Here is a 57,671-nt window from a genome sequence, read left to right as displayed (position 1 = left end):
GTGGTCTAGATGTACGCTTTTTAGTGAACACGATCGCGCCTTATATTTTGACCAAAACTTTATCTGCTCTTATGAATGAAAATAGTCGCATAGTGAACCTATCTTCAGCGGCGCAAGCACCGGTTAGTATTGCAGCACTTAAAGGCTTGCAAGCATTGTCTGATAGCAGTGCTTATGCGCAAAGTAAATTAGCGCTAACTATGTGGACGCTACAATTGGCAAAACAATGGGCAGACAATACTCCTTCTTTAGTGGCAGTTAATCCAGCCTCTTTTTTAGGAAGCAAAATGGTTAAGGAAGCATATGGTTCACAAGGAAAAAATTTGGCTATCGGGGCTGATATTTTAGTTAAGGCTGCGTTAAGTGACCAATTTACAGGTATGACTGGCCGTTATTTTGATAATGATATTGGTGCATTTTCGAACCCACATCCAGATGCGTTTGATACAGCAAAAAATACTACTTTGATTATGGCGATGGACGAAGTTTTAACTCGTCTAGATGTAAAAATTTAGAGTTTATTTTTACGATAGCTTTTTTACAGCCGCAACCAATAAAAACACTAGGGATAATTATGAAATACGAAGGATTTACAACATTCACGACCACTCAGTCTGGTGGTGTATTAACTGTTACGTTTGATTTTGGGCCAGTTAATGTTCAGGGCCAAGAAATGCTTGCTGATTTAAATAGTTTAGCAATGCGTTTAGAGCGAGATAAAAACACTAAAGTTGTTATTTTTCAATCAGCAAACCCTGAAATTTGGGTTTGCCACTATGATACTGAACTATTGAAAGATATGTCAGTTGAAGTTGTTTCACGCGATGAAGCGAAGCTGCTGGACTTACAATTAATTTGTGAGCGCTTAAGTAAAGTGCCGCAGGCAACAATAGCAAAACTAGAAGGTTTTGCACGCGGTGGTGGCCATGAACTAGCGCTAGCGCTTGATATGCGATTTGCAGCTCGTGGTAAGTTTAAATTTATGCAAATGGAAGTTGGTATGGGTATTTTACCTTGTGGTGGCGGTGCTTCAAGAATGGCTCGCCAGACAGGTTTAGGTCGTGCTTTAGAAATTATTTTGAGTGCCCGTGATTTTGATGCAGATGAGGCTGAGCGCATGGGTACCATTAATAAAGCGCTTAACCCCGATGAGATTGATGAATACGTTGATACGCTAGCAAACCGAATTGCTCAGTTTCCTGCTGAATCAATTAATGCATGCAAACAAATGGTATATGAATCAATTGATAAGCCAATTGCGGAGGCATTAAAAGCAGAAGCATATTGGTTATATCAAGCAACCAGTAAAACACCTGCAATTAAGCGCTTCACTATTGCCGATGAGCAAGGCCTTGAGCATGACATAGAAAATCAGCGTAATTGGCCGGAGTTAGTGATGAAGGTACAAGAAATAAATTAGTACTGTGCTAACAACAAGATTTGTAACCCCAAGAGACTTCTCTTGGGTTTGCTATTAGAGGAAATTTAATATGTTAAAGCTATTATCACTAACAACAAGTGTAGTACTTATTGCTGCATTTTCAGCCGCTGCTGATGAAAAAAGGTTGGATAATCCCCAGTCTGAACTTGTCCCCGTAGAGTCCGTAAACTGGGGATATTTAAACCCTCTACGTGGTGACAAAAGCCCTGGCGCAGCAAACTTATGGGGCGACAGAACAATAGATTCTGCAACCGGTATGCTAGTGCGCTTTAAACCGGGCTTTTCATCTCCTGCGCATATTCATAATATTTCATACCGTGGCATTGTCATTAAAGGACTGATGCATAATGATGACCCAAATGCAGAATTGGATTGGATGGCAACAGGGTCATTTTGGACGCAACCTGCAGGGCAAAATCACATAACAGCTGCTAAGGCTGAGACCAATCTCATATACCTTGAAATAGATGAAGGGCCTTATTTGGTTAAGCCTTCTAAGGCGCAGTTTAATAATGGCGAGCACTCACTCAATCTTCATTCAGACAACATGGTATGGTTCAATAGTGATGAGTTAACGTCATTAGACTCTAAAAAGGTTACCCTTACCCCTCTTTGGCAAAAACAAAATCAACAAGGTGTTTTAGTTAAACTTGATGCGGGTTTTAATGGGCAATTAACAAGTGAAAGAGGTTCATTACGCGCAGTTTTGATCAGCGGCGAGCTTAACTACCGATCTGTTGAACATAGTGAAGCAAAACAAATTGAGGCTGGTAGTTACTTCTCGTCAGTTGCCGGTTTTAAACATCAGCTAAAGACTGAGGGTGGAGCAATCGTTTATGTCCGATTTAACAATAAACTACAGATCAGTGAACAATAACTATTTTAAAAGATAATGTTTTAAATTAACTAACTCTACTGTACTTTTTTTGTACTTGCTGTATCTTAAGTTGGTACGCAATTTTAAGGTTTCATTGAGTGTAGACTAACACTCATATGTTAAGTGGAGTAAAGGATATGCACGCACACACAGTTAAAGAGTCAGCAGCAACTATTCAATCGGGTGTCGCAAAAGCGGATGGTAAGCTTGTAGTTACTGAACAAGACATTGTTTTTGAACCGTTTAATAAAGAGCTAGGCTTAGGCCCATACACATTTTCACGAGCACAAATCAATAACGTTGGTAAGTGTTCAGGTAAAGGCGCGGGTATTTTGCCAATCACAGCAGATGGAATTCGCATAACTTTAAATAATAACGATATATTTGAGTTCATTTTAGCAAACCCAGATGAGTGGCTAAGCGTACTAGCTCACTAAGCAAATCTTTAAAAAGACGGCATATTTTAGCAACTTGTCATAATATGCCGTGTTAGCTTTTCATTAATTAATTTCCTTTCTTCGCAACTATTTACACTTAAAAACAGCATACATTGCTATACATTCACACCCTAGCAAGGCATCATAACTTTTTCTAAGGAGAGGTTATGATGCTTAAATCTTTGTTAGCACTGGTTTTGTGTTCCAGCTCTGCGATGGCTGCAACAAGTCTGCCGGATAATCGTCATATTGTTGTTAAAGGTGAGGCTGTTGTGCGTACAGCCCCCGATAGGGCTGATATTACGTTAGAGTTTGAAACTGTTAAAGCTGAAAGCGTGCAGGCTAAGCAGCAAGTCGATGAACAAGTAAATAAACTCCTTGCGGGCTTAAATAATTTCTCAATAGACGAAAAAAGTATCTCTGCGGGTCGAATTTTCGTAGAGCCGAACATGCGCTATGACGAAAACGATAACCAAGTTAAAGATGGTTTTCGAGCCACGCGAAAGGTCAAAGTCAGCCTTAAACAACTCTCCCTTTTGGATGGCTTTTTAAACTTTGCGCTTAAAGTGGGTGTCAATCAAATCGATCAAATTCAACTTTTATCAACCAAAGCCTCAGATTACGAGCAAGCCGCTCTTGATAAAGCAGTAGCGAATGCCAAACAGCAGGGAAGTAGCCTCGCTAGCGCATTCGAAGCGAAACTTGGTCGGGTGTATAGTATTCAATCGCAAGAGGTAGGTAGTCACTTTGGCTATGGCAGCAACACAAATATTGAACGAATCATGGTAACGGGCTCACGTATTAATACAGTCCCAGAAGGTAAGTATTTACAAGAATCGATTACCTTCAGAGCAAGTGTCAATGTTGTGTTTGATTTAGTTTTGGAATAATTAATTCCCTGTTTTTAAAACATCAAGGCAGCCTATGAATCTTTAAAAGCAGCTTTGATTTTGTTTCTTCTCTTTTCATTGCTAACAAGGTATTGATTGTATTTAGTTTATCTCTTTATGGGTGGTGAACGCTTAAAAGTTGAGAATTAAATATTTTACCCCAAGTGTATTTTTCAGAATAAAATATCTTGATTTTATAATTTATTACTAATATTGTAGCCGCATTGTAACAATAAAGTTGTTACCAATTGTTGTTCTTAAGAGCATTTATGTAGTTTGTAGTCACAAAATCTCTCACTTTACAAAAACTATAAGGTTACAGTTCCATGAATAAAAAATTCTCAGCGCTAGCGGCTGGTGTTAAAAAAGCACTTATTCCTACTTTAGTTTTAAGTACATCAGTATCTGTTTATGCAGCTGATCAACTGCCAGAAAAGAAAAAAGCAACTAAAGAAGATATCGAGCAGATTGAAGTAAGAAGTTATGCTGCATCAGTTGAGAAAAGCATTAATATGAAGCGCTTTTCAAACAGTGTAGTTGATGCCGTTTCTGCTGAAGATATTGGTAAATTTCCAGATCAAACTGTCGCTGATGCACTACAGCGTATTCCGGGTGTACAAGTTGAAAAAGACCTAGGTGGTGAAAGCGACCGAGTTAGTATTCGTGGTACTGCACCGCATTTAAATATTACCTTGTTAAACGGGCAAAACGTTGCTTCAGCAACTGCTTCAGCTTCAATTACGCGTCCTTCACGAGGGTTTAACTACTCGCTGCTACCAGCTGAATTAGTAGATACGCTTGAAGTATATAAGTCGGCAGAAGCAGACATTGATGAGGGCTCTATAGGTGGTACCGTTGTTGTAAAAACTCGTAAACCGCTCGATAGTGAAGCGAATTATGCAGCGCTCTCTGTTAAGGCTTATCATTTTGAAAATGCTGAAGAAACTAAACCGTACCTTTCTGGTTTGTATTCGTGGAAAAATGAAGCACAAGATTTTGGTTTTAATCTAGGATTTGTTCATAAAGAAACTGCGACCCAACGTGATAGCAAAGAAGTTCGATTCGGCTATCGCAGTACCGATGCAGATCAAGATGGCAACGCAGAGTTTTACCCTGGCGCGGTAGGCTATAACCGATACGCAAGTGATAGTGATTTAGATACCGCAACGTTGACGTTTCAATATGCAGCAAATGACAACGTAGATTTTGTTTTTAATAACTTATATTCAAAATCTGAGCATGAGTCATACGGAACTTACTCAAGCGGCTTTATTTTGCAAAACATTGCAAATGTAGAAAATCCAGTCATTGTTGATGGCACTTTAATTTCGGGCGATCTGCCGGCCCATAATAACTTAGGATATTATGGCAATGCAGGTTATGAGGGGGAGTTTAAAACTCAAGCGCACGATCTAAAAGTGACATATAAAGCAGACAATTACACTGTTACAGGTCAGCTAGGTTATAGCAAGGCTGATGGTGAAGTAAGTGATGTTTACTCAGAATATTACGCAAATACAAGCGCATCATTTACATTAGACAATGGAACGCCAGATGTAACATTAGACGCTGATTTAAGCGCTGATGATTATCGCTTAGACTACAACCATAAAAATGACATATACAACGACTCAAAGGAAGTTTACGGGCAGCTAGATTTTGAGTATCTATTAGATGGTGACTTCTTCAAAGCAATCAAGGCTGGGGTTAAGTACCGAGAGCATTCAAAAGCTGCAAGTTTAATAAAAGCGAATTATCCAAAAGTATCATCAGATGGTGAACAATTTAACTTAGGCATGTTCGCAAGCGATTCGACAGATAATGCAATTTTATGGCAGTTTGATAATTCAAAATATGCTGATTGGATATCATCAACAACACCTTCTACAGCGCCATATGAACACCTTGATTACACATTTGATTTAGAAGAAACCGTCACCGCAGGGTATGTAAAAGCGGTGTTCGATCATAATAAGTGGCGCGGTAATTTTGGGGTTCGAGCAGTGAAAACAGAGCTAGATTCTCGTTCTGTTGAATACACAGGGCGCAGCTTTGCACCTGAAAATATTCAAGATATCAATAGTTCTAATAGCTACGATGATATTTTGCCAAGTGTGAATATCAACTACGACTTTACAGATGATGTGGTTGTGCGTTTTGCTGCGGCAAAAGTCATGTCTCGCCCTGATTATGACTTCTTATCTGCCCGCAAAAGTGGTTATTGTGCTGCAGCTACAGGCTGTAAAGGCTCTGAAGGTAACCCGAACCTGAAGCCTTACCGTGCGACTCAATATGACTTATCTGCTGAGTGGTACTTTAATGAATCATCTATTTTATCGTTTGCTTATTTTTATAAAGATATCGACTCATACATAACCAATGCCACTATAGAAAAACAATGGGCCTGGACAGATCCTGATACAGGCGTGGAAGAAGTTCGTGACTTTTTAGTGACCCAGCCTCTGAACGGTTTAGGCGGTGAGAACTCAGGTTTTGAAGTTAACTACACGCAGAAACTCCCTTACGGCTTTGGAGTACAGACAAACTACACCTATTCAGATGCACAGTTAAAACAAACTGCAGAGCAAAAAGAGGCAGGTGAAGAAGCCGTTTTACCTAATAATTCAGAAGATACCTTTAACGCGACAGTATATTATGAAAACACAACCTTTAGTGCCCGTGTTTCTTATACTTATCGTTCAGAGTATTTCTACACTAACTATCTTGGTTTGAACCAATATAAAGATGGTTTTGGTCAATATGATCTTAATATTAGTTACAATGTTAATGAAGATTTAAACCTTGTATTCCAAGCAATTAACCTCACAGATGAAGAGCAAGAAGCAACGTCGGGCAATAGCACTGGCATGTCAGATGCAAATCGCCCATTAGCGATACACGATTATGGTCGTCGTTTCTTACTTGGCGCACAAATGAAGTTTTAATTTATCCTTTTGAATCTGATACATGTAGGCACAGCAAGTCTTTGTTGTGCCTTTTTTGTGGGGTATACAATGTACTTTAAAAACGTTTTCTCTTTGATAATATGCTTTGTTTTGAGTGCGTGCAGTTTCGTACAAATAAAGGAGATGTCTAATACTGAAAAGCAGTTGTTAGGTAACATCCATCAAGATCATGTTGCAAGGGAGTTTCGTGCGGCATGGGTTGCTACTGTTGCCAATATTAACTGGCCTAATGAGCCCGGGCTGTCAGTGATAGAGCAAAAAGAACAAGCTATTCAAATTCTTAATTCACTTCAAAAACATAACTTTAATACGGTTATTTTTCAGGTTCGACCGCAAGCCGATAGTTTGTATCAAAGCTCTTACGAACCTTGGTCTTATTACCTTTCTGGTGAGCAAGGTAAAGCGCCTGAGCCGTTTTATGACCCATTAAAATTTTGGATAGAGCAAGCACATAAACGAGGTTTAAAGTTGCATGCATGGATAAACCCTTATCGTGCTCATCATCATATAGGGGGCCCAATTTCAGAACACTCAGTTGTTGAAAAAATGAATGATAAGGTAGTAAAACTCAAAAATGAGACCTATTGGTTTTTACCAACCGATCAAGCCGTGGTTTCACATACATTAAATGTATTAACCGAACTTGTAGATAGCTATGATTTAGATGGTATTCATTACGATGACTATTTTTACCCTTACCCTTCTTACAACAACGATGAAGATTTTCCTGATGCTGAACAATACAGGCAATATATGGCTGAAGGCGGGGCACTTTCGATAGGTGATTGGCGTCGTGAAGCTGTAAATCAGTTCGTTAAACGCTTATATCAACGAGTAAAGCAATCGAAGCCTCATGTTCTTGTTGGTATCAGCCCATTTGGTATCTATAGACCTGGTAAACCTGAAACTATTCGCGGGATGGATCAATATGACAAGCTGTTTGCTGATGCTAAGCTTTGGCTTAATGAAGGATGGCTTGACTATTTTTCGCCGCAACTTTATTGGCCAATAAACCAGTATGCACAAAGTTACCCGCTCTTATTAAGTTGGTGGCAATCTCAGAATACGCATGAACGACATCTGTGGCCTGGTATTAATGCGTTACGCTCATTTGATGAGGCCGGCGTTGATGAAGTCGTGAATCAAATCATGATTAATCGTGGTTTTTTATCAACATCACCCGGTACAGTGTTTTGGAATGTAGCAGCACTTGATGGCAGCCAATTGATGAGTGATGTGATTGCACAAGGCGTTTATCAGCATCAAGCATTAATACCAGAAACTCCGTGGATAGCTGCGCCGCACTTAGCGGCTGTTAATGTTGATATGAATTATGTTGGCGAAGACATCCATCTTACTTGGAGTCATTCTAATTCTGAGCAAGTATCACAGTTACTTGTCTATCTAAAATATGCACAGCAGTGGCAATATCATATCTACTCAAGTGAGGAGAGTGTAATTTCTGTTGCGGCCTCTGAAGGACAACGACCATTAGAGGTAATTAAGGTAATTGCTATTGATAGGCTCGGTAACCAAAGTGATGAGATTGAGTTGTTATTCCAATAGCACCTGTACTGCAAATACAAAAATTTGTTACGCTTTGGATAATCAAATTTTTAACCATAAAAGTGAATACAATGAAGTATTTTGCGGTCATTTTCTTAGGTTGCTTTATTTCATTTTCAACAGCTGCCGCAACAAAGCACATAAGTATTGTCAAACCTGTGGTTGCTGCGTTTAAGGCGGGTGATAAAGCGACCATTGCTAAAAGAGTCCATTACCCGCTAAAGCGCAAAGCGCCGTTGCAAGCTATTGAAAATGAGCAAATGTTTATAGAAAAGTTTGAGCAAATTTTCGATAAACAGTTTGTTGAAGAAATAGCTAACTCCAACATTCGCCATGATTGGGAAATGATGGGCTGGCGCGGCATTATGTTTGATTCAGGTAAACTGTGGCTGGATTTTGATGGCTCTATTTGGGCTGTGCCTTATGAATCAGAGGCTGAAAAAGCACGACGCGAAGCACTGATTGACGAGCAAAAACAAGCATTGCACAAAAGCCTCCGTGAATTCACAAAGCCGATATTAACGTGGCAAACAAAAAAGCATTTAATTCGTATTGATGAATTGGCTGATCATCAATACCGCTATGCGGCATGGAATAGGGGTCAATCAATCCAAGATGAGCCAAGCCTGGTGATCACAGGGGGCACATTAAGCTTTGATGGCAGTGGAGGGAATCATTTTTATACCTTTACTAACAACGGTTATCGTTATGTCTGTCATGTTACTGCGCTTGGTACTGAACACTCGCCATCAGGGCTGTTAGAGGTGTTTAAAAATAATGTACAGATATTGTCTGAGCCTGCTTTAAGTTATTAGTATGTTCCTCTTATTTTGCACTACACTTATTCTTCCAAAGGAGTTTTTCTAAAGGAGTAAGTTATGGGTACAAAATTTTGGGTGATCAGAGCCGCTAAAGTTTTTACGCTGGTGTCTATTTTATTATTTATGATAGAAATTTTAAAAGGTCACGAGACACTCAGCGCGTTAGGTTTTGCGCTACTTTGGTCTTTTATTGCCACAGCCATTTTTATTGCAACCCGTTTATATCATTCATCAAAAGGGCGCCACTGTGCACTTTGTAATGACACCCCTGATGATAAAAAAGTAAGCTAACTTAGGTTATTAATAAACACGCCGCCCCAGACCAACACACAAATTGTTAGAGCAATCAGTACGGCTGCGGATCCTAAGTCTTTAGCTAGGCCTGATAATGGATGAATTTCAAGGCCTATTCGGTCTATGGCGGCTTCAATTGCCGTATTGACGACTTCAGCAAACATCACAAATAGCACTGATACAAGCAGCATTATTTTCTCATACAGGCTGATCTGCCAGACAAAAACCACTGCTATGGCAAGGACCAACAGTATCAGCTCTTGTTTAAAAGCAGACTCATGCTTTGCCAACCACGTGAATGCTCGTTGGGAGTTTTTGAATGCGAGGAGGATACGTTTAATGCCAATGGGTTTGTTAGTGCTATCAAATTGCATAGTTTGAAATCTCTATTTCGTTAGCTTTGTGTTGAGCAAGTATTAAAAATATCTTGCTCTGGGCGATATTCAGTGCTTTGTATATGAGTTAAGCCAAGTAGGGTGTCAAAAATGTTATCGTGTGAAAAAGCATGGTTACGCAATTGTTCGATACATTGATTAAAGCGGGTATTGGCCAGTTTATTACTCCAAAATAGCATAGGCACATGGGTTTGCTCTTTAGGCGCTAATGCATATGGGAAGCCATGTAAGTACAAGCCTTTTTCACCCAGTGATTCACCATGATCAGAAACATACAGCAGAGCTTTGTCATCCGCCGGACTGTTTTGCAGTAATTTAATAAGCTTACTCAGCACTAGGTCGGTATAAGCAATGGTATTGTCATACGTGTTTGTCAGTTGCTCAGTGCTACAATTTTGAATATCGCTACGTGGGCAGTCCGGCAAAAATTTAGTGTATTTTTCTGGATAGCGGCGATAGTAAGTTGGTCCATGTGAGCCAATCATATGTAATACCACTAGTTGGTGCTTCGCATGACTCTTGGCAAGCTTTGCAGCTAATGCTTCAACCAATACTTCATCAAAACAATAACGTCCGTCACAAAGTGGATTGCTCTTTGTGGGTTCTACCGTTTGTGAGTTTACTCGTGCGCAAACCCCTTTACAGCTGCTATTGTTATCAATCCACGTTACTTCTACACCACTTCGTTGAATGATATCTAGGGCATTTTCTTGGCTTTGCGCGATGCGCGAATCATAGTGATTGCGGTCTAAGCGCGAGAACATGCAAGGTACTGAAATGGCCGTTGCGGTGCCACATGAACTAACATCACTGAAATATTTAACGCCAAGTTTAGGGGTATATTGATTAGTCGGCTTGTCGTAACCTTGCAGTGAAAAGTTTGCTGCGCGTGCAGTTTCGCCTACCACCATAATCGTCAGTGAACTTTGTTGCTTAGCTAATAGGTGCGGTGTTTTATCTAAGACTTTAAATGGTAAAGGTGGATAAAAATAATTATCGCGCAGGTACTTATAGCCCGCAGTATAAAATGCAAAGGGGGTAATGTAGCTGGTTAATTGACGATTATTACGCCCTACAGAGGCGTAATCTTTATAAAAAGGAACGGCAATAACAGTTACAGCAATAAACGCTGTAACGTTAAGAAGCGCAAAGCTTTTAAGACGAACACGAAAGTTTCCGGAAATTTTAAAGCGAGAAAACAAGTAAGCAGGCAGTACCCCTAGCACAGCAATAAAAGCGATAACTTGTACATTAAGATATGAAAATGCCTCGCCTGTATTTGTCTCTAAGATATTTTGCAGCATGCTTTTATCAAAGATAACACCGTAATTTAAGGTTGCATAAAACAACAATGATGAAACCACGATGCTTGTTAAAAGCACGGGTTTTACGAAGGTGATTAACGATAACCAACTTAACACCATTGCCGTCAGTGCTAATAAGAAAAACGGCACGCTTGCTATAAATAACCAATTGACATGTTCAGGTTTGCTGGCTACTTCAAGCATGTTACATAAAAACAGGCCATTAAATGCAATAACCAAGTACAACGACACCAGCCAGACAAATTGGCTGTAGCTAACGTGCCATTTTTGAGTAAAGAGTTGTTTAATTTGCATGCTCATAATGATTCCTTATCGCTACGATTTATTTGGTAAGCGATACAACTGTTCGGTATAAGCTAAATTGCTAAATAAGACGTGCGCTAAGGCTTTTTTGGCAAGCCCAACGCTGCTACCTGTGTTATCGATGGCAACTTGGGTTTTACTTGTAGGGTCATAGCGCCAATAGCTCACTTTTTGGTTTGGCATCAGGATCACGGCTTGACCATTTTCTACGTAAGCAAAGTTGTCGTAGTACTGCATCATGGCGCGCTCTACAGGGTATTGTTTCGTTAAATCATAACCAAGCATAGGGGTTGCTTGCTCAACGCCTAATAACGACAACAAAGTAACAGGTAAATCAATTTGGCTGACTAAGCGAGTATCGCGCTTTGCATCCATATCACTATTTAGGATCACAGCAGGGATATGGAATGATTTAAGCGGCACAGGCTCTGAACCAAACACGCGCACATCATGATCTGCAACCACTAAAAATACCGTGTCTTGCCAGTAATCTTGCGTTTTTGCTTTTGCGATGAATTTACCGAGTGCATAGTCAGCATATTTGATTGCTAGGTCGCGTTTGTAGTTTTCTGGGTCGTGGCCTTCAGGCAGTGTTACTTTACCTTCTGGAATATCGAATGGGTCGTGGTTACTTGAGGTAAACACAAGGCTGAAAAATGGTTTGCCTGATTTATTTAGCTCGCTTAGCTCTATATCAGCTTGATTAAACAAGTCTTCGTCGCTTGCTCCCCACGACGAAATAAACTCAGGGTTTTGTATGTCATTAATATCGACAATATCGCTAAAGCCATTCCCTAAGAAAAAGCTTTTCATATTATCGAAATGACTTTCACCGCCGTAAATAAACTGGGTGGTATAGCCGGTGCGGCTTAATACATCAGCAAGTGAGAAAAAGTTACGCTGAGATTTAGAAAGTTTGACCACCGAGCGTGAAGGTGACGGGGTAAATCCGGTTGTTACCGCTTCAATCCCTCGAACAGAGCGTGTGCCAGTGGCATATAAGTTATCAAACCCCCAGCCTTGTTGATAAAGTTTATCTAGTTCAGGAGTCACTCCAATGCCACCTAGTTCGCCGACAAAGCGTGCGCCTAAGCTTTCTTCTAAAATGATCACTAAATTCTTTTGTTTGCCTGTGCTAAAAGGTGTGTTGTTGGCAAGGGTAGGAATACTCTCAGTGATAAACTGCTGTTTATAGGCTGCTTGCTTTACTGTTTGTAAAATCTCATCACGTGGCATAGTACCGTATAAACTACTGGCATTTTTTTCATTGCCCATATTCTTAATAGCAAAGGCGACACTGTAAGTTGAATTAAGGGCTAAGGAGTTAACTAGTGAGTCACTTGAAAAGTACACTAATGCAGGGTTTAACGGGCGATGGCTTACAGTGCCTCTTGCGCTAATTAAGCAAACTAATAAAGTCGTAACGAGTATCACCACTTGGCTAACCGTTTTAGCATTTTGCTGTTTGCTAAATGCAGCATTAATATAACGATACGCAAACACACAGCTAAGCGTTGCAATAATTAAAGTGCTTATCATGGCAAACAGGTGGCCATGTAATAGCATAGAAAAGACTTCTTGAGGATAGTCTAGGTATTCAACAAATAAACGATTTGGTCGTACATCGTATTGGGTAATAAACGCGGGAGTCGAAGCCTCTACAACCACGATTAAAGTCACAACTATGCTGCTATAAAGAGTAAAAACATGCTGAAAAAAAGCGGTTTTTCTGCGCACAAGCAGATCAGCGAGTAACATCAAAACAGCCAAGGCTGACAAGTAGCCTAAACTACTTAAGTCGACTCTTAAGCCGCCAAATAAAACGGCAAGGCAATCGCCATCAGCTAACCTTTGGTGTTGCCATACAAGCAAGGCTATTCTCGACAGTATAAAAACTGACATTAAAATTAATGAAAAACGGAACAAAGGTTTTAAAACAGAGAGTTTTGCTGTCATAGTCGTACTTACTTAATCGAAACTACGGCAATACTAGGAGTCGAAACTTAAGAAACCCTGATGGTAATCTTAATATTTTCTAAACTAGAAAAACTTCAGTAAATCTTAAGTGAACCTTAAGATTAAAAGCGTAACCTGATGACGCTAAAGCGGTTTTTACCTAAATGAGTAACTTATGAAATTGTTGATTATAGAAGACTCGGTGTCATTAAGACGTAGTCTACGAATTGGCCTTGAGAACCTAGGTTTTACTATTGATGAAACCGGCGATGGTGCTGAAGGTTTGAGTATGGCAATGACAGGTGAGTACGAATTAATCATACTCGATATTATGTTACCCAGTATTGATGGTATTACGTTATTACAAACCATAAGAGCAAAACAGCTTGATGTGCGTGTGCTAATTTTATCTGCCAAGCAAGAACCAGAAGATAGAGTGAAAGGGTTACTCACCGGGGCCGATGATTACCTGACCAAGCCATTTTCGTTTGATGAGCTGCACGCAAGGTTATTAAATTTAATGCGTCGAGGCGGCCTGAAAACAATTAGCGATGTGATCTATATTGATAACTTGGCTTTAAATTTACAATTAAAACTCTTGCAAGTTGATGAGACTGTAATCGATTTAACCCCCAACGAATATAAAATAGTCGAGTGTTTATTTAGTAACCAAAATAAAGTGATCACTGCTGAAAAGTTAAGTACTTATATTGCAGGGCAATATGACCTAGTTTCAAAAAACTCTATTGAAGCGCATTTATCCTCAGCGCGTAAAAAGGTGAGGGCAGCAGGTAGTGAACTACCTATTCAAACTAAGCGTGGTTTTGGTTATATCATTCAAGGAAAATAATGAAGTCAATTCGCAGTAGGTTAGTAACCACATTATCGATTACTATAACTGGACTGGTACTAAGTATTTTAGTTGCTACTGATATCGCCGTTGATAGTTGGATTGATAACGAATTTAATCGTGGCATGAAATCCAAAGCCGGTATGCTTATGTCATTGATTGATATTGACGAAGAAGGAATTGATTTTGATTTTTCAGGGCTGTTTATGCCTGAGTTTTCTGGCAATACAGAAACTGAGTATTTTCAACTTTGGTCGCAGTCTGGCGTGTTCGCGCGTTCAGAAAGTTTGGATCTTTTCTCACAAAAGAGCTTACCTTCAGAAAAAATTAAACTGGGCGAGACAAAAATCATCAATATCGAGTTACCTGATGGTCGAAATGGTCGAGTTATTTATACTCGCTTTATACCGCCTTTAGACCTAGATGATGATGAAGACCTCACTGAAGGTGTTAACACCTCTTTGCAACAACCCATCACGTTAGCTTATGCGGCTTCATCAGAAGAAGTTGATTTTGTTTTATGGCTAATCGACGTTATTTTTGTTGTTTCTACTGTGTCGGTAATTGTATTCATTCGTCTATTTGTGCGTAAATCAGTCGACAGTTCTCTAGCGCCGCTGAATAAACTAAACCGGGATATTAGCCAGCTGAGTATTGCAGATAAAAATGCTGTAATCGCGATAGAAGAACCTGTCAAAGAGTTGCAACCCATTGTTGATAGCTTAAATGCTTTTATCCAAGAAAACCGCCAGCTTTATTTTCGAGAAAAACGCTTAACCTCAGATATTGCTCATGAGTTAAAAACGCCGATTGCTGAGCTTATAAATATGGCTGAAGTGGCCATTCGTTTCCCAAATGAAAAAGAGCTTGAGGAAGACTTTAAACCCGAAGTGCTAAAAATTAGCCAGCGCTTAAAGAGTATTGTGTCGAACTTATTACTACTGCATAAGTACAGTGATGAAGCACTCCCAAAGCAAGATGCATGTGATTTAAATCAGGTTATTTTGCGCACCTTAGAAAAGTGTGATTTAGAGCGGGTTAAGTTTGAGTTTCAAGATGATATTCCTGCCGTTGTCAGTAACTTATTTGCCCTTGAATCAATTATCACCAATCTTGTAAATAACGCAAAACAATACAGCCCCGATGAGAGCATCGTGACTGTAAGCACGCTATTGAGTAAAGATGATAAGTTGTATCTCTCTGTTACAAATGAATTAAAAGTCCCATTAACAGAAGACGATTTGAGCCAGTTATTTGATCCACTCTGGCAAAAAGACAGTGCCAGAACCTCTAATGATAACTTTGGGTTAGGCTTATCTATTGCCAAATCGTTAAGTAAAGCAATTGATGCTGAACTTCAGGTGTCGTTAAGTGGGCAAAACATAACCTTTAGTTTGATTATTTCTTAAGGCTTTGCAGGCGTTTAATATGTGTGCAACACTGACGTTATCAAAAAGAAATTAATAACAATAAGGAACAACACGATGGGAAAAATTATAGGTATTGCTTTAATCGTTATTGGTGTGGCGCTAGCCGTATGGGGATATAACGTGTATGACTCTGCAAGTGCGCAAATTAGCCGTACTTTTAGTGGTGATACACCAATTGAAGCTTGGCTCGGTATGGTCGGGGGCGCAATTTGCGCAATTGTGGGTATTTTAAAAGTTAAATAACCGCAAACATTGAAATCAATTAGCTAATACCTGATACTGTGTTTATATACAGTGTCGGGTTTGGCTATGAAAACACAATTACCAGCAAAATATTATTTAAGTCACTTCTTTGAGCTTGCTGAATTTATACAATCTCAGTGCAAGCATCTGCTTTTAGAAGAGCAGCAGTTATTTCTTGAAAAACTCCTTCAGCTTGATGAGCAAAGCTTATGTACTTTGCTGCGTATATATTCTCGAAAGCCAAAAATCGTCGCGTTATCATCATTAAATTATGAAGAGATCCCCAACCTGCACGGTGCTATTTTTAAGCTAAAGCAGCAAGGGCTGGTGGCACATCCTAGCAGCGATGAATTAGACCTATTGCTTGAGCATTTAACCAAACCAACCCTGTTAACCTTATTAGCGAATGATGAGTTAATGGCGACTAAACCTGATTACAAAAAGTCAGCCAGTAAACAGCGCTTGACCCAACTGTGTAAAGAGCATATTGATCGCAACCACAGTGAATTAGAGGCGTTGTTTAGTCAGTTCGTGGTCAATAGCCGTTGCCAGTATTATGAATACTTTGAGTTTTTACATAGTGGCCGACTAAGTGGCGGCGATATCAATCATCAAAATCGTTTTGTGATGCGTGATTTAGGGATTGCAAAAGTGCGAGCTGATGTGAATGAGAGCATCTCTCGTTTTCAAACGCTAGCCGAAGCACAAACGCATTATCAATTAAATAAGCTGCGAATGCAGTTCAAAGAAAGTGACTCAGAATCACAGTATCAAAATTTAGCCCAAGCGCTTTTAGCCATTAGCTGTGAAGATGAATTAGCCCAGAGTATCAAAAACAAGTTACTGATCCGCTTGTATAAGCAGCTTAAAGAGCATGACTTAGCATTTGCATTTGAATTACTTGAGCACTGTGAAGGCAGTAGTGAAGCGCAAGAGCTGGCAATTCGTCAGCGTTATAAACAAGGTGATAAAAACTGGGTTGAACAAAAGCTTGAGCAAGTTATTCAAGACCCGCTTGATGATGGCATTTTATATTTTGCAGAGGACTTTTTACAGCGTAAATATAATAAGCAACAACGCTCACGCCTAACACAAATGCTCATTGATACCGAGCATCAATTAGAGGTTGATGATATTTACCGTGGCGATGTAGAGCAAGGAGTGTGTGAGCATTATCAACAGCTGGGTAATACGGTATTTTTTACCGAGAATAATCTTTGGTTGAGCTTCTTTACCTTAACGTTTTGGCAAGAACTCTTTATAGAGACCCCGCACCCGCCGTGTAATGAATTTGATCTTTATCCAAAGGTGTTGCTGGCTGATTGTTTTTACACAGTGCAACAAACACAAATTGAGCAAAAGCTTGCCAAATTCACTAGTAATGAAGCTTTGTATAAATATATTTGCAAAAACGCAGGGCAGTTTTATGAAGCCCCCAATAGCGTGTTTGTGTGGCACAGCGACATGTTAGAGCCGCTAGAGGTATTAATAAAACACAGCCCGCTTGCAAATTTAAAAGCGCATTTACTACAAATGACAAAAACCTTTAAGCAGCTCAAAGATGGCTACCCAGACTTGATGGTGTTAAAGGGGGATACACTCACCTTTGAGGAAGTGAAAGCCCCTGGCGACAAATTAAGACGCAACCAACTTGTCAGTATTGAGGTGTTAAAACAACATGGCTTTGCAGTAAATATCGTTGCGGTAAATTGGTTTAATGATCCGAATCGTATTTACAGTGTGGTGGATATAGAAACCACCGGCGGCGTACAAGCTAATAATAAAATTACCGAAATAGCGGTTGTGCAGTTACAAGCGGGTGAAGTAATCAATAAATGGGCGAGTTTAATCAATCCTGAGCGCAGTATTCCTGCTTTTATCACCAAGTTAACGGGGATAAACGTTGCTATGGTACGTGATGCGCCACGCTTTGAAGAGATTGCCGATACACTGCGCTCACTATTAAAAGGCAGTGTATTTGTTGCTCATAATGTGAATTTTGACTTCGGCTTTATTCGCAAAGAATATGGTGCACTTGGGCAAGGCTTTAAAATGCCAAAGCTATGTACTGTAGTTGAATCACGAAAGGCATTTCCAAAGCTTAAGTCATATTCGCTTGGTAACTTAGCGGCACATTTTGAATTGAATTTAACGAATCACCATAGAGCGTTAGCTGATGCAACTGCCACAGCAGAGTTGTTAAATCTGATTCAACAAACACAATCAAAAAAGGCGAGTTAAACTCGCCTTTTAAACTTAACCTGTCCTATTCTAAATAAGATTATTCGTATTCGATAGGGTCAGTAACGTTATTTAAAGCAAAGGCTTCTAAGCGCTCTTGGCAAGCACCACATTTACCACAGGCCTTGTCTCGGCCGTTGTAACAGGTCCACGTTTGGCTGTAGTCAAGACCCATTTTTAAACCGTCTGTCAAAATGTCGATTTTGGTATTGTTTAAGTATGGGCTGAAAATTTCAACAGCGTCGTAGTTGGCAATACGGCAAACATCATCCATTTTTTGTACGAACTCAGGGCGACAGTCTGGATAAATTGCATGATCGCCTGAATGGGCACCGTAATAAACTTTACTAGCTTTTAAAGACACCGCATAACCCACAGCCAGTGAGAGTAAAATCATGTTGCGGTTAGGCACAATTGTGCTCTTCATGCTTTCTTCTTCGTAGTGACCTTCTGGTACTTCGATATCATCAGTTAGTGATGAGCCACCAATTAATTGGTTGATCGCTGAAATATCAACAATCTTGTGAGAAACACCTAACTTTTCACATACTTGAGCAGCTACTTTAAGCTCTTTAACATGACGCTGGCCGTAGTCGAAAGACAGGGCATACACTTCGTGGCCTTGTTGCAGGGCTTTATTTAATACGGTAAATGAGTCCATACCGCCGGAATAAATCACAACTACTTTTTGCGTCATATCTGTTTTGCTCTTACTTTTGATAGAGGTTTACTTCAGGGCGCGATATACTACACGGCTCGGGCCTAAATAACAATTTTTGCGCGTGTTTTTGGTTTTTTTGATGGTATGTATTTTATACCGTTGCGTCGTAAGTGAGATGTCTTTTGTACAAAATTAACGAAGTGTTTGAAACAATTCAAGGTGAAGCGAGTTTTACGGGTACACCTTCAATCTTTTTACGTTTACAAGGCTGCCCTGTGGGTTGTGCTTGGTGTGATACAAAACAAACATGGGACGTTGATAATGTGTATAAAGTGTCACTTGATGACACCGTTGAGAAAAAAGCAGACTCAGATCATTGGGCAGAAGCAACAGCGGAGCAAGTGTTAGCGCTATTTAAAAAACGTGGCTACAACGCAAAACATGTGGTGATCACCGGTGGTGAGCCTTGCATGTACGACTTAAATCCAGTGTGTGAATTATTACATGCAAATGGCTATTCGACTCAAATTGAAACCAGCGGTACGTTTGAGATTTTAGTCCCTGAGCAGACATGGGTGACTGTATCCCCAAAAATTAATATGCGTGGTGGCTATAAAGTATTACGCAGTGCAATGCAGCGCGCTGATGAGATTAAACACCCAGTGGCAATGCAAAAGCATGTGGAAGAGCTCGAAGATTTATTCTTAAAAACAGGTGTGAATCCACGTTTAGTGTATCTACAACCAATTAGCCAAAAGATCTCAGCAACTAAACTTGCTATTGAAACCTGTATTGCAAAAAACTGGCGTTTATCGGTTCAAGTACATAAATATTTAGGAATTAGCTAGGGTTTAGCCGTCAGCCGTCAGCCGTCAGCCGTCAGCCGTCAGCCGTCAGCCGTCAGCCGTCTGATCTGACCCCGATAAAGTAGACACGGGGGTTAATATTTCCAGTTAAAAACAAAAAAGCGTTGCACCATGGCAACGCTTTTATACTATGTTCTTGTAACTCGTAACTATCAATTCTGCGCTAAATAGTTCAACACCACCTGATGATGGTCTTTGGTTTTGAACTTATCAAACACATGTTTGATTTTACCGTCTTGGCCTACAAGGAAGCTAATACGATGAATTCCTTCGTATTCTTTACCCATAAACTTCTTGTAACCCCAAATACCAAAGGCATCAGCAATCGCGTGATCTTCGTCGGCTAATAAATCAAAGTTAAGCTCTTTTTTGGTTTCAAAATTCTTTAAACGCTTGATTGGATCAGGGCTGATACCTACAACACGTGTATTTAATTTAGCTAGCTCAGCTTTTTCATTACGTAAGTTTTCTGCTTGCACAGTACAACCTGGTGTTGATGCTTTAGGGTAGAAATAAACCAGTACTTGCTGCTCTTTTAAAAGATCAGCGAGTACGATAGTTTCGTCATTTTGATTTTGTAAACTAAAAGCTGGGGCTGTGTCGCCTGCTTGTAATGGATTAATTGTTTTCATGCTTTGCTCCTTAGCGAATGCGTCTGAAAATATAATCTACGTTCAAACTACGAGAAAGATCTTCAAAGCTCACTTTAAAGTTATCAATATCGACTTCAACAGGAATATTAAACTCAAGTTCACAGCGCATTTTAAGCTCGTCATCTTCATCATAAGTGTCCGATTTAAGAGAACAAATGCTGATGTTGTTATCAGCAAAAAAGCGCGTAACTTTACTTAATGTTCCTGGTGTATCAATACCTGTGTATTCGAGGGTGTAACCGGCACAAAATTCACATGCAACATGACTTGCAGTGCGTTTCATCATGGTTAAAAGGCCTAGCTCCATTCCTTTAGTTGGCAAAGTATGTTCAATGCGGCTAATTGCCGACATATCACCTGCTAGTAGCATGATAAAGGTGAACTCGTTGCCCAAAATAGCAATGCGACTGTCAATTATATTGCAATGGCAATCACTCACTAACTGAGTTAATTCGCTGACGATACCGGGTCTATCTTCGCCAATCGCAGTGAGTACTATCTGATGATTTGTAAAAGCAGTCATGGAATTTTAAATACCTAGTAATTAACAATACCAATGGATATAAGCTTGATTAAGCTTTAATTTCACGTGAGTTTAATACCGCACGGCGGCGAAGTTTAACATAATTTGCTTAGTTAACGATAGCGACGATTAATTAAGCCGTGAATAAAGTGCGCTCTTTCTTGTTTTTAGGGGCATCAGAAAGTACCATAGTTAAAATTTTGCAAGGCGATAAGCATTCAAACACGTTACGCTAGCCCAATCTATTCGGGTTTTTTGCATAAAAACAAGAAATGTAAAGTTAAAAGTGATTTTACAGTGAACCAAATCGGTATTACCCACTCATATATTTGTTAAAAGAATTAAGGGTTTGCTAAGGAGAAATATCTGTGCAGTATTGGATCTCAAAGGCGCTTGCTGTAAGCGTAGTGGTAAGTTTAACTGGGTGCGGTGTATTTACCGACGAAGCGCACCACAAACGCAATTATCGTGCTAATCAACCAGTCAAAGCACCTGAAGGTTTAGCGCAACCGGCTCAAGATCCGACATATAAAATGGACGTTGCGCAATACGACAATAACCCTGAAGCGAAAAACTACCGTCCGCCAGCACAGGTTATTACCATTGCTCAAGGTAGTTGGGTAGAAGAGGGTGACAAAGATGCGCGTGTTTATTTTGATAAAAACGACGGTATTGTTGATTTAGACGAGTTTATTTGGGACTCGATCCACGCCGTGTTGAACGAAAAAAATACTTCTGCAATAAAAGAAGATAAGCTTTTAGGAAGTGTTGAAACAGATTGGTACACAATTATAAAGCCAGAAGATGGTTGGTTTTGGGAAAGCGAAACCGAAGTATCACAACAACGTTTCTTATTTACTATTGAAGAAAAATCGCACCAACGTACTGCGTCATTAAATGCTAAGTTAGTAGATTATAAAAGCGATAGTCAACCACTTACACCGCTTTTACAGCAACAGTTAGAAGTGCGTGCGTTAAACCAAGTTGTCGCTGAATTTGATTATCGCTATCGTCAACTTGAAGTTGAAATGCGCAAAAAGCAAGGTGTTATCTCGTTAGAGATGGGGTTTGATGACAAAGGGAATGCAGCTTTAGTGACTGAGCAGGACTACTTTGCTGTGTTTGAGCGTTTTTCAGGTTTCTTAGAGCGCTTATCTTTCACTATTGTAGAAATTGACCAAGATCGTGGTTTGATCACGGCTGATTATAAAAAGCCAGAATCAAGCGTATGGGACTCAATTTGGGGTGAAGAGTTAGCTGAGCTGCCAATTGAAGATGGCCAATATCAAATTCTTGTTAGTCGCACTAAAGAAGGTGGCACAAGCTTAACGTGGATGGATTCTGCAGGCACAATTCTTGAGCCAGGAACAATGAATGATCTCCAGCAAGCATTAGAGAATGCACTGCGTCAGCGCGGTATTAATATTTAATAATTATAATAGTTAAAACCACCACAAAAAGAGCTTAGCCGCTCTTTTTGTGGTTTTTACAGGTTGAAAATATGTCTAACTTAAACACAGCCCATCGCAGTGACTTGCGAACCTTGTTTACCTTTTTCGTTCCCTCACTTATAGGTGTCTTCTTGTTTATGACGCCGGTACCCATAGGTGAGGCAATGACCATTCCGATTGCTGTTATGGCAAAAGCTGTGCAGGCGTGGATAGCTCCTTTCGCGCTTGGTTTAATTACGAGCATTGTTTGCATTACCGGTATTTTATCTTTAGTGATAAAGTTGTTTAAACCCCAGCCATTACTTAAGTTCTTTATAATTAAACATTTATTTGATGTTAGTTGGTTGTGGTTGAGTGTTCGTTTATTAGGCATGGTTTTTATCGTTTTGACCTACACAAAACAAGGGCCAGAAATGATTATTTCCGGTAATACCGGTGCACTGGTTTTAAACGACTTGTTGCCAGTGTTGTTTTCTGTGTTTGTTTTAGCGGGCTTACTATTACCGTTATTATTAAACTTCGGCTTGTTAGAGTTAGTCGGTACCTTATTAACTAAAGTGATGCGTCCACTTTTTGGTGTGCCAGGTCGCAGTGCGGTTAACTGTGTAGCATCTTGGTTAGGTGATGGTAGTGTGGGTATTTTGATGACCGCTCGACAGTATGAAGATAAACACTATACACAACGCGAAGCTGCCATTATTGGTACTACTTTCTCTGCAGTATCAATTACCTTTTGTTTAGTTGTTATTGGCCAAGTAAAGCTTGAACACTTGTTTGCACCGTTTTATTTAACAGTGTGTTTGGCGGGTTTTGTTGCGGCATTAATTGTGCCTCGCTTACCACCATTACGCTTCAAAAAAGACCTTTATTTTGATGGCTCAGAGCCTGATAAAGACGCAGAATCAGTGCCTGAAGGTAAAACATTAGTCTCTCATTCACTTGATGTGGCGCTTGCTAAAGCACGCACTGCACCGGGTTTTGCTGGTACAGTGAAAGAAGGTCTACATAACGCCTTTGATATGGTATTCGCTGTGTTACCTGTCGTTATGGCTGTGGGCACATTTGCCTTGGTTATTGCTGAATATACGCCAATTTTTGAATATATGGGCAAGCCGTTTGTGCCATTTTTAGAGCTATTACAAGTACCTGAAGCTGAAGCTGCGGCACAAACAATTATGGTTGGATTTGCTGATATGTTTATTCCGTCAATTCTTGCAGCGGGTAGTATTGAAAGTGATGTAACACGGTTTATTATTGCAGCAATGAGTGTGACGCAATTGATTTATATGTCGGAAGTGGGAGCACTGCTTTTAGGTAGTAAAATTCCGGTTAATATTATCGAATTGTTCTTCATTTTTATTTTAAGAACTTTAGTGACATTACCGGTGATTGTCTTAATGGCACATTGGTTAGTGTAATCTTAGCTAAAGCATTAAATAGAAAAGCCCTGATTATTCATCAGGGCTTTTTTTATCTTCATTATCATCGCTTTTAGGCACTTTGAAGTCCATTTTTGCTGCATGTTTTAGCAACATAAGGTTACCAATTACTACACCAAACACAGCAACAACAATGGCTATAATTTGCCAAGTTTCCATCTTGAAATCCTGCCGATATACACAGCGATATAGTAGCACTTAAAATCGTCTTGCATAAGACAGTGAAATAAAATCAAGGCCAGGGTTAGGGCTCTTGAAACCCGCATTTGAGTAATGTAAATATCTAAGTGCTAAGGTTGAGTCGTCACCTAAATCTGCAACTAGACCCAATCTATCTTCAAACTGATAGTGAGTACTAACGTTTTTGCCTGCAAAACGGGTGTCGTCCAATAGTGAAACGCCAATTCCAAACTCCACATAAACAGGCATGTTTTTCACATTAAACACAGGGTATTGGATCACTGGAGACATAGCTAACACGATATTAGTTTGATGTTTGTTGTCTTTGCCATACTGCCAAATATTAAAACTAGATTCGAAGTACAAGCGGGCGTGTTGCAAGGGCAACTTTTCATTGGGTACATGGTACTGATAGGCCAGCTTTAGACCTTTTACATCACCTTCACCTTGAATGTAATCAATGGCATAACCATGATTTGAAGCTGAATAACTTGGTGCTGCTAAAAGAGCAGCTGCACTCAAAATAAGTGCTTTTAATGGCTTTTTAAATTTCATTTCGGTACTTCTCATTATGTCGATGAGCAAGTAAATAAGGCGGTGTTAGGGGCTTTTCAATGTGCAAAAAAACACAGAAGCTGTGCACATTCTCATATTTTTTAGCAATTAGCTGAAAACTATGGAAAAAATCGATTGGTGCTTAATTGGCATTAAAACAATGTCAGATTGTTTCTTTTTTTACGGATTTAATATCGGTATATTAGCGAAAATTTTCGTTTAGAGGTGAACACGATGACCAAACTAGTTAACTCATTTTTGCTAATTGCAGCATTTTTTGCTGCATCTGCTTTTGCCAGTGAAGACCGCTCGCCTAAGCAATTATTAGAATCAGTCACTGCTGATTTATTTGTTGATATCGCAAATGTAAATGCGAAAGGTGATGCAAGCTCAGAAGCAATGGCGAATATTGTTGAAGAACGCTTATTACCACATATGGATATTAAGTTTGTATCGTACAAGCTTTTAGGTAAGCACATCAAAGGTCTGCGCCGTGAACAAGCCGTTGATTTTATTGCTGCGGTTGAGCATTACTTAACAGTGACTTATGCTGGCGCGCTAATGAAATACACAGGCCAAAAAGTAATTTTTGATCAATCACAACTAATCGACGATGGTTATGCAACTGTTAAGACACAAATTGTTGATGACAATGCGCCAGCTATAGATTTGCACTTTAAATTACGCCAAGGCAAAGACAAGCAGTGGAAAGTATACGATATTGTTGCTGAAGGTATCTCACTGTTAAGCGCAAAGCAAAAAGAAGTGCTGCAGCGCATTAGCCAAGTTGGCATTGATGAAGTGACACACGAATTAGCAAGTAAGTAAGTCAGCTAAAAAGCGCGATTACCTTCACCTCATCGGGCTTTTTAGTTACTTTCAGTCTCCAACCAAGCAGTGAGTACCGTCCATGTGCCGCTGCTTTTCTATTTTCTTTAAAAATCACCTACTTTGCGCTAGCACCTGTAACCCTCTGTGGTAGAATCATACTACTTTTCTTGTTTACCAGAGTATCTGTCAGATACTGTGTTATTGGTCGCAATATTAAGCAAACTGTCAGTTAAATTTTGCTATAACTAAGTGCTTAATAAGACATCGAATAATGTGCAGCGGAGTTGTGTTTTTTTAATGGAAAATGTACTGATTTGGCCAAAGGAATACCCGTTACTGATCAAAGGATTAGCTGAGCAAAACGGGGCTTATATTTTAGACGCTTTAGAAGCTTGGCCGGCATGTCGTTCTACTAATGAAGATGACGGTGTGTGTACGACGGTTCTTCCGCCTATTTATTACCTTACTTGGTTGACTCCTCTTGAACCGTTTGAAGAGTGTTATTTCCAACACATCTCTGAATTTGATGAAGCTGCGCTGCATTACATTAATGCTATGAAAGCGCACTTTTTAGAAAACGACTATACCCCTGAGAGTCTTGTTTTAATGTTATGCCAGCGCTTAGAGAAATACGCTAGTGCATTTGCTCAATCGGCTGTTAAAACACCTATAACTTTGATTCACCAGTTATTTAATCGTCGCTATTTTACTGTGATAGAACATGTGCTTAATCACGGTGCAAAAATGTCTGCGGACGATGTATTAGAGCTGTGGACCGAAGTTGACTTTAGAGAGCGTTTTAGTGGTTTTATCCCTGATTCAGTGGCTGATCTTGAATCATTAACGGCGCTTGCAGCTGAAAAAGTTGCTCACGGTGAAGATTACTTCACTTTACTAAAACTTGTATCACCTGATGTTGACTCAGCATCGTTACTTGAACAAGCTTTACTTGCCCACTTGAGCCACAAAAATGCTAAACAAACCATGGCAAAGCGTTTTATTGAGCAAGGCGCAACAGGTGCATTAGCTGACGAAAACGGTAAAACAGCCTTTATGTGGGCAACCGAAAAAGGCTATGTGAATGTTGTTGAGACAATACTTGAACATCAAGATAAGAAGGCCCAAGACAACAAAGGGAATACAGCATTACATTACGCCGTATTAGCCGAGAATGGACCTTTACTGGTGTTGCTTTTAAAAGCGGGCTATGACTTTAGGGTTCGTAACAAAGACGGTCTAAGCTGCTACAGACTTGCAGTTAGCATTAAAGCAGATAACTTAGTTAAATGCCTTGAGCATGACTTTGGTATTAAAGAGCTTTCGCCAGAAGGGCAGTTTGATCGCGTTAAAAAAGTGCACTTACTCCACGCGATTGTAACTGTGTTACTACCTGTGCAGTTGTTCTTCTTTTTTGACGATAGCATTGCTATTAAAAGTGAGTTAACGCTGGGCTTTACATTAGTTTCTATCTTATGCTTTTTCTTTGCTACAAGTTTAAAACGCTGTGCGCTGTACCCGCATATTCGTCATCCATGGGGGCTGTTTATTTTAAGACTGTTTTCACTATTTAGCTTAATTGGCCAAGTGGGTCTGGCAAGTATTGTCGCGCTAGCCACCTTAGCAGAGTTGGTGTGAACGCATAAAAACTAAATAAAGTGACATAAAAAAACGGCAACCTTGGTTGCCGTTTTTTGTTTTAATTAAGCTAAACGAAAGTGCTTATTTATCGTGCTCATGTGCCGCTTTTTCTTCGGCCAGCTCTTCTTTTAATTTACGTATCTTAAGGCCAAGCTCTTGCCCGCGATGGCGAGCATAATAAGTGCAACCAATAAACATCAGACTGGCAAAGATTAACTCAAGTAATACCCAAATCAGCTGTTCTTGTGCGACCCATAGTAATGTAAAACCATGGATAAAATAGAACATCACGATAAAGTTTGCCCACGCGTAGGTGTATGGCTTATCTTGAATAATCCCTTTTAGTGGTAATAGAAGAGGGAGTATATAAACAACAAAGATAAAGCCGTTACTGTGGCCTTCTCTTGGGGCAATTAAAAACAACCAAACTGGCATTAAAATTAATAAGCCGATATAACCAATCAGTGCAAAACGTTGGAATCGTTTAGTAATTGGCTTTTTGGCAACAGGCTGATTTAGCTTTGGTTCCAAGCTCATTGTAATTTACTCGTAATCAGTGCCAAGCGTTTTCCAACACTTTGGCAAATTTTAATTTCGTCTTTACTTAACACATTGCTGTTATTGCTACCGGCCACATGAGTCGCACCGTATGGCGTACCACCAGTTTCAGTTGCTAATAACTCAGGTACCTCATAAGGCACGCCAAGCAACATCATACCGTGATGTAACAAGGGCAGTGATAGATTCAACAAGGTAGCTTCGTTACCACCGTGCATACTGCTCGATGACGAAAATACACAAGCAGGTTTATCTATTAGCTGACCTTTAAGCCATAGATCACTGGTGGTTTCCCAAAAGCTCTTTGCTTGTGAGGCCATCATGCCAAATCGAGTAGGGGTGCCAAAGGCCAAGCCATCACAATTAATTAGATCATCTTTGCTGATCACAATATCGTGTGGCTGACGTTTTACAAACGTGCGCAATAAAGCAGTTGCTCCTTGTTGCTCAATCGACTCGGCTATCTCATGTGCCATTGCTTCTACAGAGCCATGGCTTGAGTGGTATAGCACAACAATGTTTGTAGTCATTAAAGTACGCTTAATACGTTTTCTGGTGGACGACCTAGAGCAGCTTTGCCGTTATTTTCAACAATAGGGCGCTCGATGAGTTTAGGGTTTGCAGCCATTGCAGCAATTAATTTGTCTTCGTTTTGCTCGTTTTTAAGCTCAAGCTCTTTGTAGATGTCTTCTTTAGTACGCATTAATTCACGCGCTGAAGTAAAGCCCAATTGGCTAATTAAGGTCGCAATTTGCTGCTCATTAAGTGGTGTTTTTAGGTATTCAACAACACTTGGTTGTACGTTATTGTTTTCTAATAGGGCAAGTGTTTCACGCGATTTTGAACAACGTGGATTATGATAAATAGTCACAGACATAGTGTGTTCTCACATTTAATAATTTGGCTTATTTTAGGGCAAGCGCTGCGAGACTTAAAGTCTCGCAAGCTCTTTTTGTAATTGACGGTATTGCGTGAGTAGGGCTTTTAAACGTTGTTGTTTAACTAATTCTTCAGGCTCAACAAAGTTTAGTGCTTTTTGAATTTCATCAGCTGCCTTTAAATAAGCACCATACTGGGCCAGTACATTGGCATGCGCTTCATGATAAGAAGCCATATTCTCTTGCTTTTTGTAGACATCAGCAATCAGCTCTTTGGCAAGGTTGTTCTCAGGTTTTGCTAACAAGTAAGATTTTAAAATACGTTCAGCAAGGTCAAATTGTTTTGCTTCCATCGCAGCATTTGCATAGTTTAAGGCAATTACCTGATTGTTAGGTCTATCGATATCTAATTTAGCTAAAAATTCCACCGCTTCATTCGCTTTACCTTGCGCAATGAGTAAGTCGGTGTGTGTGTCTATATAAAATAAGTTCTTTGGATCTTGCTCTAGTAATGGGTTCAAAATGCTGGCTGCTTCATCAAGCTTTTTTTGATCCAACAAGCTAATACCCAAACCATATTTAAGTGCAGTGTCGTTATGAACGGTATTTTCACGCATTAATTTACGAAACAAATCTTCAGCTGCTTTGGCTTTTTGATGATAACGAGCAATAACACGGCTCTTAGCTAAGTTAAACTCTAGGCTATCGGAGTAGTGCCTTTTTGGATACTGCTCGGCACGTAAGCGCACATCAGAGACACGGCTTTCTGGCAATGGGTGAGTCAGCAAAAATGCGGGCGGCTTATATTTGTAGCGAATTTGTGCAGCAAGTTTAGTTAAAAATTCACTCGATTGGCGAGGATCAAACCCAGCATTATTTAAGGTCTGCATGCCAATTCGGTCTGCCTCTTGTTCAGCAGCACGACTATGAGTTAATTGACTAAACGCCGCTTGTGTCTGGTTTGCTGAGATAATTGCAATACCAGCATCAGGTGCAACAACGGTAGCTAAAATACCAGCAATCATACCAGCGATGGTTAACGCGCTGTTATCTTGCTGTTGTTGAATACGACGCGCTAAATGGCGCTGTGTTACGTGGGCAATTTCGTGCCCAAGTACTGAGGCAAATTGACTTTCGTTATCGGCTTGTGCCATGAGCCCTGTATGCACACCTACATGACCACCATAGAACGCAAAAGCGTTGATTTCAGGGTTATTAACCCAGAAAAAAGAAAATGGAAAACGAACATCGTTGGCGTTTGCGACTAAACGGCGGCCCAAAGTGGTCAGATACTCATCAAGAACAGGGTCATTGACAACGGGTGATGAGCCACGAATTTGCATCATCATCACTTCACCGATTGCTTGTTCTTTTTCAATCGGTAAGGCTTGTAATGCCGAGGTCCCTAAATCGGGCAGCTTAAAGTTAGTTTGTGCCTTCAACGGCTCACTGTGCAATATCGAAAATGTCAGTAATGCACTACACAGTGTAATAAAGGCTAATTTTAGTCGCATCTTATTCCTTGTTGATTTGCTCACCTAACATGACTTTTGCTAAATCTATTTCGTCGCTGCATGCTCGGCTGTCTTTTTCGCACAATTGATAGAAATCTTTTATTGTGACTCCATCTAGCTTAACAACGTTCAACTCCCGTTGTAAAAAAGTTATGATTTTATGCGCTACTTTATGAGCATGCAGAATTAAGGCTTTGTCAGCTTTGTCACCTCTTTCAAAGTAAAAAGCGATGAATTTATGAAGCTGGTTAAAACGAATAAGGTTTTTCATGGTGTGCGGATCCCACACCTTAAATTCCATAAAGCGGTTGTCTTTGATGTATTGGTCCACCGTCACATCTTTTGCATAAGGGTAGGCCCATAATTCGAAACCTCGGTCCGTAAAGCTTTGATGCAAAGCAATGCGCGGTTTTTGCTCACAGACAATTTCGCCCATGTCGGTTTCATGGCCACCTAATAAATCAAGGTTCCAGTTGCGTGGGTCAATTAATTGTTTAACGGCATTATCAAAACCGTGGTCTAAAATCCCTTCAGATTCGCTAACCGATGATGCGACCATATGATAAAAAGGCGGCAGCTCGCCCCAGTTTATTTGTTTTTTATACCAGTTTATCTCTTTAAGAGTTGGATTCGCAGGTAATTGCGCTTTATTATGCGAGCCAGGCATCAGGTTTCCTTTACTACCAGTTATTGAATAAGGATAAACTATTGTTTTGCGTGTTTTAAGAAAAAAATGAGTTGTTTCTCATTATAAAGACTTATTTTAGCAAGGTGCCTACATCTTATACTTATTATTCATATTAATAACGCAGTTGATTCGCTATGTTAACGGTTGATTTAAGGGACTATAAGTGCCCTCAACAATTTATTCAGTTTAAATTAGGGTTGAATAAGGCAGTATCGGCTCAACAAGCCGTGACTTTTACATTTAATGCTGCTGAGGCAACGGACGATATGCAGCGATTTTTAGAAAAACATCATTACCATTTTAAAATTGACCTAGAATTAGGTGTGCTAACAGTGGAGCCCATTCGTGTTTGAGTATGTAAAAGCCTGGTACGAAAATAAATTTTCTGATCCCCATTCAGTAACCTTGTTGTTATTGCTTATTGCAACCTTTGCATTTTTCTACTTTTTTGGTTCGTTAATCGTGCCTGTCTTAGTTGCCTTGGTAATTGCCTATTTACTAGATTGGCCTGTTGCTCACTTAGAAAAGCTGGGCTTGAAACGGTTTACCGCAACGATTCTAGTTATGCTGGTATTCAGTGGCTTGATGATTATGATTATTGTCGGCATGGGGCCTGTGCTTTGGCAGCAAACCAGCAATCTAGTTCAAGAAACGCCTTATATGATCGAAAAAGGTAAAGCACTGCTGTTACATCTTCCTGAAGATTACCCAAGTTTGATTACTGAAGATCAGGTTAAATCAATTGTTACCAGTGTTGAGACCAAAGCTATTGAGTTTGGTCAGTTGGTGCTATCGGTGTCATTAACTTCGATAAAAGACGTTGCAGCTTGGCTGATTTATCTTATTTTAGTGCCGCTCTTAGTATTCTTTATGCTTAAAGATAAATTAGAGCTCACGCAAAGTGCTGAGCGTTTATTGCCTAAGCAACGTCGCTTGATCATTCAAGTTTGGCAAGAAATGAATCAACAAATCATGAATTATATTCGCGGTAAGGTATTTGAAATTTTAATTGTTGGTACTGCATCTTTTATCGCTTTTGCAGTGCTTGACCTTCGCTATGCGGCTTTACTCGGCGTATTAGTTGGCTTGTCTGTGCTTATTCCATTTGTAGGGGCGGCATTGGTAACCATTCCTGTCGCTGCAGTGGCGTTATTCCAGTTTGGTTTAGAAACACAATTTTGGACTATTTTAATCATCTATGGCGTGATCCAAGCACTTGATGGCAATGTGTTAGTGCCGTTATTGTTCTCTGAAGCGGTAGATTTAAACCCAGTGTTCATCATCGTTGCAGTATTGTTTTTTGGCGGTTTATGGGGCTTTTGGGGCGTGTTTTTCGCAATACCGCTGGCTTCTTTAGTAAAAGCGCTTATCAATGCCTGGTCTTCTAAGCAGGTTGAGCTAATAGAAAATTAGCTTAGTCTTAAAAAGTATAGAAAACGCACTTTACTGACTAATTGATTATTATAATTTAGCCGTGAAAAATGTAAAATAGGTTATAAGATATATCTTTTAGTAATATGGTGCGTTTTTCATGGCAAATTTTTACCTTCCTGACGATGCTAATCAGCAAATTTATTTAGATGCGAATGCAACGACTCCTGTACTTCCTGAAATTGCCGATGTGGTTTCGCACACGATGCAAGTCTGTTTTGGTAATCCATCAAGTTCTCATATTACGGGTATTCAAGCAAAACACTTATTAGAACAAACGCGTAACAAAGCGCGTGAAGTCATTGGCGCAACTGACGGCGATATTTTATTTACTTCAGGTGCAACAGAAGGTATTCAAACGGCGGTTGTTTCAACACTTATTGCTGCAAAAAATCATCAAATCGAGAATCCGGTATTACTTTATGGGGCAACAGAACATAAAGCGGTGCCAAATACCCTAAAACATTGGAACAGTGTACTTGATATCAACGCGCAGGTATTAGCTATTCCAGTAGATAAAAACGGTATTTTAGATCATGAGTTTATTCGTAAACATGCTGCGAATGCACTGATGATTTGTACTATGGCAGTAAACAACGAAACCGGTGTTTTCCAAGACTTAACCACTATTGAGCAAGTTATTCGTTGTGAAAACAATAATGTGGCTTGGATGGTTGACTGTGTACAAGCATTAGGCAAAACCAACTTGGCGCTAAGCCAAACAACCATTGATTACGCCCCATTCTCTGGTCATAAATTGTATGCGCCTAAAGGTATTGGTGTACTTTATATTCGTAAAGGCAGTGCATACACGCCATTTATTGCTGGCGGCGGCCAAGAAAGTGGTATGCGATCTGGTACCGAAAATTTACCGGGCATTGCCGGTTTAAATAAGCTGTTCTCGTTATTGCTTGATAAACAAAACCAGACTTTTAAGCCAATTGAGCAGCTACATGCTTTTCGCGAGCAATTATTAGCTGCATTAACAGACACCTTTGGTAGCATTACGTTCAATCACAGTTTTGAGCATTCGGTGCCAACAACGTTGAACTTTGCGGTGAACGAATTAACCAGTAAAGAAGTGATGGACTTATTTGATGCTGCGGGTATCCGTGTAAGTGGCGGCTCGGCATGCAGCTCAGGTGCAAATCGTAGTTTTGTTTTAGACGCGATGGGAGCCAGTGATTGGCAAAGTGAAAACGCGATACGTATGTCGTTTGGCCCAGCTGTTAACCAACAAGAGATTGATTTTGCTTGCGACAAAATACGTTCTTTAAAACCGATTCTAGAAGCAAACTGCTTAGTGGTATCTGATAGTACATCGCCGCAACACGAAGTTTGTGCGATTGGCTTAACACAACTTCGCCATCAAGCAGCGTGCTGCTGGCTTTATGTCGACAGTGATAAAAGCGCTGTGGTGATTGATCCTATCATTGAGCTTATTCCACGTATGGCGAAAATTGTCGCGACACAAGGTTTAACAGTAAAAGCGATTATCGATACCCATAACCACCAAGAACGTTTATCGGCCCGTTGTTTATTATCAAAAGAGCTCGCAGAACGTTATGTTGCTAATGAGATAGACGAACTTGGCTGGCCAAAAGATTCAGCAACCATCGAATTAAGCGATGCGCGCTTAACTAAAGTAGCAACACCAGGTCACAGTGACGATAGTGTTAGCTATTTATTATCAGATACGCAAAGCGGTGACATCAGCTATTGCTTCTGTGGTGATTTAATCTTACCAGGCGGCTTAGGTAACACTGCAATTAGCGGTGGTGATGCTGTGAAAATGGCTCAGTCTTTAAAGCAGCTTGCTATGGTAATACAAGATTCAACGGTGATTTGTTCTGGTCATGATTATCAGCAGTGTTTTGCTATGGATTGGCATGCGCAAAAAGCAACGACTCCGTTACTTGCGCAACTATTAAGTGAGCTAGTATCAGATGATGAGTTTGTTGAATTAAAGCAACAAGCTGATGAGCAAAAGCATACTGTAAGTCATTCTCTATGTGGCTATGTTGAAACACTTGAAAGTGCGCCAATGAAACAGCTTGCTGCAAGTGATGCTAATGTAATGCTAAACGATAAAGCCACTTACTTAATTGATACTCGCGAACCGTATGAGCATGGTGCGAATAATTTAGCAGAGTTATTCACTGTTGCTGATAGTAAAGTGATCAACATTCCACTCAGTCGTATGGCAAACGCCATCGTGCAAGGGCAGCTTGAGAAAGACCATAGCTACATTTTGGTTTGCCGAAGTGGTAATCGTTCTAAACAAGCGGCAAACAATTTGTCGCAGTTAGGGTTTGAAAACGTTTATAACTTAAATGGCGGTTTAGCATTGCTTTAATGTTTAGTAATTAGATATAAATCAGTCATTAAAAAAGCCGCAATAGAGCGGCTTTTTCGTAACTTGAATAAATTAAGCTGAGGTTGGGCCTGAGCTTTCCCGTACCACTAATGAAGGGGTAAAGGTCGTGATGATGTCTTTATCTTGATTACGTGCACCACGGGTTTTTCTAAACAGTAAACGCGCTGCATGCTGCGAAATCACATCATTCGCCTGATGAGCTGTAGTGAGTTTAGGCCAAGTCTGACGCGAGAACGGAGAGTCCTCGAAGCCGGTAATTGATAACTGCTGTGGAATTTCAATTCCCATTAAGCGTGAGGCGAATAACGCGCCCGCTGCCATTTCATCGTTACCGCCAAGTAGGGCTGTGATGTTTTTCGGGTTATTCTCACCTAACAATGCTTTTGCGCCTTCTACACCTGATTCAAAAGAATACTGGCCTTCGTAGATGAGCGCGTCATGCAATGGAATGCTGTGATCTTTTAACGCGGCCTGATAACCCTCTAAACGTTCAGTTGTTGATTTATGCTCTTTGTCACCGCATAAAAAACCAATATTTTTATGGCCAAGCGACAGTAGGTGAGCGGTGATTTCGTACGCAGCTGCGTAATCGTTCACATAGATACAAGTGTCTTGGTTTTCTTCAGTAGGGCGGCCAGAGAGTACGCGAACATAATGAATGCCCATCTCATCTAGCATATCAATAATGCTATTTTGCTCTGACAGCGGTGGCGTTAATACAAGGCCAGCTAAGCGAGAGCGCTTGATCATGGTTTTAAAGTCTTCTTCCATGTTGCCATCCAGATAGTTACATGGATGAATAACCAGCTCATAGCCTTCTTCTTTACAACGCGACAACACACCGTTTTGCATGTCGATGACATAATAAGCATTCGGGTTGTCATAAACTAAACCAACAGTAAAAGACGATGTGCCTGCTAGGTTACGAGCAGCAAGGTTTGGTTGATAGTTTAACGTGTTAACAGCGTCCATCACTATATCGTACGTTTTTTTTCTGACCGATGGCTCTTTATTAATCACTCGTGAAACGGTTTTCATTGAAACACCTGCGAGCTTGGCTACATCATTAATGGTTACTTTCATACTGTTGCTTTATAGTTGGTTATATTTGTATTATAATATTATCGGTCAGGTATTCACCAGACGCTTTTTCTTATATGTACATCTATATTTAATATAAGTTAGTTAGTGTATCTAATGTTCTACCAAATTAGCAGTAAAATAATTGAGATAATTTTTATGATACCGGTGTCAAAAGAGAAAAATTGCGCTATTATCTCGACTATAAAATGTAAAAGTAGAACATTGACAGCGTTGTCATTTTAACTTAGTGTTGATTTTACACCGTGTTTTTAATTGCTGTCTTTATTCAATATAATAAAAAGATAGTTAAGAATCAGTTTGTTGCAAGTTTTGAAGGGGATTAAATATATGAGCAGCCGTTCGCAATTAGCTAGTTGGCAAGCACTATCTGAAAGTGCCAAGAAGATGAAACAAATTCATCTTAAAGATTTATTTGCCAAAAATAGCACGCGTTTCGAGCAATTCTCTGCTCAGATCCCGGGTGTATTATTCGATTACTCGAAACAACAAATTGATAAAACTGTTTTTGAACAATTAATTGCTTTAGCGAAAGAGTGTGATATTAGCGCATGGCGCGAAAAAATGTTCAGTGGTGAGAAAATTAACATTACTGAAGACCGTGCTGTACTTCATACTGCTTTACGTAACCGCGCTAACACAGCTGTAATGGTTGATGGCGAAAACGTAACAGATGCTGTTAACGCTGAGCTTGCTAAAATGAAAGCCTTTGTTGGTAAGGTACGCAGTGGTGAGTGGTTAGGCTACACAGGAAAAGCAGTAAAAGATGTGGTTGCAATTGGTGTCGGTGGTTCAAATCTAGGCCCACAAATGGCAACAGAAGCGCTTGCTGCTTATGCTGATGGCACATTAAATGTGCATTATGTATCAAATGTTGATGGTGTTCAGATTGCATCTGTTTTACAAGGTTTAGACGTTGAGACAACGTTATTTGTTATCTCGTCAAAAACGTTTACCACCTCAGAAACCATGACTAACGCTAAATCGGCTGTTGAGTGGTTTTTACAAACGGCACAAGCGCAAGAGCACATAGCTAAGCACTTTGTAGCTGTAAGCACCAATTTAGAAAAAACAGCGGCCTTTGGTATCGCTGATGAAAACGTATTCACAATGTGGGATTGGGTAGGCGGTCGCTTTTCTTTATGGAGTGCGATAGGATTACCAATCGCCCTGTACCTAGGCTTCGACGCGTTCGAAGAGATCCTAGAAGGTGCGTTTGAAATTGATGAGCATTTTAAAAATGCTGAATTTGAAAATAACGTACCATTATTAATGGCGCTTTTAAGTGTTTGGAACACAAGCTTTTTAGGTTATACAGCGCAAGCTATTTTACCGTATGACCAAGCACTACACATGTTACCCGCGTATTTACAGCAAGGTGAGATGGAAAGTAACGGTAAGCATGTTACTTTTGCAGGTGAAACGGTTCCTTACACGACGGTTCCAATTATTTGGGGTATGACAGGTATTAATGGTCAACATGCTTTTTACCAATGTCTACACCAAGGTAATGTAATTGTACCTGCAGACTTTATTGCTTCAATTGAGCCGCAAGTCAATGTAGGCAAGCACCATGATATTTTATTATCAAACTTCTTTGCACAAACCGAAGCGATGATGGCCGGTGTTGATGCAGAGCAAGTAACTGCAGATTTAACCGCAAAAGGTAAATCTGAAGCAGAAATCTCAGAATTATTGAATCACAAGATTCACCAAGGCAATCGCCCAACAACGTCAATGTTATTAGATAAAGTTGATGCGAAAACGGTAGGACGATTAATTGCGCTTTATGAGCACAAGATCTTCTGCCAAGGCATTATTTTAGAAATCTGTTCATTTGACCAATGGGGTGTAGAGCTAGGTAAGGGACTTGCCTCTAAAATTGAAGCTGAATTATTTGATGATGAAGTCAGTCATCCACATGATAGTTCAACCAATGGACTGATCGCTTACTATAAGACACATCGTAAGCAGTAAAAGATTCGCAGTATTAGCTGCAAACCGAATACCTTTGAACGGGTAGCGCTGGAGTTCTTAGGGCCTGTATTTTTGTGAGAGGATTTACAGAGCCCCTAAGACTCATTTACTTCAGCCAACATAAAAAGAATGAGTAAGCTACTTACAAACAAATTCAACAGGCTTTGTTAAAGGATATTGTCTAACAGGCCACATCAACCAGATAACAACACGCACTGCCATATTGCATGAATTGGATGAACATGGCATTGCCAATGTAGAGAGTGATATATGTTAAATCCATTTGATATCGTAATTTTTGGGGGCGGCGGTGATCTTGCGTTACGTAAGTTACTTCCTGCAATGTATCGCGCTTATCAAGAGGGCAACCTTCCTCAAGGTTCTCGTATCCTTCCTACGGTACGTGAAGAAAGCAAACGTAAAGAATACATCGAAACAGCACATAAAGCGTTACAAGACTTTTTAGGTAAAGGTGAGTACAACGCAAAAGATTGGAAAGCGTTTTCAGCTTACCTTGTGCCAGTTGTATCAAATGTGACTGAAGCAGATGATGACTGGGACAAATTAAGAGATATTCTTGATGAACACGACGCTGACAAGTCTCGTGTTTTTTACCTTTCTTTACCACCTGCAGTGTATGGTAGCTGCTGTGAAATCTTATCAAAGAAAGGTCTAATCACAGAAACATCTCGTGTTGTTGTTGAAAAACCGATTGGTTACTGTGGTGAATCTGCTGAAGCAATCAATGCAAAAATTGCTGAATACTTCAAAGAAGAGCAAGTATTCCGTATTGACCATTACTTAGGTAAAGAAACAGTACAAAACTTAATGGCACTACGTTTTTCAAACTCATTGTTTGAAAACCTGTGGGATGCAAAATCAATCGATAACATCCAAATTAGCTTATCGGAAACAGTGGGTCTAGAAAGCCGTGCTGGTTTCTACGATAAAGCGGGTGCATTACGCGATATGGTACAAAACCACTTGCTACAATTACTTTGTTTAGTGGCAATGGAATCACCAAATAAACTAAACGCAAACAGCATCCGTACTGAAAAACTAAAAGTACTTGAGTCGTTACGTCCGTTAGTGGCTGAAGATGTTGATGCAAACATTGTACGTGGTCAGTACGTACCAGGTAACTTAGACGGTAAAATCGTCCCTGGTTACTTAGAAGAATTAAACGAAGGTGCGAGTAAAACAGAAACTTTTGTTGCTATTCGTGCGCACATCGATAACTGGCGCTGGGCTGGCGTGCCTTTCTATCTTCGTACTGGTAAACGTATGAAAAAGCGTTGTGCTGAAATCGTTGTTGAATACAAAAAAGTGTCTCACAATGTTTATACAGACAACGTAGGTAACATTGAGCCAAATCGTCTTGTTATTCGTCTGCAACCAGAAGAAACAATTCAATTAACACTGATGTCTAAGCGCCTTGATAACCTTGAGATGCAATTAGAACCAGTAACCATGAACATTGAGTTATCGCAAGCGTACAGTAATGGTTTCCATTCAGATGCTTATAAGCGCTTAATGTTAGATGCCGCAGCAAACAACCCGTCGCTGTTTATTCACCGTGATGAAGTGCGTCAAGCATGGAAATGGATTGACCCAATCATCGAGCGTTGGCAAGAAAAAGGTGCACCATCGTTATACCGTGCAGGTACGTGGGGCCCTGAAGATGCAGATGAGCTTTTAGAAGAAAACAACCACGTTTGGTTTAACACAGGCGATAAGGCGTAATTAAGATGGCAACAATTGTTGAAAAATTCTTTGCAAACAAAGACGAATTAACAGCTGAACTTTCTTCAAGCCTTGAACAAAGCCTTGTTGCTGGTATTAAAGAAGATGGCCGTGCGGTATTGATGGTATCGGGTGGCTCATCGCCAGCACCTGCTTATAAGCACTTATCAAACCTTGAACTTGATTGGGCTAGCATTGATGTTGCTATGGTTGATGAGCGTTGGGTTGATGCTGATCATGAAAAAAGTAATGAAGCATTTATCAAAAGCACGCTATTACAAAACCATGGCGCAGCTGCTAATTTCGTGACAATGAAAAATGACGCATTAACGGCGCAAAACGGTGTAGCTGAATGTGAAGCTGCATACAAAGCATTAAAGCGTCCTTTTGATGTGACGATTTTAGGCATGGGCCCTGATGGTCATACGGCTTCTCTTTTCCCTCATGCCGAAGGTCTTGAACACGGTCTTGCGACAGATGATTTAGTATGTGGAATTAACGCTATTGAAAGCGATGTAACAGGTAAAATCACTGAGCGTATGACGTTAACTTTATCTGCGATTGCAGATTCTAAAGTTGTGAAGCTTTTAATTAGTGGTGAAGAAAAACTCGCTGTTTACAAGCAAGCGAAAGAGGGCGGTGCAGTTGCTGACATGCCTTTGCGTGCAGTATTGAATCACCCACATATCAATATTGAAGTTTATTGGGCACCTTAATCGCCCAATAAAACTCTATGCCAAAAGCGAGCTATTATGCTCGCTTTTTTGTTTTTAAATACTACCTTGAATACCAATCCGCAATAATACTTAATCATTTTGAGGGATTAAACCTGTCGCTAACGGCGTTAAAAATTTCTGATTTAGAACAACTAAATAACGAAATTTTGCCTTGTTATCAACGAGGTTTTATTGCCTAAAAATAGGTCACTTAATTAAGCGAATTGGTATAACAAACAGTATTGAATAAATACACTTTCTTTAAATAGTCGATAAAGTGTTAGACAAGTACAAAGGGGGTCTATATAATCAAAAATGACAACGCTGTCATTGTTATTGATTGTTATTCTCAATATCCCCTTTAACTCATTCTGCCCAGAAAAAGTTAAAAATAATTTGTACATGACAGCGCGCTTTTAGAAACACGTTAGTTTTTTAAGCTAATTTATTGTTAGATAACAGGTTTTATATAACTTTTAGTTATGGTTAATAAACGCCCAATGGAAACTAAAGCTTACAAAAATACATGTAATTTTTAGCTAATTTCAAAAACTCATCCTTTTGGTCTTTTCATCTGCAATATCACTCATGCTATATTTGCGCCGTTTATTTGTAACAATTCTTAAAAACTCAATATTAAATATTAGTTATATCAATAACTTGATTATTTCGTTGTAAATTTTTTGCACAAATTAACCAAAAAGATGTAGCACAAATGTAATTTAGAGTGTATGGTTTGTTACTAGATGACAGCGTTGTCATCATCACTGGGCAGAAGTGATATAAAAAACCAACAAAATGATTCAAGGGGAATCCTGTGTTAGCTAAAAATTTTAAGAAAAGCTTATTAGCAGTTAATATCGGCCTCGTAATGAGTGCTGGGTTCACTGGCGCTGCATACGCAGCAGATGAAACTAAAGTTCAAGAAGATGTTGAAGTAATTGAGGTTCGCGGTATTCGCCGTTCACTTGAAGCTTCAATGAATACTAAGCGCTTTGCTGACAGCGTTGTCGATGCTGTATCTGCAGAAGATGTCGGTAAGTTTCCTGATAGCGATGTAGGTGAAGCGCTTGGCCGTATTTCAGGTATTGCTGTTAACCGCGCATTTGGTCAGGGTCAACAAGTGTCTATTCGAGGTGCATCTGCACAGTTAACGCGTACTTTACTGAATGGGCACTCAGTCGCTTCAACAGGTTGGTATGACCAACAGTCAATCGACCGTAGCTTCAACTACACATTACTTCCACCAGAAATGGTTGGTGGTATTGAGGTTTATAAATCATCTCAGGCAAACCTTGTCGAAGGTGGTATCGGTGGTACGGTAATCGTAAATACTCGTAAGCCTTTAGATCTTGACGCGAATACCCTTTTTGGAAGTGTGAAAGCTGACTACGGCACGATCTCTGAAGAAACAGATCCTGAAATCTCTGGTCTTTATAGCTGGAAAAATGATGAAGAAACCTTTGGTGCACTAGTCTCAGCAGCATTTTCTGAAACAAATTATCAGCGCAATGGTATTGAATCTTTAGTAGGTTGGGGTGACATTGTTCCTTCTACATTCCAACAACAACGTGAACGTACTGCTATCAATGCCGTTTTCCAATATCGCCCAACTGATAGTTTAGAGCTAGGTCTTAATGTTATGAGCCTAGATCTTTCAGCTGATAACGCAAATACTTCTCTATTTTTAATATTCCCTGACGATAAAGATGCAGCTTGTGAACAAGTTAATGAAGATGGTACGTGTACTTTCTACCGTCGTTCAGGTGAAGGTGCAAACCCAGGCTGGGCACAAACGTGGGCTCGTGCAGGTTCAATGACTTCGGATACGGTTGATTTTGAATTCAAATACGCTGGTGATAATTTTGAGCTTAAAGGCCGAGTTGGTAACACACAATCAGAAGGTGGTACGGACCTCACTGCGAACTATGGTTTTTGGTTAGGTACTCCTGCAGACTATGCGGGCACATACGATGCGACAGGTGACGTAATTGATATTGATATTGCGAATAAGTCGTTCACTGCTGATGACTTCCAAGGGCAACTATCTTCAGCTGGTTGGGCACTCAAAAAGCAACCTAACTCTGATGAAGAAACATACGCACAGTTTGATTTAACATTCCCTGTTGATTTTGGTGCAATTACTGCAATCAAAACAGGTTTCCGTTGGGCAGATCACGACGTTAAACAAGAGACTTATACTGCGAATTTAGTAGACTCAATCGCGGCATACGATGCATCTCATTATTATTCAGGCACAGTATCCTCAGGGGCGGGTTTCACTATACCTAAACCTAACCTTGATCAAATGCTCTCTGATGGTTACGCAGCGATTACTAGCTTTGATAATACATCAATCGCTTATAAGGCTGGCTATGGTACAGTAAATGAAGAGAATTTTTCACTTTACGCAATGGCTGATTTTTCTGCTGAAGGCATACGTGGTAACTTTGGCCTACGTTATACCTCTACAGATGCATCATCTGATTACTTCGCACTAGATGCGAATGGTAACTACGCAAACAGCCTAAGCACTGATAAAGCTGATTACAGCGAAGTATTACCAAGTGTTAACGTGGCATTTGATTTAACTGAAGATATGATTCTACGTTTCTCAGCAGCGCAAGTAATGTCACGTGCTAACTACACTGACATGTTTGCATCTTCATCATTAGCGGGTTATGAAGATGATGTAGATGGTAATGAAGTTATCACTACTGGTAATATCGGTCTGGAGCCATTCAAAGCAACACAAGCTGATTTTGGTATTGAATACTACTTTGATGGTGACGGCATGGTTAGTGCTACTTACTTCATCAAAGATATCTCATCATTTACTAAGGTAGATGAAGTGACTAATCAAAGTATTGGTATAACAGACCCTAACACTGGAAAGGATGACTGGACAGTTGCTTCTAAGGGGACGGGTTCAGGTGGTGAGATTAAAGGTATCGAGCTACAAATTCAAGATGGTTTTGACAATGGTTTCGGCTACCAAGCTAATTATACTTACGTCGATTCAGAAGCTCCTGCAGAAAACTTCCCTGACCGTATTGAATTATTCTCTGACTCTTCAGAGCATACGGTTAACTTAGTTGGTTACTATGAGGCTGATTTCTACAGCGTACGTTTAGCATATAACTGGCGCTCAGAGTACATGGTTCGTGAAGCACCAGGTTTCTATGGTAACCGTGAGCATCAAGACTACGGTACACTTGACCTAACGGCTAAGTATTCAGTAACAGACTATCTAGACTTAACATTTGAAGCGGTTAACATTACTGAAGAAGACAGTATTCAAATTGGTACTGCCTCAGGTGATGCTGATGTTAAACCTGAGCTTCGTAACGGCTACCCAGCATGGAGCTTTGAAGGTGAAGCACGCTACAAGCTAGGTGTATCACTACGTTTCTAATTTGATTTAGATAACGAAATTAAGAAAGCCCAGCTCGCACTGGGCTTTTTTGTGAGTAATACCAACCCGCAATAATACTTAGTCATTTTGAGGGATTAAACCTGTCGCTAACTGCGTTAAAAATTTCTGATTTAGAACAACTAAATAACGAAATTTTTGCCTTGTTATCAACAAGGTTTTCTTGCCTCAAACTAGACCATTTAATTAAGCGAATTGGTATAAAAGTGGGCGAGTGAAAATGATAAAAAAAATCGCAATTGTTGGTGGCGGAACAGCAGGTTGGTTAGCCGCTAACCATTTGGGTCATGCGCTTTTGCAAAGTGGCATTGAGATCACGTTAATCGAGTCTCCTAATATTGCCAGCATAGGTGTCGGTGAAGGTACTGTTCCTTCGATGCGATACTCTTTGCAAAAGTTTGGTATCAGTGAAAGTGACTTTATCAATGAATGTGATGTTACTTTTAAGCAGTCAATCAAGTTTGTAAATTGGCTAGATAAACACAAACATGGTGCTAACTTTTACCATCACTTATTTGATCACCCACATATATTTGGTGAAGATTTAACGCAGCAGTGGCTTGCTGACGGCCACGGTAATGATTACGCAGACTTTGTTTCTAAGCAACATGCGTGCTGTGAAAATAATTTAGCACCGAAAACAATTGCGACACCTCAATATGCAGGTATCAATGGCTATGCCTATCATTTTGATGCTAAAAAGTTTGCTGCATTCTTAGGAAGCCATGCCACGCAACATTTTGCTGTAAAACACCTGTTTGCAGAAATTAAAGATGTCAGCTGTGATGAGCAAGGTTTTATTACACACTTAATCGACTCAGATGGTAACGCCTTAGAGTTTGACTTTATTATTGATTGCTCCGGTTTTTCGGCTGCCTTTATTGGGCAAAAACTAGGGGTGGGCTTTGTTGATAAGTCAGCTAGTTTATTAACTGACACCGCAATCACCTTGCAAGTGCCGACACAAAGCGATGATGAAATACCACCTTATACTATTGCTACGGCACACCAAGCTGGTTGGATCTGGGATATTGCACTCACAGAGCGAAGAGGGGTGGGGTTTGTTTACTCATCTAAGTATATGAGCGATGAGCAAGCGCACGCTAAATTGCATCATTATTTAGGTAATAAATTTGAGCACTTAACGCCACGAAAGATCCCGATGAAAGTAGGGCACAGAGAAAAAATGTGGCACAAAAACTGTGTGGCTATCGGGTTGTCGCAAGGCTTTGTTGAGCCTCTTGAAGCAACTGCCATCTTAATTGCAGACTTTTCTGCGGGGTTATTAGCTAAACGTTTTCCGCGTACCCGAGAGGACATTAACTTAGTTGCTGATGAATACAATCAGCAGGTGAATTATGTATGGCAACAAACGTTTGATTTTATAAAAATGCATTACTGTATTTCGGATAGAACTGATTCGGCTTTTTGGCGTGATAACAAAAAAACCGACCAGTTATCAGAAAAACTAAAAAATAACCTAGCACGCTGGCAGCGCTTTTCACCGGTACGCGAAGACTTTGCCAGTAAGTTCGATTTGTTCGACTTAGAAAACTACTTATACGTACTGTTTGGTATGCATTATGTACCTGCCAAACAGCAAACTAAGCAGAGCGACAATCAACAAGTTGCTAAACTTAAACAGCAGCGCGTCAATCAGCTATTAAGCGAGCTACCTAAGCACAGAGAACTGTTAGATAAAATAAAGAAATTTGGCTTACAAAAGTACTAATTTTATTAACTGAGCTGGCTAATACGTATTAGCCAACTCAGTCGATTCTAAAAAATGAGGAGATAGATAAACGACTGTTATTTAGATCATTACAGTACTTTTTGTGATTTAAAAGAGCTGCGCTATGTAATAGATTACTTTTATAAATTACGAGCCTATTGATCTTGGCTTCAATATCCACCACTTTTTCAAAAAGCGCTGTTGTTTCATTTAAATAGCCTTGATGAGTTGCACTGTGTTTTTCTGTATCAGCAATCATGTTATGCACGCTATTTTGGTTATCAGCTGTCACTTTAATAATATTCTCAGGCAGATATTTGTATATGCCTGTGCCACCCCATTCTTTGTCTGACAAATAATGCACTGCTGCAAATGTTTTATCATCCGTTGAATCAATATGTGGCATACGCTGCAAGGTATTTAATTCATCCGCATTTTGAGTAACTAATGAAAGTTTACAGCGGTGAAGATATAAATTATTTTCGCCGCTAGTAATGATCCCTTGCTCTAAAAGTTCGTTAACTAGCTGCTCAAAAGCTCGGTAATAAGGCGCAGGCATTTCATCTCGTTTGCCAGGGTATAGAGTGCCATCGCTGCCAAAAGGCTGGAAATAGGCTGTCTCTGTGGCAAATTGATAAATAGGCTCAACGCTGTGTAAAAAGTCATCAACAATAATAACGGCTTCATTAATTTCACCAATAAACACTTGGCTTACTTTATAGTCTTTATTTAATTGATAGCCTTCCATTGTTTGCCCCAGTCTTTCCATAATTGTGGAATATACTAACAAAAATAGTGGCTTATGCGTGATAATATTTACTTGCTTATAGCTTGTTTTTTCATCACTTAAGGTTAATTAGCAACATGGGTAAATTTGTTAATTTATAATGTACAAACTGCCACAAAATTTTCACTTCCTTTTTGTTGCCAAAACCTATAGGCTTTGGGCACTAACAGCAAAAACATATTATAAAATTAATGGAGCAGTATCATGGCGGAGCAACAAGTACAGCCTTTACATAACGAAAAACATGCCAACACTAAAATTCAAAATGGCATCAACATTGAGTTCATGAAAACTCAGCACTTAGTACCTGTGGTTGCACACGAATTTGCACGCATCGCAAATGAATTCCCAATGGCATTTGTTAAAAACAACGAATCAGGTAAATTTCAAGCAGTTGCTTTATTTGGTCTAGAGCCAGGCGAAAACCTTTTCATTCAAGACGGCAAATGGACAGCTGCATTTGCACCTATGTCTATGACTCGTTACCCACTTGGTCTTGTTAAGCATCCAGAAGCTGACCAATTTGGTATCGTAATCGACGAAGCAAGCCCACTTGTAAGCGAAGAAACAGGTAATGCACTTTTCGAAAACGGTGAAGAAACTGAGTACCTTAAGCGTCGTAAAGAAGCACTTGTTTCTTTCATCGAGTTCTCTCAGGTAACTGAAGCATTCACTAAGTACCTTGCAGACAAAGAACTACTAGTAGCTCAAACGCTAACTGTAGAAATCAAAGGTGAGAAAAAAGACATCAACGGTATCTACCTTGTTGATGAGAAAAAACTTAACTCACTAAGTGATGAAGAGTTCTTAGACCTTCGTAAGCGTGGTTACTTAGCACCTATCTACTCTTTCTTAACGTCTACTCACCAAGTAGCACGTTTAGCACGTTTAAAAGCAGCTCAAGCTTAATTTTAAACTGCTGAAAAAAAGCGCCATTAGGCGCTTTTTTTGTTTCTTTCGTCTGTTAAAGCTTGAAAACCAGCGACGAATTATTCACATTGGGCTTACAAACTAAAATAAATATAAGTGCCCCTATGTTAAAAACATTACTCACCTCAGCCATTGCGCTTAGCGCATTATCATTTAGTACTTTCAGCCATAGTAGTGATCAACCTTTCGCTATTGCTATTCATGGTGGTGCTGGAACAATTGAAAAAAGCCGCTTCACGCCAGAGCAAGAAAAAGCTTACCGTGCAAAACTAAAAGAAGCCGTTGAAACAGGCTATGCTGTGCTCGAAAAAGGCGGTGAGAGCCTAGATGCCATTACTGCGGCAATTAATGTGCTTGAGAACTCGCCGTATTTCAACGCTGGTCGCGGTGCTGTATATACTTATGACGGTGCACATGAGCTTGACGCATCGATTATGGATGGTCGTACACGCCAAGCAGGAGCTGTTGCTGGGGTTAAGCACATTGAAAACCCAATTAACTTGGCGCGCTTAGTGATGGAAAAATCAGTGCATGTTATGCTCAGCGGTCAAGGTGCCGAAGAGTTTGCAAAAACTCAAGGTATGCCGCTGGTTGAAAACAACCTTTTCGATACTGAAAATCGCTACAAAGCGTTATTAAAAGCAAAAGAAAAGCTCGATAAACAAAAAGTCACCAGCAAAGACTACCAAGCTGCACACAAAGCCCTGCCAGTTAATTACAAAATGGGCACTGTTGGAGCGGTTGCACTTGATAAAAACGGTAATATCGCCGCAGGTACCTCTACAGGTGGTATGACAGCAAAACGTTTTGGTCGTGTGGGTGATTCACCTGTGATTGGTGCAGGAACCTTTGCTGAAAATGAATCATGTGCAGTATCTGCGACAGGTCATGGTGAGTATTTTATTCGCTACAATGTGGCAGCTGATATTTGTGCTCGCGTAAAATACCAAGGTAAAACCATTGTGGAAGCAGGTAACGAAGTGATCCACGATGTATTAATGCCTGTAGGGGGAACTGGTGGTGTGATCATCATTGATGCTAAAGGTAACATCAGTTTGCCGTTTAACACCGCTGGTATGTATCGTGCGAGTAAATCGAATACATCACCAACGTATGTGGGTATTTTTAAAGACGAGTAATTACCTGTAACGAATCTTCAGGCAATAAAAAACCGAGTTTCACAACTCGGTTTTTTATTGCCACCAAAGTTATTGGCGATTAATTTTTACCTTGAAAGGTGTTTCATCTTGATTCGTTGAGCGATAAGGGTTGATATCTAAACCGCCACGGCGTGTATAACGGGCATACACTTCAAGCTCTTCGAGGTTTAACTGCTGCATTAAATCGCAGTAAATACGCTCCACACATTGTTCATGAAATTCGTTGTGAGTTCTAAACGAAATTAAATATTTTAATAAGGCTTCATGGCAAATCGCTTGGCCTTTATAACGAATAATCACACTCGCCCAATCAGGCTGTGAGGTGATCAAACAGTTCGATTTTAGTAAGTGACTATGTAGGGTTTCTGAGACAATCTCATCACCATTATGGCGAAGTGAGCTGGCATCAATATCATAGCTAGTGATTTCGATATCCAGATCATCAATACATTCGCCCGGTAACGCTGAAAATGGCAAACAATTGAAATCATCAGCTTGGTATAAAGTAACGATCACCGGTGCATTTACCGCATCGGATAAGTCTTTGCTCAGTGCTTGATGTACGTCATCCGGCGTCTCAAAACGTGTTTGATTAAAGCTGTTTAGGTACAATTTGAATGACTTTGACTCAATGATGTGACTGCTTTGACAAGGAAATACAAACGTTGCCACAGCGACCATTGGCTTACCCTTGCTATTTAGCCACGATAATTCATAGCCAGTCCAAATATCTTGGCCTTTAAACGGTAAGTTATCTTCGCTAACACCTAATGCATCACGGTTTAATTTACGGGCAATAGGAAACAGTAAACTGGGTGTGTAGGTATCTACATACTCTGTGCTTTTACCAAGAACACTGTTTTTCAGTTCGGGTGAGTTGCTGTAATCTGTCATCTTTACACTTTTGTAGTTACAATGGCGGCATTATACCTAAAGCCAATGAGTTTCGCAGTATGTCTGTTTCTACAAAACTAGATAAGTTACATCAAGCATTTAGTGAAAAATGCCTCGAACGCACAGGAAAGCTTCCTGTTATTGAACATGATACAGCATGGCCAAGTCCCTGTGAGCAGGGTGAAGTCGATGAGCAGGGGCTTATTCAGTGGTGTGCAACCCCACAACAACCTGCTGGCAGTTTAGAAGACTTAGCCAAGGCACTCGAATTATCGTTTCCTGAAGATTTAAGCCCATTGTTTGGTCATGTCTATGCGGGTAATTTATTATTGAGTGTTGATGATCATCACATTGAACTGTTACAAGCATGGAATGAAGATGATTTTAGCCGCTTACAGCAAAATATTACCGGTCACGTGTTAATGAAGCGCAAGCTAAAGCAGCCAGAAACCGTATTTATTGGTCTTACAGAGCAAGATGATCTGCTGATCACTGTATTAGTCGAAAGCGGTGAGGTTTGCTTAGAGTATGTGGGTAAAAAACCACATCATGTGCTAGCGAAAAGCATCAGTGAGTTTTTAGACAAAGTAACGGTGTAAGCTTAAAAAGTAAAAAGGGGCGGTTGCCCCTTTCGTGTATTATTGCCTTTATTAAATTATTGAAAGTCCCACGAAATATTCGAAACAATGCCACAGGGCTCGCACCGAAAATCAAATAAGCCAAACCATGGCTCTGGTAATTTCCATTCGCCATCGCAGCTTGGGCAACGACGTTTAAGCTCTGACTCTTTATCAACGCCGCCTACACGGTATAAATAGTAATAAACCGGCTTCTTGGTTAGAAAACTAATACGTTTCGTGATATCACGACCACGGCGGTATAAGTCACTCTTGATGCTAGTTAGCTCTTCAAGCGCAGGAAATTCACAACGGGTTGCACCATTGATCTGAATTTGATCGCACGCTTGCCAGTCTTCTTGCCATTTAATGAGTGTTTTGTAATCGCCATTGGCAATGGCTGGAATGCGAAATAACGGCACAGGCAAAAAGTCATCACCACAATAAAGCGGGCTACAGGTGTGCACGTACGTGGTATACAAAATATAGCACGACGGATCATGACACATGTCTGCGCCATTTGAGTGAATGTCTTGGCCGACCACTTTAACTTTTGGTGCCAGTAAGCCTGCAGTGTTTAATTGCTCAATGCTATGTTTTACAAACGGGCTATGGTTGAGCGGATGCATCGCATCTTCGGTTGGGCACATTACACGAGTAATGAAAAATCCATCTTTTAAAACCGTTGGAAATTCATCACCAATTATTTGGCCGTTAAAACGAAGCGCATTCACTAGGCGGTTTATCGCCTGCTCAGCAAGCTCTAGGGTAGTATCTTGGTAGCAATCAAAAGTCAGATCGACAACAAACATTATTTTTTCTCAAGCAGTGCTAATAACCTATCTAATTTAGCTTCAATACGATCCAATTGGCTTTCTTTTGGTGTACTCAGTTGTTCATTTGACGGGTTATTGATGAAATTATTAATTGAATCCGGGTTGTTTTTATATTGGCTAACCGCAGCGATGATCACAGGCATCGGCATAGGTTGGGTTAACTTACTTTTAGTTAAGGCAACTGTTGGGGTTTTACCTTCATCAAGAAGGGTTTTAATTGCATCAAATACAACGGCATTCATTTTTGTATAAACTCTTTTATAAAGACTAAAAAGCACCGCAGTATATGGGCTGCAGTGCGCGCGTATGGTAGCAATAATAGATGTGGAGTGAAATTACTTTCCTAATTAACGAGCTAAAAGAATGTTATTTAAGCTTGTTAATTAGCTCGCAGGCGTTACTGGCGTAACCTTGCGTCTAATTCATCAATCACCTCGCTCCAAGCACCATCTTCTGCAAGTGACTCTGCCAAAAAGTGTTGCTGAGCTTCATCCCAAAAAGGCGCTTCCTGCAATAGGGTTGTATCAGACAGTTGATGAGATGCTATAAAAGCATCTATTTCACTTTCTTTGCTCGGTAAACCAAGTTGTGCAAATAGGGTCGAAATATCATGTTTTGTCGTATCCATAGTTCTGCTCCTTGTGTATGGCGATAATTATTACTGCTTGAACTTAATGATGATGAACCGCAGTTTAACTTACGCTGAATTTGTCTTTAATCACCGTTGGGTATATACCTTATAGTCTAGTACGAAAATAATAAAACAAATAAAAGGATGAGTATTTTGACAGTTGCTGAACCCGAAACCTTAAGTGTGCAATACCTGAGTGCTGAAGATATCAGCACTGCCGCAAGCCTTATTTATCAAGCCTATCATGATGATCCCGTTCTTCAGAATGTATTAGGTTTTCAACAAGATAACCCAAGTAAATATGAAACTAAATTACGTGCTTTAGTACGTGAAGAGCTAGCAAGTTTCTGGCAAGAAAAACAGCCTCTAATAGGTCTTTACTCACAAAGTAGATTAAAAGCCATTGCCTGTGTATTTGATTCGGCAAGTGAACTACAAGCTGAGCGATACTGGCATTGGCGCTTAAAACTGATGCTCAGTGCGGGTTACTTGCAAACCAATCAGCTTATAGAAAAAGAGCGCACTATTCGTGAAGCGCTTTCAAGCAAAGGCCATTATCTGTTTTTAGCCTTTATAGCCGTTGACCCACATTTTCAGGGGCAAGGTTTAGGCAGATATCTGCTACGAGGGCTTGATGATTTAGTTGAGTCAAGCAATCAAGCAGGTGGTTTAGCTGTATTTGTTACCCGCTCTGAACAGCGTGAATTCTTTAGCTCTGAAGGGTTTGAGGTGTTCAAAGCCTTGAGCTTTAACCAAGTTGAAGGTGACTTGATGTTCAAAGCTGCAAATTAAGCAAAGGACGTTTTGGAAATAGCAATGTGCGATAAGTCTCACATTGCTGTGCGTTTTATCAGTTTAATGCCTTTAAATTTGTACCTATAATTGCTTATTGTAATGATTTTAAAGGATTTATTGTTTTTGTCATTTTTGTGACTTAGAAAAAATTACTTTTTATGCCTACCAAGATATCCGCATTTCTCTAAACTTAATCATGTCAAGAAGACGCAGGTTCAATGAATGAACTGATGCCAAGGATTAGGATTATGGCAACAAAGCAAGATGCTTAGCAGGAAGCAAAGGGACAAGAGCTAGGGAAGCAAGGAAGAACGAGGACGCTGCCAGGATGCAGTACAATCGCGGAGCGATTGAAAAGGACTGACCAAAGGATGATTTTAGCAGGAAGCTAAAGGAGCGTTTGGAAAACGAAGTGGATAGCCATTGACGGCAAGAGGACGGCACTAGGATGTGTTAAATGTTACATGAAGTAGCATGGTGGGTGTATCGGATGTATACCCGTTCAGGGGAAAGATAAAAAGGCAGCTTCGGCATAAGTAAGGATACTTAATCATGGAAGTAGCAAGATTGGGGCGTGGCTATTAGCTACGCCTTAGTTCTTTCTGGAGGTTGCACTTCTCGCACTTGCAATTATTCTTGTATAACTCGCAACTCGCAACTCGCAACTCGCAACTCGCAACTCGCAACTCGCAACTCGCAACTCGCAACTCGCAACTTAAATCTTATGTGGCGGTATTACGACACTTTTAAGTAATTCATTTTCCATGATCAAAACGCCTTGATACACGTTTTGTCCATCACTTGAAAACTCAAAAATAAATTCGCTTTTGATACCTGGTTTGCCGCTTTTTAAAATACCAAGTCGGCGTTTATTGCAAGCAACACTCATCAATTGCACATTTAATTGCTCAATTTGTCTTTGTGCATGAAGATTAGCTGCTTCGGCTACTTTTCTGTTTAACCAAAAAAAGTAGATGATGCTGCCAATGATGATAAGTGTCCACAAGCCTGCCATTTACGAGAATAACCTTCCAATTGCTCGAGCGAGTGTTTCGCTACGATTTTCTTTTCTTAATAAACCTAGTAGGTGAGGGCGAATACTAGGAATTGCAACTAAATCGGTGAAAATACTCACAAACAGTTGTTCAATTTCAGTGTGGTGTGCACAGCAATCCATAAACACATGTAAGCGTTCTGGGTCTTCAAGCGTGCTAAAACAACGCCCTGCAATCGTTAATAGTACATCTGACTGGGTGTTCATATCAGAGCGTAATACAGCATCAACCAGTTGTGCAGTTAAGCCTTGCGCTGGTGTTTTTGATAAGCTTCTGAGGGCTGCTACAAGGGCGATGTCGTCTTTATTTTCTATGGCGTTTAAACCATAGGCTAACAATTGCTCTGCAAACACGGGTTCGATTGCAACATGTTCAAGCATTGCACTTAGCGGCTGTAATACTTCGACTGGTAATTGCCCCCAAGCGGCTTGTAGATTTGCTAAATTGTTGTCGTTATCTAAACGCATCGCAAAGTCTGCAATACCTTGTACTGCAACACTTTGCCAATTATCAAATCCTAGTTTGCCTGAGAAATACAGCTGCGCATATTCGTAATACTGTGAAGCACTTTGTTTAAGTAAACATTTAACCTGTGCATTAAATGCTGCTAGCTTGTTGGCGTTTGGCGTAAATACATACGGGTTGTTGTCTAATTTGCCTTCGGCATTTTCACCGGTAATTTCTGTACCAAGCGCTTCAATTACCATATTTGCGAAGTGATCACGGCTTGCGCTTACAAGACGGCTTTGCTCATCTAGTGGGAATTTTAAAAACCATACATAAGGTTCTTTAGACGCTTTTACATCCCAAAATTGAATAGCAAGCCAAGCATGACCTGCAAGCGGGTAAGGGTAAGGGATTTTTGTTTCTTCAATGGCAAGAAATTGTTTTTTGTCTAATTTCGTGATGTGTCTGCCAATATCGAAGGCACGCCAAGTGGTACCTGCTGCATCCAGAAGTTGCCCTAAGGTGGCGATCTGCTCAGTCATAAAATCTCAATTACCGTATTTAATCTATATCAGCCGCGAATTATACGCCATACCATGGCGCCTTGGAACAGGGTATACTAAGCACAAAGGTATTAAGAGTTTTACAATGCATCAACAGACTTTGGCGCTGCTGCGCGAATTAGAATCCACATTACAACGCCATTCACTTTGGCAAACAACACCGATTGACCCAAGTGCACTCAATTCTAGTGTACCGTTTTGTCATGACACCATGGCTTTTGAGCAATGGCTGCAATTTGTTTTTCTTGAAAAAATGCATACCCTCATTGCACATGCCCAGCCTTTACCCCGTAATTTTGCAATTGCGCCTATGGCTGAAATGATGCTGGCACAACACAGCGGCGGTAATGATGTGATTAACGTTTTACAAAAACTCGATCAACTTTTGAGTGATGACTAAGATGCAAGAGATTGTTAAGCCACAATTTGATGAGTTAACGATTCTGTACCGCGATGAAAATTACATTGCGATTGATAAACCATCTGGTTTATTGGTTCACCGTTCGTTTTTAGACAAACACGAAACCCAATTTGCGATGCAAATGCTGCGTGACCAAATTGGTCAACACGTGTTTCCTGTACATCGGTTAGATAGACCAACCTCAGGCGTATTACTGTTTGCGTTAAGTTCAGAAGCAGCCCGTGATATGAATCAGTTATTTATTGATGGGCAAATTGAAAAGCGTTATTTAGCTTTAGTAAGAGGCTTTTTAAACGAATCAATCTTCTTAGATAAACCTTTAAAAGAAGAGCTTGATAAAATCGCCGACAAGTTTGCTGATCAAAATAAAGCACCGCAAGAAGCACAAACGCAATTTCATTGTTTGCACCAAGCAAGCTTGCCTATTCCAATTGGTAAATACCCAACAGTTCGTTACTCGTTGGTGGAGTGTTTTCCAAAAACTGGCCGCAAACATCAAATACGCCGTCATTTAAAACATTTATCATTGCCAATTATTGGTGATGTAAATCATGGTGATAATCAGCATAATCAATTTTTTAGAGAGCATTTTCAGCTTCGTCGGTTAATGTTATTTGCCTCTGAATTAAAGTTTGTGCACCCTTATAGCAAGCAACCAATAACAATTAGAGCGCCTTTAGGCGATGCAATGTTAACGATTTGCCAGCAACTTGGCTGGCCAACAGAAGAAAAGGATTATTATGGCAACCATTAGTATTTTTGTCGGCAGTGTTTACGGCGGTGCTGAGCGTTTAAGCGAACAAGTTATTGAAGTCATTGAAAAGTCTGAGCATCAAGCGCAATTAGTTGAAAATGCCACGGTTGATGACATGCTGGCTGCGTCACATATTTTAGTGATCACTTCAACGACGGGTCAGGGCGATATTCCTGATAACTTAATCGCTTTATATAGCCAATTAAATGATCAATTCCCACTGTTAACAGGCAAGCAATACGGCATTATTGCTATGGGCGATCGTAGTTATGGCGATACGTTTTGTGGTGCAGGTCGCAGTTTTGATGAGCTGTTTCGCGATTTACAGGCAAAACCTGTTGGTCATCGTTTAGAAATTGATGCCTGTGAAGATTTTGAGCCTTGGCCTGTTACTGAGCCATGGTTAAATGAGTGGCTGACGAAAATTAGTTAATGCCTCTTATTGGCAAGTGTCTCTTAAAAGTGCTGATTGAATAAGCAATTGGCACTTTCCCCTTGGTTTTTCGAGTACAGAATCTGATATACTAAACCATCATTTTATGAGGCTGTTATGATTTCAAAAAACCAACTGAAACTAATTCGTGCATTAGGTCAAAAGAAATACCGTAAGCAATACAATCAGTACCTTGTACAAGGCGAAAAAAATGTACTTGAATTACTAAACAGTGGTTTAAGTATTGCTCATATTTTTGCGACTCCTGCATTTATTTCAGCGCATCAAACAGCGCTTGCAGCCCATCAAGTCATTGAAGCAGACGAAGACAGCCTAACTAAAGCCAGTACGCTTGTTAGTAACAACGCAGCCATTGCTGTTGTTGATATGCCAAGTCAGCAAGCATTACCCACATCGGGACTTATTTTAGCCCTTGACGGTGTGTCGGATCCGGGTAATTTGGGCACGATTATTCGTGTTGCTGATTGGTATGGCATTAAGCATATTGTTACCAGCGCAGACAGTGCGGATGCTTATAATCCGAAAACTATTAGCGCAACCATGGGTTCATTTGCTCGCGTGTGTGTCTCACAAACTGATTTAACCAGTTACTTACCTAGTTTAAACCTTCCTGTGTATGGCGCATTTTTAGAAGGTGAGAACATCCATAAAACTGCTCTTAAACAAGATGCCGTATTACTCATGGGCAGTGAATCTCATGGTATTCGTGCTGATTGCGAAAGCTTAGTTACTGATAAAATAACCATTCCGGCTTATGGCCAAGCAGAATCGCTTAATGTTGCAATGGCAACGGGTATTATTTTAGATAATTTTAAGCGCCACGCTTAACCTTTTACCCTAAAATGGGTTAAATTGAAGAATAACAATAAAAATCGGTAAAACAATTAGATGCGCTTAAGCACCATAAAATTAGCGGGTTTCAAATCGTTTGTTGAACCCACTAAGATCCCATTCCCTGATCAGATGACGTGTGTTGTCGGCCCGAACGGCTGTGGCAAATCAAATGTCATCGATGCAGTGCGTTGGGTGCTAGGTGAAAGCTCAGCTAAAAACTTACGTGGCGATGCCATGACCGATGTTATTTTTAACGGCTCAACTAATCGAAAGCCAATTTCACAAGCCTCTGTTGAGTTGGTGTTTGATAACACCAGTGGTCATTTACCGAATACTTTTGCTGATCGAAACCAAGTGGCGATCAAACGCTTAGTGACTCGAGATGGCCAGTCAATTTATTTTCTAAATGGCAGCAAATGCCGTAAGCGTGATATTACCGACATCTTTTTAGGCACAGGTCTTGGCCCGCGCAGTTATGCGATTATTGAGCAGGGCATGATATCGCGTTTAATAGAGAGTAAACCGGCTGATTTACGTGTTTTTTTAGAAGAAGCAGCGGGGGTTTCAAAATATAAAGAGCGTCGTCGTGAAACGCAAACCCGCATTAAAAGTACCCGCGAAAACCTTGAACGTTTGCTTGATGTAAGGCAAGAGTTGCAAACACAGCTCGATAAGCTTGCAGTGCAATCAGTCGATGCAAAAAAATACCGAGAGCTAAAAGCCACTGAGCGCACTTTAAAAGGGCAAATTGCGGTTTTAAAGTGGCAGAAGTTACACCAACAACAAATCGATAAAGCTGAGCAAATCAATAAACTTAAAGAGCAAATTCAGTTCTTTAGAGAAGCGCACTCTGGCCACGATGATGTTTTAGCAAGTCTTGAAAATCAGGTGCAACTTGAGCAGCAAAAACTGCAAGACGCCCAGCAGGCTCAGCATCAAACTCATACAGAGTTAACCCGCAAAGAACAGCAACAGATAAGTTTAAAGCAGCAACAGCAAACACTTAGCCAAAACCTTATCAAACAGCAACAACTGCAGTTACAAAATAAAGAGTTGCAAGAAGAGCAACACGCTTCAGCCGCCATTTTACAAGAGCAGCTACAAGAAGCGATTGAGCAAAGTTTACTGTGCGCTGAGCAAGTTGCAGAGGTTGAAGAGCAAGTTGCTCTACAGCAGCAACAAACGCAAAGCGCCAATGAGCAATATCAAAGTACCTTACAGAAAAGCCAAGCTCATAGCAGTGATATTAATGTTGCAAAGAATCAACAGGCTCACTTTGCCCAGACTGTTGCGCAACTTGAGTCTCAGCAGACACAACTTGCCGCTGAAATTAGTGAACTCGAAGCGACCCCAGTTGCAGCGCAAATTACAGAGCAACAACAGCATATTCAAACACTGACGAAGGAGCTTGCGCAGCAACAAAGTGCGCTAAATAAACTCACTCAAAACCTAGAACAAGCGGATAAAGAACAACAGCACTTAGAGCAGGATTTAAAGCGGGTTCAGCAGCACA

56 protein-coding genes (2 of these 56 running past the window's edge) are annotated in these 57,671 nt (G+C 40.2%); 35 read left to right on the top strand and 21 right to left on the bottom strand.

Features of this window, described 5'->3' with window-relative positions; genetic code table 11:
* The 9 genes from AOG27_RS14760 to AOG27_RS14720 all read left to right on the top strand — a co-directional run.
* Positions 1–515: the 3' portion of an SDR family NAD(P)-dependent oxidoreductase gene (locus tag AOG27_RS14760; protein ID WP_054553764.1), read on the top strand. Its footprint begins 301 nt before the window's first position; 515 of the gene's 816 nt are visible here — the last part of the coding sequence; its start codon lies off the left edge, out of view; the stop codon is at positions 513–515.
* A 59-nt stretch (positions 516–574) separates the two neighbouring features.
* Complete coding sequence (locus AOG27_RS14755) at positions 575–1,420, top strand: enoyl-CoA hydratase/isomerase family protein (protein ID WP_054553763.1); 846 nt, start codon at positions 575–577, stop codon at positions 1,418–1,420.
* A gap of 70 nt (positions 1,421–1,490) precedes the next feature.
* The gene (locus AOG27_RS14750; protein WP_054553762.1) at positions 1,491–2,318 is read left to right on the top strand and encodes a DUF4437 domain-containing protein; all 828 of its coding nucleotides are present in this window, start codon (positions 1,491–1,493) and stop codon (positions 2,316–2,318) included.
* A gap of 137 nt (positions 2,319–2,455) precedes the next feature.
* Positions 2,456–2,755: a hypothetical protein gene (locus tag AOG27_RS14745; protein ID WP_054553761.1), complete on the top strand. Its 300-nt coding sequence runs from the start codon at positions 2,456–2,458 to the stop codon at positions 2,753–2,755.
* A 167-nt stretch (positions 2,756–2,922) separates the two neighbouring features.
* The gene (locus AOG27_RS14740; protein ID WP_054553760.1) at positions 2,923–3,645 is read left to right on the top strand and encodes an SIMPL domain-containing protein; all 723 of its coding nucleotides are present in this window, start codon (positions 2,923–2,925) and stop codon (positions 3,643–3,645) included.
* 326 nt (positions 3,646–3,971) lie between these two features.
* Entirely contained in the window at positions 3,972–6,590 is a 2,619-nt protein-coding gene (locus AOG27_RS14735) for a TonB-dependent receptor (protein ID WP_054553759.1), read from the top strand.
* A gap of 144 nt (positions 6,591–6,734) precedes the next feature.
* Entirely contained in the window at positions 6,735–8,177 is a 1,443-nt protein-coding gene (locus AOG27_RS14730) for a glycoside hydrolase family 10 protein (RefSeq protein WP_235523705.1), read from the top strand.
* Positions 8,178–8,248: 71 nt separating this feature from the next.
* On the top strand, positions 8,249–8,992 hold the full coding sequence (locus AOG27_RS14725) for a hypothetical protein (RefSeq protein ID WP_054553757.1): 744 nt from the start codon (positions 8,249–8,251) through the stop codon (positions 8,990–8,992).
* Between the two features lie 63 nt (positions 8,993–9,055).
* On the top strand, positions 9,056–9,289 hold the full coding sequence (locus AOG27_RS14720) for a hypothetical protein (RefSeq protein ID WP_054553756.1): 234 nt from the start codon (positions 9,056–9,058) through the stop codon (positions 9,287–9,289).
* Here the strand turns inward: AOG27_RS14720 and AOG27_RS14715 are convergent.
* From AOG27_RS14715 to AOG27_RS14705, 3 genes are read right to left on the bottom strand one after another with little or no spacing between them, the layout of a single operon-like run.
* Positions 9,286–9,666 (bottom strand): diacylglycerol kinase, encoded by a 381-nt coding sequence (locus AOG27_RS14715; RefSeq protein ID WP_054553755.1) that lies wholly within the window; start codon positions 9,664–9,666, stop codon positions 9,286–9,288. The genes AOG27_RS14720 and AOG27_RS14715 overlap by 4 nt on opposite strands.
* Positions 9,667–9,686: 20 nt before the next feature.
* Positions 9,687–11,312, bottom strand: a complete 1,626-nt coding sequence (locus AOG27_RS14710; RefSeq protein WP_082389287.1) for a phosphoethanolamine transferase — start codon at positions 11,310–11,312, stop codon at positions 9,687–9,689.
* Between the two features lie 15 nt (positions 11,313–11,327).
* A complete protein-coding gene (locus AOG27_RS14705; protein WP_054553754.1) occupies positions 11,328–13,271 on the bottom strand; it encodes an LTA synthase family protein in 1,944 nt (647 codons plus the stop codon).
* 175 nt (positions 13,272–13,446) lie between these two features.
* Between AOG27_RS14705 and AOG27_RS14700 the strand changes: the two genes are divergently transcribed.
* From AOG27_RS14700 to AOG27_RS14685, 4 genes are all read left to right on the top strand, one after another.
* Complete coding sequence (locus tag AOG27_RS14700) at positions 13,447–14,121, top strand: response regulator transcription factor (RefSeq protein ID WP_054553753.1); 675 nt, start codon at positions 13,447–13,449, stop codon at positions 14,119–14,121.
* Entirely contained in the window at positions 14,121–15,530 is a 1,410-nt protein-coding gene (locus AOG27_RS14695) for a sensor histidine kinase (protein WP_054553752.1), read from the top strand. The genes AOG27_RS14700 and AOG27_RS14695 overlap by 1 nt, the downstream gene beginning before the upstream one ends.
* Before the next feature lie 75 nt (positions 15,531–15,605).
* Positions 15,606–15,794 carry a DUF3185 family protein gene (locus tag AOG27_RS14690; protein WP_054553751.1) on the top strand — a complete coding sequence of 63 codons (189 nt, stop codon included), beginning with the start codon at positions 15,606–15,608 and terminating at the stop codon, positions 15,792–15,794.
* Positions 15,795–15,860: 66 nt separating this feature from the next.
* A complete protein-coding gene (locus tag AOG27_RS14685) occupies positions 15,861–18,035 on the top strand; it encodes an exonuclease domain-containing protein (RefSeq protein WP_054553750.1) in 2,175 nt (724 codons plus the stop codon).
* 40 nt (positions 18,036–18,075) lie between these two features.
* Here the strand turns inward: AOG27_RS14685 and queC are convergent, their stop codons facing one another.
* On the bottom strand, positions 18,076–18,756 hold the full coding sequence (gene queC, locus AOG27_RS14680) for a 7-cyano-7-deazaguanine synthase QueC (RefSeq protein WP_268795049.1): 681 nt from the start codon (positions 18,754–18,756) through the stop codon (positions 18,076–18,078).
* A 122-nt stretch (positions 18,757–18,878) separates the two neighbouring features.
* Between queC and queE the strand changes: the two genes are divergently transcribed.
* Positions 18,879–19,544 carry a 7-carboxy-7-deazaguanine synthase QueE gene (queE, locus tag AOG27_RS14675; RefSeq protein ID WP_054553748.1) on the top strand — a complete coding sequence of 222 codons (666 nt, stop codon included), beginning with the start codon at positions 18,879–18,881 and terminating at the stop codon, positions 19,542–19,544.
* A gap of 170 nt (positions 19,545–19,714) precedes the next feature.
* On the opposite strand, the gene bcp is transcribed toward queE, so the two are convergent.
* Both bcp and AOG27_RS14665 read right to left on the bottom strand, forming a co-directional pair.
* Positions 19,715–20,194: a thioredoxin-dependent thiol peroxidase gene (gene bcp, locus AOG27_RS14670; RefSeq protein ID WP_054553747.1), complete on the bottom strand. Its 480-nt coding sequence runs from the start codon at positions 20,192–20,194 to the stop codon at positions 19,715–19,717.
* A gap of 10 nt (positions 20,195–20,204) precedes the next feature.
* The gene (locus AOG27_RS14665) at positions 20,205–20,738 is read right to left on the bottom strand and encodes a glycine cleavage system protein R (RefSeq protein ID WP_054553746.1); all 534 of its coding nucleotides are present in this window, start codon (positions 20,736–20,738) and stop codon (positions 20,205–20,207) included.
* 368 nt (positions 20,739–21,106) lie between these two features.
* Between AOG27_RS14665 and bamC the strand changes: the two genes are divergently transcribed.
* Both bamC and AOG27_RS14655 read left to right on the top strand, forming a co-directional pair.
* Positions 21,107–22,168 carry an outer membrane protein assembly factor BamC gene (gene bamC / locus AOG27_RS14660; RefSeq protein WP_054553745.1) on the top strand — a complete coding sequence of 354 codons (1,062 nt, stop codon included), beginning with the start codon at positions 21,107–21,109 and terminating at the stop codon, positions 22,166–22,168.
* A gap of 71 nt (positions 22,169–22,239) precedes the next feature.
* Positions 22,240–23,607, top strand: coding sequence for a YjiH family protein (locus tag AOG27_RS14655; protein ID WP_054553744.1), 1,368 nt, complete (start codon positions 22,240–22,242; stop codon positions 23,605–23,607).
* 33 nt (positions 23,608–23,640) lie between these two features.
* Here AOG27_RS14655 and AOG27_RS21275 read toward each other — a convergent pair whose 3' ends face one another.
* Both AOG27_RS21275 and AOG27_RS14650 read right to left on the bottom strand, forming a co-directional pair.
* A complete protein-coding gene (locus AOG27_RS21275; RefSeq protein ID WP_082389286.1) occupies positions 23,641–23,787 on the bottom strand; it encodes a DUF2897 family protein in 147 nt (48 codons plus the stop codon).
* A 39-nt stretch (positions 23,788–23,826) separates the two neighbouring features.
* Positions 23,827–24,363 (bottom strand): acyloxyacyl hydrolase, encoded by a 537-nt coding sequence (locus tag AOG27_RS14650; RefSeq protein WP_054553743.1) that lies wholly within the window; start codon positions 24,361–24,363, stop codon positions 23,827–23,829.
* A gap of 234 nt (positions 24,364–24,597) precedes the next feature.
* On the opposite strand from AOG27_RS14650, the gene AOG27_RS14645 reads away from it, so the two are divergent.
* A complete protein-coding gene (locus AOG27_RS14645; protein WP_054553742.1) occupies positions 24,598–25,191 on the top strand; it encodes an MlaC/ttg2D family ABC transporter substrate-binding protein in 594 nt (197 codons plus the stop codon).
* 300 nt (positions 25,192–25,491) lie between these two features.
* Positions 25,492–26,829 (top strand): ankyrin repeat domain-containing protein, encoded by a 1,338-nt coding sequence (locus AOG27_RS14640; RefSeq protein WP_054553741.1) that lies wholly within the window; start codon positions 25,492–25,494, stop codon positions 26,827–26,829.
* Positions 26,830–26,913: 84 nt separating this feature from the next.
* Here AOG27_RS14640 and AOG27_RS14635 read toward each other — a convergent pair whose 3' ends face one another.
* From AOG27_RS14635 to AOG27_RS14615, 5 genes are read right to left on the bottom strand one after another with little or no spacing between them, the layout of a single operon-like run.
* The gene (locus tag AOG27_RS14635; RefSeq protein ID WP_054553740.1) at positions 26,914–27,369 is read right to left on the bottom strand and encodes a DUF2069 domain-containing protein; all 456 of its coding nucleotides are present in this window, start codon (positions 27,367–27,369) and stop codon (positions 26,914–26,916) included.
* Entirely contained in the window at positions 27,366–27,920 is a 555-nt protein-coding gene (wrbA, locus tag AOG27_RS14630; protein ID WP_054553739.1) for an NAD(P)H:quinone oxidoreductase, read from the bottom strand. Before wrbA ends, AOG27_RS14635 begins: the two co-directional genes overlap by 4 nt.
* A complete protein-coding gene (gene arsC / locus AOG27_RS14625) occupies positions 27,920–28,267 on the bottom strand; it encodes an arsenate reductase (glutaredoxin) (protein WP_054553738.1) in 348 nt (115 codons plus the stop codon). The genes wrbA and arsC overlap by 1 nt, the downstream gene beginning before the upstream one ends.
* A gap of 54 nt (positions 28,268–28,321) precedes the next feature.
* Positions 28,322–29,782, bottom strand: coding sequence for a M48 family metalloprotease (locus AOG27_RS14620; RefSeq protein ID WP_054553737.1), 1,461 nt, complete (start codon positions 29,780–29,782; stop codon positions 28,322–28,324).
* A gap of 1 nt (position 29,783) precedes the next feature.
* Positions 29,784–30,449 carry a hypothetical protein gene (locus AOG27_RS14615; protein ID WP_054553736.1) on the bottom strand — a complete coding sequence of 222 codons (666 nt, stop codon included), beginning with the start codon at positions 30,447–30,449 and terminating at the stop codon, positions 29,784–29,786.
* A 155-nt stretch (positions 30,450–30,604) separates the two neighbouring features.
* Between AOG27_RS14615 and AOG27_RS14610 the strand changes: the two genes are divergently transcribed.
* The 3 genes from AOG27_RS14610 (at position 30,605) to AOG27_RS14600 (ending at position 34,257) form a co-directional block, all read left to right on the top strand.
* Complete coding sequence (locus AOG27_RS14610) at positions 30,605–30,823, top strand: hypothetical protein (protein ID WP_054553735.1); 219 nt, start codon at positions 30,605–30,607, stop codon at positions 30,821–30,823.
* Positions 30,816–31,883: an AI-2E family transporter gene (locus tag AOG27_RS14605; RefSeq protein ID WP_054553734.1), complete on the top strand. Its 1,068-nt coding sequence runs from the start codon at positions 30,816–30,818 to the stop codon at positions 31,881–31,883. The genes AOG27_RS14610 and AOG27_RS14605 overlap by 8 nt, the downstream gene beginning before the upstream one ends.
* Before the next feature lie 118 nt (positions 31,884–32,001).
* Positions 32,002–34,257: an aminotransferase class V-fold PLP-dependent enzyme gene (locus tag AOG27_RS14600; protein ID WP_054553733.1), complete on the top strand. Its 2,256-nt coding sequence runs from the start codon at positions 32,002–32,004 to the stop codon at positions 34,255–34,257.
* 72 nt (positions 34,258–34,329) lie between these two features.
* On the opposite strand, the gene AOG27_RS14595 is transcribed toward AOG27_RS14600, so the two are convergent.
* On the bottom strand, positions 34,330–35,361 hold the full coding sequence (locus AOG27_RS14595) for a LacI family DNA-binding transcriptional regulator (RefSeq protein ID WP_054553732.1): 1,032 nt from the start codon (positions 35,359–35,361) through the stop codon (positions 34,330–34,332).
* Positions 35,362–35,709: 348 nt separating this feature from the next.
* Between AOG27_RS14595 and pgi the strand changes: the two genes are divergently transcribed.
* The 5 genes from pgi (at position 35,710) to AOG27_RS14570 (ending at position 44,980) form a co-directional block, all read left to right on the top strand.
* Entirely contained in the window at positions 35,710–37,356 is a 1,647-nt protein-coding gene (pgi, locus tag AOG27_RS14590; protein WP_054553731.1) for a glucose-6-phosphate isomerase, read from the top strand.
* Positions 37,357–37,626: 270 nt separating this feature from the next.
* Entirely contained in the window at positions 37,627–39,099 is a 1,473-nt protein-coding gene (gene zwf / locus AOG27_RS14585; RefSeq protein WP_054553730.1) for a glucose-6-phosphate dehydrogenase, read from the top strand.
* A gap of 5 nt (positions 39,100–39,104) precedes the next feature.
* Positions 39,105–39,815, top strand: a complete 711-nt coding sequence (gene pgl, locus AOG27_RS14580) for a 6-phosphogluconolactonase (protein WP_054553729.1) — start codon at positions 39,105–39,107, stop codon at positions 39,813–39,815.
* Positions 39,816–40,632: 817 nt separating this feature from the next.
* Positions 40,633–43,230, top strand: a complete 2,598-nt coding sequence (locus tag AOG27_RS14575) for a TonB-dependent receptor (RefSeq protein WP_152967155.1) — start codon at positions 40,633–40,635, stop codon at positions 43,228–43,230.
* A 238-nt stretch (positions 43,231–43,468) separates the two neighbouring features.
* Entirely contained in the window at positions 43,469–44,980 is a 1,512-nt protein-coding gene (locus AOG27_RS14570; protein ID WP_054553773.1) for a tryptophan halogenase family protein, read from the top strand.
* 37 nt (positions 44,981–45,017) lie between these two features.
* Here the strand turns inward: AOG27_RS14570 and AOG27_RS14565 are convergent, their stop codons facing one another.
* Positions 45,018–45,728 carry a DUF6445 family protein gene (locus AOG27_RS14565; RefSeq protein ID WP_054553728.1) on the bottom strand — a complete coding sequence of 237 codons (711 nt, stop codon included), beginning with the start codon at positions 45,726–45,728 and terminating at the stop codon, positions 45,018–45,020.
* A gap of 243 nt (positions 45,729–45,971) precedes the next feature.
* On the opposite strand from AOG27_RS14565, the gene AOG27_RS14560 reads away from it, so the two are divergent.
* Positions 45,972–46,676 (top strand): SapC family protein, encoded by a 705-nt coding sequence (locus AOG27_RS14560; RefSeq protein ID WP_054553727.1) that lies wholly within the window; start codon positions 45,972–45,974, stop codon positions 46,674–46,676.
* A gap of 125 nt (positions 46,677–46,801) precedes the next feature.
* Entirely contained in the window at positions 46,802–47,836 is a 1,035-nt protein-coding gene (locus AOG27_RS14555) for an isoaspartyl peptidase/L-asparaginase family protein (protein ID WP_054553772.1), read from the top strand.
* 69 nt (positions 47,837–47,905) lie between these two features.
* Here the strand turns inward: AOG27_RS14555 and queF are convergent, their stop codons facing one another.
* Entirely contained in the window at positions 47,906–48,751 is an 846-nt protein-coding gene (queF, locus tag AOG27_RS14550; protein WP_054553726.1) for an NADPH-dependent 7-cyano-7-deazaguanine reductase QueF, read from the bottom strand.
* 59 nt (positions 48,752–48,810) lie between these two features.
* On the opposite strand from queF, the gene syd reads away from it, so the two are divergent.
* Complete coding sequence (gene syd / locus AOG27_RS14545; protein WP_054553725.1) at positions 48,811–49,350, top strand: SecY-interacting protein; 540 nt, start codon at positions 48,811–48,813, stop codon at positions 49,348–49,350.
* Between the two features lie 56 nt (positions 49,351–49,406).
* On the opposite strand, the gene AOG27_RS14540 is transcribed toward syd, so the two are convergent.
* From AOG27_RS14540 to AOG27_RS14530, 3 genes are all read right to left on the bottom strand, one after another.
* Positions 49,407–50,180 carry a Zn-ribbon-containing protein gene (locus AOG27_RS14540; protein WP_054553724.1) on the bottom strand — a complete coding sequence of 258 codons (774 nt, stop codon included), beginning with the start codon at positions 50,178–50,180 and terminating at the stop codon, positions 49,407–49,409.
* Positions 50,180–50,446 (bottom strand): hypothetical protein, encoded by a 267-nt coding sequence (locus tag AOG27_RS14535; protein WP_054553723.1) that lies wholly within the window; start codon positions 50,444–50,446, stop codon positions 50,180–50,182. The genes AOG27_RS14540 and AOG27_RS14535 overlap by 1 nt, the downstream gene beginning before the upstream one ends.
* Before the next feature lie 155 nt (positions 50,447–50,601).
* Positions 50,602–50,832 carry a DUF2789 domain-containing protein gene (locus AOG27_RS14530; RefSeq protein WP_036969581.1) on the bottom strand — a complete coding sequence of 77 codons (231 nt, stop codon included), beginning with the start codon at positions 50,830–50,832 and terminating at the stop codon, positions 50,602–50,604.
* A 147-nt stretch (positions 50,833–50,979) separates the two neighbouring features.
* Here AOG27_RS14530 and AOG27_RS14525 point away from each other — a divergent pair, with 147 nt between their 5' ends.
* Complete coding sequence (locus tag AOG27_RS14525; protein ID WP_054553722.1) at positions 50,980–51,627, top strand: GNAT family N-acetyltransferase; 648 nt, start codon at positions 50,980–50,982, stop codon at positions 51,625–51,627.
* 718 nt (positions 51,628–52,345) lie between these two features.
* Here AOG27_RS14525 and AOG27_RS14520 read toward each other — a convergent pair.
* Both AOG27_RS14520 and AOG27_RS14515 read right to left on the bottom strand, forming a co-directional pair.
* The gene (locus AOG27_RS14520) at positions 52,346–52,645 is read right to left on the bottom strand and encodes a DUF3301 domain-containing protein (protein ID WP_054553721.1); all 300 of its coding nucleotides are present in this window, start codon (positions 52,643–52,645) and stop codon (positions 52,346–52,348) included.
* Positions 52,646–53,674 (bottom strand): DUF3549 family protein, encoded by a 1,029-nt coding sequence (locus tag AOG27_RS14515; protein ID WP_054553720.1) that lies wholly within the window; start codon positions 53,672–53,674, stop codon positions 52,646–52,648.
* A 106-nt stretch (positions 53,675–53,780) separates the two neighbouring features.
* Here AOG27_RS14515 and AOG27_RS14510 point away from each other — a divergent pair, with 106 nt between their 5' ends.
* From AOG27_RS14510 to AOG27_RS14490, 5 genes are all read left to right on the top strand, one after another.
* Positions 53,781–54,095 (top strand): YqcC family protein, encoded by a 315-nt coding sequence (locus AOG27_RS14510; RefSeq protein WP_054553719.1) that lies wholly within the window; start codon positions 53,781–53,783, stop codon positions 54,093–54,095.
* A gap of 1 nt (position 54,096) precedes the next feature.
* Positions 54,097–54,870, top strand: coding sequence for a tRNA pseudouridine(65) synthase TruC (truC, locus tag AOG27_RS14505; protein WP_054553718.1), 774 nt, complete (start codon positions 54,097–54,099; stop codon positions 54,868–54,870).
* The gene (locus AOG27_RS14500; protein WP_054553717.1) at positions 54,857–55,303 is read left to right on the top strand and encodes a flavodoxin; all 447 of its coding nucleotides are present in this window, start codon (positions 54,857–54,859) and stop codon (positions 55,301–55,303) included. Before truC ends, AOG27_RS14500 begins: the two co-directional genes overlap by 14 nt.
* Before the next feature lie 117 nt (positions 55,304–55,420).
* Positions 55,421–56,152, top strand: coding sequence for an RNA methyltransferase (locus tag AOG27_RS14495; RefSeq protein ID WP_054553716.1), 732 nt, complete (start codon positions 55,421–55,423; stop codon positions 56,150–56,152).
* 60 nt (positions 56,153–56,212) lie between these two features.
* Positions 56,213–57,671: the start of a chromosome segregation SMC family protein gene (locus AOG27_RS14490; RefSeq protein WP_054553715.1), read on the top strand. 1,940 nt of this gene lie beyond the right edge of the window; only the first 1,459 of its 3,399 coding nucleotides appear in the window; the start codon lies at positions 56,213–56,215; the stop codon falls past the right edge of the window.

The organism is Pseudoalteromonas lipolytica, assembly GCF_001306915.1.
GTDB lineage: Bacteria > Pseudomonadota > Gammaproteobacteria > Enterobacterales > Alteromonadaceae > Pseudoalteromonas > Pseudoalteromonas simplex.
The sequence above is the reverse complement of the archived record's forward strand: the minus strand, read 5'-3'. Positions and strand labels throughout refer to the sequence as shown.

Excerpts from the sequence above, each read along its gene's own strand:
- AOG27_RS14755 (WP_054553763.1), top strand. The coding sequence starts at position 575 with ATGAAATACGAAGGATTTACAACATTCACGACCACTCAGTCTGGTGGT.
- AOG27_RS14750 (WP_054553762.1), top strand. The coding sequence starts at position 1,491 with ATGTTAAAGCTATTATCACTAACAACAAGTGTAGTACTTATTGCTGCA.
- AOG27_RS14745 (WP_054553761.1), top strand. The coding sequence starts at position 2,456 with ATGCACGCACACACAGTTAAAGAGTCAGCAGCAACTATTCAATCGGGT.
- AOG27_RS14740 (WP_054553760.1), top strand. The coding sequence starts at position 2,923 with ATGATGCTTAAATCTTTGTTAGCACTGGTTTTGTGTTCCAGCTCTGCG.
- AOG27_RS14735 (WP_054553759.1), top strand. The coding sequence starts at position 3,972 with ATGAATAAAAAATTCTCAGCGCTAGCGGCTGGTGTTAAAAAAGCACTT.
- AOG27_RS14730 (WP_235523705.1), top strand. The coding sequence starts at position 6,735 with ATGTCTAATACTGAAAAGCAGTTGTTAGGTAACATCCATCAAGATCAT.
- AOG27_RS14725 (WP_054553757.1), top strand. The coding sequence starts at position 8,249 with ATGAAGTATTTTGCGGTCATTTTCTTAGGTTGCTTTATTTCATTTTCA.
- AOG27_RS14720 (WP_054553756.1), top strand. The coding sequence starts at position 9,056 with ATGGGTACAAAATTTTGGGTGATCAGAGCCGCTAAAGTTTTTACGCTG.
- AOG27_RS14715 (WP_054553755.1), bottom strand. The coding sequence starts at position 9,666 with ATGCAATTTGATAGCACTAACAAACCCATTGGCATTAAACGTATCCTC.
- AOG27_RS14710 (WP_082389287.1), bottom strand. The coding sequence starts at position 11,312 with ATGAGCATGCAAATTAAACAACTCTTTACTCAAAAATGGCACGTTAGC.
- AOG27_RS14705 (WP_054553754.1), bottom strand. The coding sequence starts at position 13,271 with ATGACAGCAAAACTCTCTGTTTTAAAACCTTTGTTCCGTTTTTCATTA.
- AOG27_RS14700 (WP_054553753.1), top strand. The coding sequence starts at position 13,447 with ATGAAATTGTTGATTATAGAAGACTCGGTGTCATTAAGACGTAGTCTA.
- AOG27_RS14695 (WP_054553752.1), top strand. The coding sequence starts at position 14,121 with ATGAAGTCAATTCGCAGTAGGTTAGTAACCACATTATCGATTACTATA.
- AOG27_RS14690 (WP_054553751.1), top strand. The coding sequence starts at position 15,606 with ATGGGAAAAATTATAGGTATTGCTTTAATCGTTATTGGTGTGGCGCTA.
- AOG27_RS14685 (WP_054553750.1), top strand. The coding sequence starts at position 15,861 with ATGAAAACACAATTACCAGCAAAATATTATTTAAGTCACTTCTTTGAG.
- bcp (WP_054553747.1), bottom strand. The coding sequence starts at position 20,194 with ATGAAAACAATTAATCCATTACAAGCAGGCGACACAGCCCCAGCTTTT.
- AOG27_RS14665 (WP_054553746.1), bottom strand. The coding sequence starts at position 20,738 with ATGACTGCTTTTACAAATCATCAGATAGTACTCACTGCGATTGGCGAA.
- AOG27_RS14655 (WP_054553744.1), top strand. The coding sequence starts at position 22,240 with ATGTCTAACTTAAACACAGCCCATCGCAGTGACTTGCGAACCTTGTTT.
- AOG27_RS21275 (WP_082389286.1), bottom strand. The coding sequence starts at position 23,787 with ATGGAAACTTGGCAAATTATAGCCATTGTTGTTGCTGTGTTTGGTGTA.
- AOG27_RS14650 (WP_054553743.1), bottom strand. The coding sequence starts at position 24,363 with ATGAAATTTAAAAAGCCATTAAAAGCACTTATTTTGAGTGCAGCTGCT.
- AOG27_RS14645 (WP_054553742.1), top strand. The coding sequence starts at position 24,598 with ATGACCAAACTAGTTAACTCATTTTTGCTAATTGCAGCATTTTTTGCT.
- AOG27_RS14640 (WP_054553741.1), top strand. The coding sequence starts at position 25,492 with ATGGAAAATGTACTGATTTGGCCAAAGGAATACCCGTTACTGATCAAA.
- AOG27_RS14635 (WP_054553740.1), bottom strand. The coding sequence starts at position 27,369 with ATGAGCTTGGAACCAAAGCTAAATCAGCCTGTTGCCAAAAAGCCAATT.
- wrbA (WP_054553739.1), bottom strand. The coding sequence starts at position 27,920 with ATGACTACAAACATTGTTGTGCTATACCACTCAAGCCATGGCTCTGTA.
- arsC (WP_054553738.1), bottom strand. The coding sequence starts at position 28,267 with ATGTCTGTGACTATTTATCATAATCCACGTTGTTCAAAATCGCGTGAA.
- AOG27_RS14620 (WP_054553737.1), bottom strand. The coding sequence starts at position 29,782 with ATGCGACTAAAATTAGCCTTTATTACACTGTGTAGTGCATTACTGACA.
- AOG27_RS14615 (WP_054553736.1), bottom strand. The coding sequence starts at position 30,449 with ATGCCTGGCTCGCATAATAAAGCGCAATTACCTGCGAATCCAACTCTT.
- AOG27_RS14610 (WP_054553735.1), top strand. The coding sequence starts at position 30,605 with ATGTTAACGGTTGATTTAAGGGACTATAAGTGCCCTCAACAATTTATT.
- AOG27_RS14600 (WP_054553733.1), top strand. The coding sequence starts at position 32,002 with ATGGCAAATTTTTACCTTCCTGACGATGCTAATCAGCAAATTTATTTA.
- AOG27_RS14595 (WP_054553732.1), bottom strand. The coding sequence starts at position 35,361 with ATGAAAGTAACCATTAATGATGTAGCCAAGCTCGCAGGTGTTTCAATG.
- pgi (WP_054553731.1), top strand. The coding sequence starts at position 35,710 with ATGAGCAGCCGTTCGCAATTAGCTAGTTGGCAAGCACTATCTGAAAGT.
- zwf (WP_054553730.1), top strand. The coding sequence starts at position 37,627 with ATGTTAAATCCATTTGATATCGTAATTTTTGGGGGCGGCGGTGATCTT.
- pgl (WP_054553729.1), top strand. The coding sequence starts at position 39,105 with ATGGCAACAATTGTTGAAAAATTCTTTGCAAACAAAGACGAATTAACA.
- AOG27_RS14570 (WP_054553773.1), top strand. The coding sequence starts at position 43,469 with ATGATAAAAAAAATCGCAATTGTTGGTGGCGGAACAGCAGGTTGGTTA.
- AOG27_RS14565 (WP_054553728.1), bottom strand. The coding sequence starts at position 45,728 with ATGGAAGGCTATCAATTAAATAAAGACTATAAAGTAAGCCAAGTGTTT.
- AOG27_RS14560 (WP_054553727.1), top strand. The coding sequence starts at position 45,972 with ATGGCGGAGCAACAAGTACAGCCTTTACATAACGAAAAACATGCCAAC.
- AOG27_RS14555 (WP_054553772.1), top strand. The coding sequence starts at position 46,802 with ATGTTAAAAACATTACTCACCTCAGCCATTGCGCTTAGCGCATTATCA.
- queF (WP_054553726.1), bottom strand. The coding sequence starts at position 48,751 with ATGACAGATTACAGCAACTCACCCGAACTGAAAAACAGTGTTCTTGGT.
- syd (WP_054553725.1), top strand. The coding sequence starts at position 48,811 with ATGTCTGTTTCTACAAAACTAGATAAGTTACATCAAGCATTTAGTGAA.
- AOG27_RS14540 (WP_054553724.1), bottom strand. The coding sequence starts at position 50,180 with ATGTTTGTTGTCGATCTGACTTTTGATTGCTACCAAGATACTACCCTA.
- AOG27_RS14535 (WP_054553723.1), bottom strand. The coding sequence starts at position 50,446 with ATGAATGCCGTTGTATTTGATGCAATTAAAACCCTTCTTGATGAAGGT.
- AOG27_RS14530 (WP_036969581.1), bottom strand. The coding sequence starts at position 50,832 with ATGGATACGACAAAACATGATATTTCGACCCTATTTGCACAACTTGGT.
- AOG27_RS14525 (WP_054553722.1), top strand. The coding sequence starts at position 50,980 with ATGAGTATTTTGACAGTTGCTGAACCCGAAACCTTAAGTGTGCAATAC.
- AOG27_RS14520 (WP_054553721.1), bottom strand. The coding sequence starts at position 52,645 with ATGGCAGGCTTGTGGACACTTATCATCATTGGCAGCATCATCTACTTT.
- AOG27_RS14515 (WP_054553720.1), bottom strand. The coding sequence starts at position 53,674 with ATGACTGAGCAGATCGCCACCTTAGGGCAACTTCTGGATGCAGCAGGT.
- AOG27_RS14510 (WP_054553719.1), top strand. The coding sequence starts at position 53,781 with ATGCATCAACAGACTTTGGCGCTGCTGCGCGAATTAGAATCCACATTA.
- truC (WP_054553718.1), top strand. The coding sequence starts at position 54,097 with ATGCAAGAGATTGTTAAGCCACAATTTGATGAGTTAACGATTCTGTAC.
- AOG27_RS14500 (WP_054553717.1), top strand. The coding sequence starts at position 54,857 with ATGGCAACCATTAGTATTTTTGTCGGCAGTGTTTACGGCGGTGCTGAG.
- AOG27_RS14495 (WP_054553716.1), top strand. The coding sequence starts at position 55,421 with ATGATTTCAAAAAACCAACTGAAACTAATTCGTGCATTAGGTCAAAAG.